Annotated in this window: 48 protein-coding genes, 1 tRNA gene, 9 pseudogenes and 2 riboswitches; of the genes and pseudogenes, 10 read left to right on the top strand and 48 right to left on the bottom strand. The window is 36.5% G+C overall.

The features are described 5' to 3' along the window. Positions 1-54: 54 nt before the first annotated feature. The 6 genes and pseudogenes from JCM21714_RS06765 to JCM21714_RS06750 form a co-directional block, all read right to left on the bottom strand. Positions 55-1,188 (bottom strand): tripartite tricarboxylate transporter permease, encoded by a 1,134-nt coding sequence (locus JCM21714_RS06765; RefSeq protein ID WP_268748307.1) that lies wholly within the window; start codon positions 1,186-1,188, stop codon positions 55-57. Beyond that, positions 1,115-1,573, bottom strand: a complete 459-nt coding sequence (locus tag JCM21714_RS22885; RefSeq protein WP_268748306.1) for a tripartite tricarboxylate transporter permease — start codon at positions 1,571-1,573, stop codon at positions 1,115-1,117. The genes JCM21714_RS06765 and JCM21714_RS22885 overlap by 74 nt, the downstream gene beginning before the upstream one ends. Positions 1,574-1,624: 51 nt before the next feature. After that, positions 1,625-2,266, bottom strand: a pseudogene (locus JCM21714_RS23850) (tripartite tricarboxylate transporter substrate-binding protein); the annotation flags it as partial. A gap of 41 nt (positions 2,267-2,307) precedes the next feature. After that, positions 2,308-2,661 carry a tripartite tricarboxylate transporter substrate-binding protein gene (locus JCM21714_RS23845; protein ID WP_052000446.1) on the bottom strand — a complete coding sequence of 118 codons (354 nt, stop codon included), beginning with the start codon at positions 2,659-2,661 and terminating at the stop codon, positions 2,308-2,310. A gap of 238 nt (positions 2,662-2,899) precedes the next feature. Further along, positions 2,900-3,391 (bottom strand): tripartite tricarboxylate transporter TctB family protein, encoded by a 492-nt coding sequence (locus tag JCM21714_RS06755; protein WP_035722873.1) that lies wholly within the window; start codon positions 3,389-3,391, stop codon positions 2,900-2,902. Positions 3,392-3,830: 439 nt separating this feature from the next. Next, on the bottom strand, positions 3,831-4,694 hold the full coding sequence (locus JCM21714_RS06750; protein ID WP_084040612.1) for a MurR/RpiR family transcriptional regulator: 864 nt from the start codon (positions 4,692-4,694) through the stop codon (positions 3,831-3,833). 172 nt (positions 4,695-4,866) lie between these two features. Here JCM21714_RS06750 and JCM21714_RS06745 point away from each other — a divergent pair, with 172 nt between their 5' ends. Beyond that, complete coding sequence (locus JCM21714_RS06745) at positions 4,867-6,216, top strand: GntP family permease (RefSeq protein WP_035722870.1); 1,350 nt, start codon at positions 4,867-4,869, stop codon at positions 6,214-6,216. A gap of 112 nt (positions 6,217-6,328) precedes the next feature. After that, positions 6,329-7,225, top strand: coding sequence for a phosphogluconate dehydrogenase (NAD(+)-dependent, decarboxylating) (gene gnd / locus JCM21714_RS06740; protein WP_035722869.1), 897 nt, complete (start codon positions 6,329-6,331; stop codon positions 7,223-7,225). Positions 7,226-7,462: 237 nt separating this feature from the next. On the opposite strand, the gene secG is transcribed toward gnd, so the two are convergent. Further along, complete coding sequence (gene secG / locus JCM21714_RS06735) at positions 7,463-7,693, bottom strand: preprotein translocase subunit SecG (protein ID WP_035722867.1); 231 nt, start codon at positions 7,691-7,693, stop codon at positions 7,463-7,465. Positions 7,694-7,843: 150 nt separating this feature from the next. Here secG and JCM21714_RS22870 point away from each other — a divergent pair, with 150 nt between their 5' ends. The 4 genes from JCM21714_RS22870 to ptsP all read left to right on the top strand — a co-directional run bounded on the left by JCM21714_RS22870 (position 7,844) and on the right by ptsP (position 10,892). Further along, positions 7,844-8,356 (top strand): alpha/beta hydrolase, encoded by a 513-nt coding sequence (locus tag JCM21714_RS22870; protein ID WP_052000445.1) that lies wholly within the window; start codon positions 7,844-7,846, stop codon positions 8,354-8,356. A 5-nt stretch (positions 8,357-8,361) separates the two neighbouring features. Continuing rightward, complete coding sequence (locus tag JCM21714_RS22865; RefSeq protein ID WP_052000444.1) at positions 8,362-8,793, top strand: serine aminopeptidase domain-containing protein; 432 nt, start codon at positions 8,362-8,364, stop codon at positions 8,791-8,793. Between the two features lie 103 nt (positions 8,794-8,896). Continuing rightward, the gene (locus JCM21714_RS06725; RefSeq protein WP_035722866.1) at positions 8,897-9,166 is read left to right on the top strand and encodes a phosphocarrier protein HPr; all 270 of its coding nucleotides are present in this window, start codon (positions 8,897-8,899) and stop codon (positions 9,164-9,166) included. Between the two features lie 7 nt (positions 9,167-9,173). Further along, positions 9,174-10,892 carry a phosphoenolpyruvate--protein phosphotransferase gene (ptsP, locus tag JCM21714_RS06720; RefSeq protein ID WP_035722865.1) on the top strand — a complete coding sequence of 573 codons (1,719 nt, stop codon included), beginning with the start codon at positions 9,174-9,176 and terminating at the stop codon, positions 10,890-10,892. 139 nt (positions 10,893-11,031) lie between these two features. Here ptsP and JCM21714_RS06715 read toward each other — a convergent pair whose 3' ends face one another. The 24 genes and pseudogenes from JCM21714_RS06715 to JCM21714_RS19765 form a co-directional block, all read right to left on the bottom strand. Beyond that, positions 11,032-11,592, bottom strand: a complete 561-nt coding sequence (locus tag JCM21714_RS06715) for an HAD-IA family hydrolase (RefSeq protein WP_052000443.1) — start codon at positions 11,590-11,592, stop codon at positions 11,032-11,034. Positions 11,593-11,878: 286 nt separating this feature from the next. Further along, positions 11,879-13,171: a phosphopyruvate hydratase gene (gene eno, locus JCM21714_RS06710; protein ID WP_035722864.1), complete on the bottom strand. Its 1,293-nt coding sequence runs from the start codon at positions 13,169-13,171 to the stop codon at positions 11,879-11,881. Between the two features lie 25 nt (positions 13,172-13,196). Beyond that, positions 13,197-14,742, bottom strand: a pseudogene (gene gpmI, locus JCM21714_RS06705) (2,3-bisphosphoglycerate-independent phosphoglycerate mutase). Next, positions 14,739-15,497 (bottom strand): triose-phosphate isomerase, encoded by a 759-nt coding sequence (gene tpiA / locus JCM21714_RS06700; RefSeq protein WP_035722863.1) that lies wholly within the window; start codon positions 15,495-15,497, stop codon positions 14,739-14,741. The pseudogene gpmI and the gene tpiA overlap by 4 nt, the downstream one beginning before the upstream one ends. 19 nt (positions 15,498-15,516) lie before the next feature. Further along, on the bottom strand, positions 15,517-16,698 hold the full coding sequence (locus tag JCM21714_RS06695; RefSeq protein WP_035722862.1) for a phosphoglycerate kinase: 1,182 nt from the start codon (positions 16,696-16,698) through the stop codon (positions 15,517-15,519). Between the two features lie 100 nt (positions 16,699-16,798). Further along, positions 16,799-17,806 (bottom strand): type I glyceraldehyde-3-phosphate dehydrogenase, encoded by a 1,008-nt coding sequence (gene gap, locus JCM21714_RS06690; RefSeq protein ID WP_035722861.1) that lies wholly within the window; start codon positions 17,804-17,806, stop codon positions 16,799-16,801. 47 nt (positions 17,807-17,853) lie between these two features. Continuing rightward, complete coding sequence (locus tag JCM21714_RS06685) at positions 17,854-18,876, bottom strand: sugar-binding transcriptional regulator (protein ID WP_035722860.1); 1,023 nt, start codon at positions 18,874-18,876, stop codon at positions 17,854-17,856. A gap of 118 nt (positions 18,877-18,994) precedes the next feature. Beyond that, positions 18,995-19,243: a glutaredoxin family protein gene (locus tag JCM21714_RS06680; protein ID WP_035722858.1), complete on the bottom strand. Its 249-nt coding sequence runs from the start codon at positions 19,241-19,243 to the stop codon at positions 18,995-18,997. An 88-nt stretch (positions 19,244-19,331) separates the two neighbouring features. After that, positions 19,332-20,297 carry an L-lactate dehydrogenase gene (locus tag JCM21714_RS06675; RefSeq protein WP_035722856.1) on the bottom strand — a complete coding sequence of 322 codons (966 nt, stop codon included), beginning with the start codon at positions 20,295-20,297 and terminating at the stop codon, positions 19,332-19,334. A gap of 114 nt (positions 20,298-20,411) precedes the next feature. After that, positions 20,412-22,095 (bottom strand): annotated as a pseudogene (gene acsA, locus JCM21714_RS06670) (acetate--CoA ligase). Positions 22,096-22,119: 24 nt separating this feature from the next. Continuing rightward, positions 22,120-22,848: an ABC transporter ATP-binding protein gene (locus tag JCM21714_RS06665; protein ID WP_035722854.1), complete on the bottom strand. Its 729-nt coding sequence runs from the start codon at positions 22,846-22,848 to the stop codon at positions 22,120-22,122. 18 nt (positions 22,849-22,866) lie between these two features. Beyond that, positions 22,867-23,733 (bottom strand): ABC transporter permease, encoded by an 867-nt coding sequence (locus tag JCM21714_RS06660; RefSeq protein ID WP_035722852.1) that lies wholly within the window; start codon positions 23,731-23,733, stop codon positions 22,867-22,869. Positions 23,734-23,769: 36 nt separating this feature from the next. Next, entirely contained in the window at positions 23,770-24,774 is a 1,005-nt protein-coding gene (locus JCM21714_RS06655; protein ID WP_052000442.1) for an aliphatic sulfonate ABC transporter substrate-binding protein, read from the bottom strand. A gap of 31 nt (positions 24,775-24,805) precedes the next feature. Continuing rightward, entirely contained in the window at positions 24,806-25,261 is a 456-nt protein-coding gene (locus JCM21714_RS24680; RefSeq protein WP_035722851.1) for a CoA-binding protein, read from the bottom strand. Next, the gene (locus JCM21714_RS06645; protein WP_439644448.1) at positions 25,189-26,565 is read right to left on the bottom strand and encodes an O-acetylhomoserine aminocarboxypropyltransferase/cysteine synthase family protein; all 1,377 of its coding nucleotides are present in this window, start codon (positions 26,563-26,565) and stop codon (positions 25,189-25,191) included. The genes JCM21714_RS24680 and JCM21714_RS06645 overlap by 73 nt, the downstream gene beginning before the upstream one ends. 136 nt (positions 26,566-26,701) lie before the next feature. Beyond that, a riboswitch (SAM riboswitch) is annotated at positions 26,702-26,808 on the bottom strand. Positions 26,809-26,883: 75 nt separating this feature from the next. Next, a riboswitch (SAM riboswitch) is annotated at positions 26,884-26,999 on the bottom strand. Positions 27,000-27,148: 149 nt separating this feature from the next. Beyond that, positions 27,149-27,220: transfer RNA gene (locus JCM21714_RS06640), tRNA-Arg, on the bottom strand. Positions 27,221-27,581: 361 nt separating this feature from the next. Then, positions 27,582-28,406, bottom strand: coding sequence for a carbohydrate ABC transporter permease (locus JCM21714_RS06635; protein ID WP_035722849.1), 825 nt, complete (start codon positions 28,404-28,406; stop codon positions 27,582-27,584). A gap of 2 nt (positions 28,407-28,408) precedes the next feature. After that, the gene (locus tag JCM21714_RS21050; RefSeq protein WP_235182656.1) at positions 28,409-28,696 is read right to left on the bottom strand and encodes a carbohydrate ABC transporter permease; all 288 of its coding nucleotides are present in this window, start codon (positions 28,694-28,696) and stop codon (positions 28,409-28,411) included. Beyond that, positions 28,633-28,878 carry an ABC transporter permease subunit gene (locus JCM21714_RS21045; RefSeq protein WP_235182655.1) on the bottom strand — a complete coding sequence of 82 codons (246 nt, stop codon included), beginning with the start codon at positions 28,876-28,878 and terminating at the stop codon, positions 28,633-28,635. Before JCM21714_RS21045 ends, JCM21714_RS21050 begins: the two co-directional genes overlap by 64 nt. Positions 28,879-29,213: 335 nt before the next feature. Then, a complete protein-coding gene (locus JCM21714_RS06625) occupies positions 29,214-31,037 on the bottom strand; it encodes a glycoside hydrolase family 31 protein (RefSeq protein WP_235182654.1) in 1,824 nt (607 codons plus the stop codon). Between the two features lie 266 nt (positions 31,038-31,303). Further along, positions 31,304-32,029: an extracellular solute-binding protein gene (locus tag JCM21714_RS19775; protein WP_148294989.1), complete on the bottom strand. Its 726-nt coding sequence runs from the start codon at positions 32,027-32,029 to the stop codon at positions 31,304-31,306. Continuing rightward, positions 31,993-32,535 (bottom strand): ABC transporter substrate-binding protein, encoded by a 543-nt coding sequence (locus tag JCM21714_RS22855; protein ID WP_158413478.1) that lies wholly within the window; start codon positions 32,533-32,535, stop codon positions 31,993-31,995. Before JCM21714_RS22855 ends, JCM21714_RS19775 begins: the two co-directional genes overlap by 37 nt. 282 nt (positions 32,536-32,817) lie before the next feature. Then, entirely contained in the window at positions 32,818-33,660 is an 843-nt protein-coding gene (locus JCM21714_RS19120; protein ID WP_268748308.1) for a substrate-binding domain-containing protein, read from the bottom strand. A gap of 66 nt (positions 33,661-33,726) precedes the next feature. Next, complete coding sequence (locus tag JCM21714_RS19765) at positions 33,727-33,858, bottom strand: HTH domain-containing protein (RefSeq protein WP_148294987.1); 132 nt, start codon at positions 33,856-33,858, stop codon at positions 33,727-33,729. Positions 33,859-34,176: 318 nt separating this feature from the next. On the opposite strand from JCM21714_RS19765, the gene clpP reads away from it, so the two are divergent. Then, entirely contained in the window at positions 34,177-34,776 is a 600-nt protein-coding gene (clpP, locus tag JCM21714_RS06610; RefSeq protein WP_035722845.1) for an ATP-dependent Clp endopeptidase proteolytic subunit ClpP, read from the top strand. A 698-nt stretch (positions 34,777-35,474) separates the two neighbouring features. Here the strand turns inward: clpP and JCM21714_RS06605 are convergent. The 16 genes and pseudogenes from JCM21714_RS06605 to JCM21714_RS06525 all read right to left on the bottom strand — a co-directional run bounded on the left by JCM21714_RS06605 (position 35,475) and on the right by JCM21714_RS06525 (position 52,985). Continuing rightward, a complete protein-coding gene (locus JCM21714_RS06605; RefSeq protein ID WP_035722843.1) occupies positions 35,475-35,735 on the bottom strand; it encodes an HPr family phosphocarrier protein in 261 nt (86 codons plus the stop codon). 98 nt (positions 35,736-35,833) lie between these two features. Continuing rightward, positions 35,834-36,781, bottom strand: a pseudogene (whiA, locus tag JCM21714_RS06600) (DNA-binding protein WhiA). A gap of 45 nt (positions 36,782-36,826) precedes the next feature. Beyond that, positions 36,827-37,783, bottom strand: coding sequence for a gluconeogenesis morphogenetic factor MgfK (mgfK, locus tag JCM21714_RS06590; RefSeq protein ID WP_035722840.1), 957 nt, complete (start codon positions 37,781-37,783; stop codon positions 36,827-36,829). 4 nt (positions 37,784-37,787) lie between these two features. Continuing rightward, positions 37,788-38,671 (bottom strand): annotated as a pseudogene (gene rapZ, locus JCM21714_RS06585) (RNase adapter RapZ). A gap of 247 nt (positions 38,672-38,918) precedes the next feature. Beyond that, complete coding sequence (gene trxB, locus JCM21714_RS06580; protein WP_035722837.1) at positions 38,919-39,869, bottom strand: thioredoxin-disulfide reductase; 951 nt, start codon at positions 39,867-39,869, stop codon at positions 38,919-38,921. Positions 39,870-39,938: 69 nt separating this feature from the next. Next, positions 39,939-40,946: a tetratricopeptide repeat protein gene (locus tag JCM21714_RS06575; protein WP_035722836.1), complete on the bottom strand. Its 1,008-nt coding sequence runs from the start codon at positions 40,944-40,946 to the stop codon at positions 39,939-39,941. 384 nt (positions 40,947-41,330) lie between these two features. Then, positions 41,331-41,865 (bottom strand): annotated as a pseudogene (locus JCM21714_RS06570) (acyltransferase). 1 nt (position 41,866) lies between these two features. Continuing rightward, positions 41,867-42,508, bottom strand: coding sequence for a pyrophosphatase PpaX (gene ppaX, locus JCM21714_RS06565; protein WP_035722834.1), 642 nt, complete (start codon positions 42,506-42,508; stop codon positions 41,867-41,869). A gap of 60 nt (positions 42,509-42,568) precedes the next feature. Beyond that, the gene (gene lgt / locus JCM21714_RS06560; RefSeq protein WP_035722832.1) at positions 42,569-43,420 is read right to left on the bottom strand and encodes a prolipoprotein diacylglyceryl transferase; all 852 of its coding nucleotides are present in this window, start codon (positions 43,418-43,420) and stop codon (positions 42,569-42,571) included. Positions 43,421-43,451: 31 nt separating this feature from the next. Then, a complete protein-coding gene (hprK, locus tag JCM21714_RS06555) occupies positions 43,452-44,414 on the bottom strand; it encodes an HPr(Ser) kinase/phosphatase (protein ID WP_035722831.1) in 963 nt (320 codons plus the stop codon). A gap of 166 nt (positions 44,415-44,580) precedes the next feature. Continuing rightward, a complete protein-coding gene (locus tag JCM21714_RS06550; protein WP_369403489.1) occupies positions 44,581-44,850 on the bottom strand; it encodes a phage holin family protein in 270 nt (89 codons plus the stop codon). A gap of 136 nt (positions 44,851-44,986) precedes the next feature. Beyond that, positions 44,987-45,643: a bacillithiol biosynthesis deacetylase BshB2 gene (gene bshB2, locus JCM21714_RS06545; RefSeq protein ID WP_035722829.1), complete on the bottom strand. Its 657-nt coding sequence runs from the start codon at positions 45,641-45,643 to the stop codon at positions 44,987-44,989. 19 nt (positions 45,644-45,662) lie between these two features. Then, positions 45,663-46,016 (bottom strand): YojF family protein, encoded by a 354-nt coding sequence (locus tag JCM21714_RS06540; protein WP_035722828.1) that lies wholly within the window; start codon positions 46,014-46,016, stop codon positions 45,663-45,665. A 189-nt stretch (positions 46,017-46,205) separates the two neighbouring features. Continuing rightward, positions 46,206-49,064 (bottom strand): annotated as a pseudogene (gene uvrA, locus JCM21714_RS06535) (excinuclease ABC subunit UvrA). Between the two features lie 5 nt (positions 49,065-49,069). Beyond that, positions 49,070-51,079, bottom strand: a pseudogene (gene uvrB / locus JCM21714_RS06530) (excinuclease ABC subunit UvrB). Positions 51,080-51,398: 319 nt separating this feature from the next. Next, positions 51,399-52,985, bottom strand: a complete 1,587-nt coding sequence (locus tag JCM21714_RS06525) for a peptide chain release factor 3 (protein WP_035722827.1) — start codon at positions 52,983-52,985, stop codon at positions 51,399-51,401. 152 nt (positions 52,986-53,137) lie between these two features. Between JCM21714_RS06525 and JCM21714_RS21040 the strand changes: the two genes are divergently transcribed. The 3 genes and pseudogenes from JCM21714_RS21040 to JCM21714_RS21030 all read left to right on the top strand — a co-directional run bounded on the left by JCM21714_RS21040 (position 53,138) and on the right by JCM21714_RS21030 (position 56,375). Further along, the gene (locus JCM21714_RS21040) at positions 53,138-54,403 is read left to right on the top strand and encodes an SNF2 helicase associated domain-containing protein (protein ID WP_235182653.1); all 1,266 of its coding nucleotides are present in this window, start codon (positions 53,138-53,140) and stop codon (positions 54,401-54,403) included. 29 nt (positions 54,404-54,432) lie between these two features. Beyond that, positions 54,433-55,754 (top strand): annotated as a pseudogene (locus tag JCM21714_RS21035) (SNF2-related protein); the annotation flags it as partial. Between the two features lie 105 nt (positions 55,755-55,859). After that, on the top strand, positions 55,860-56,375 hold the full coding sequence (locus JCM21714_RS21030; protein WP_235182652.1) for a DEAD/DEAH box helicase: 516 nt from the start codon (positions 55,860-55,862) through the stop codon (positions 56,373-56,375). 1 nt (position 56,376) lies between these two features. Here the strand turns inward: JCM21714_RS21030 and JCM21714_RS06515 are convergent, their stop codons facing one another. After that, positions 56,377-57,567: a PDZ domain-containing protein gene (locus tag JCM21714_RS06515; RefSeq protein WP_035722825.1), complete on the bottom strand. Its 1,191-nt coding sequence runs from the start codon at positions 57,565-57,567 to the stop codon at positions 56,377-56,379. Positions 57,568-57,671 lie beyond the last annotated feature (104 nt).

Genomic DNA, 57,671 nt, shown 5'->3' with positions numbered 1-57,671 from the left:
ATTCGTTATGTGATATTAAATTTATAAGAAATTCTTTCCATACTTAGTTCAGCATTAAGAAGTCTTTTTACGCATTTTTACTACAGCAATTAATAATATAAAAAGCATGCACAGTAGAAAAATAGAAAGAGGCGTTGAAAGCAGATATTGCCATAATGCTTTTTGCTGTGCATCTGCAATCGTCATCGAACGGACTAAGTTCGTTTCTATTAATGGTCCTAATACTACACCAATAATTGCTGGTGCTAATGGCACATCAATCTTTTTAAAAGTAGCACCTAAAATCCCAATCACAATAGCTATCAAGACATCAAACAAGCTATTTCTAATACTATATGCACCAAATAATGCAAATACAAGTACGACTGGAATGATAAATTTAATGTTTATTTTTAAAATATAAGAGAAATATTTAATACCGAAGGCACCAATTATAGTCATGGCTACCACGGTGAACAGCATGCCGTATAAAAAGCTGTATGCCACATCAGGACGGTTCACAAAAAGATCTGGCCCTAAAATAATACCATGAATGATCAATGCACCAGCTATAATAGCTGTTGTCGGACTTCCAGGCACACCTAAAGCCAATAGTGGTACAAGCGCACTGCCTACTGTGGCATTGTTTGCTGTTTCCGCTGCAATAATTCCTTCTGTATTACCTTTTTCAAAGGTTTCAGGATGCTTTGATGAACGTTTAGCTTCCCCCCCATAAGAAAGAAAAACTGCTAAAGTAGTACCGACACCTGGCAGCAATCCAATACATGTCCCGATAAATCCTGCTTTCACAACTAGAAATTTATGTTTAATAATATCTTTCATGACTGTCATTCTGGTAATCATTTGATCTTTATATTGAATTGCTTCATTAGGTTTTTTTCCAATGTTATGAAACATCTCAGCAAAACAGAACAAACCTAACACTAATGGCACCACACCGATTCCGGCACGAAGATTTACACTATCAAAGGTAAATCTTTCTGTGGCTGTTGCCGTGTCAAGACCAATTGTTCCCAGGAATAAACCAAACAATGCTGCAAAAAGCGATTTATAGATATTATTTCCTGTTAATGCACCAATAATAATTAAGCCGCTCATTGAAACAAAAAACATTTCAGCAGGTCCAAATTTTAAGGCAAATTCTGCAAGTGGAGGTGTAAAGAATATCAGTACAAGGACCCCCGACAAACCCACCTAACATACTAGAAAAAATCGAATAATATAACGCTTCTTTCGATCTCCCTTGCTTTGTTAATGGATACCCTTCCATCGCTGCAGGTGCTGCAACTACATCCCCGGGTACATTTAATAATATCGCCGTAATCGATCCACCATACATACCACCCATATAAATACCACCTAAAAGCAATATACCTAATTGCGGCTCAAGTGTAAAAGTAAGTGGGAGTAATAATGATATCCCAACTGCTCCATTTAGTCCTGGTATTGCGCCCACAAAGATCCCTATTAAAACTCCGACAAATGCTACAAGAAAGACACTTGGAGAGAGAATTTCAGCAAGTATTTGTAAATCCAATTCATACACATCCTTCAAAAATAGAGGCTGCTGCAAAAGTAAAAACTCCTTTTGAAACAGCCACATACTTAATTTTGATAATGATTTTTAGAAATCATCAGCATTTTTTTCAATGATTGGTAAAATTGTTTCGTTTGATTTTTTAAGATATTCTGTAACATCTTCATGATTTAAATAACGGTAAGGTGTACCTACCTCATCAAATTTTTGTTTAATTTCATCACCTTGACCTAGTTCATTTAATGCTTCTGTCAATACCTTTACTACTTCATCAGGCACACCTTCTGGAGCAACAAGTACTCGTGATACACCTAATTGAAGATCAAAACCTTGTTCACTAAAAGTTGGAGTGTCAGAAAACATTTCAATACGTTCTTCTGCTGCATATGCAAGTGCCTTTCCACCTTGTGGATTTAATTCTTGTTCTGCAGTAATGGAAGAAGAAGCACCATTCACATGACCACCCAATAAAGCATTAATTAAATCTCCTCCACCTTCATAAGCAACAGGAGTTGTTTCAATTCCAGCTATATCATTAAATGCTAAAACCATTAATAATCCTAACGCACCTGACTCCCCTACAGTTAATTCACCAGGATGATCTTTTGCATAGCTGACAAAGTCTTCTAAATTTTCAAATTCGCTATCTGGACCCACAAATAATGCGTGTGGCACATCGTCAAAAGCTGCTAAGTATTTAAAACTGTCAAACGTAAAATCAGTATTTACTGTATTTTCTAGTACAACGTTATCTGGATAACCAAAGACACCTAATGTATAACCATCTGCCTCGCATTCGCCATTTCAGAAATACCGATTTCACCGCCAGCACCATCTCTGTTTACTACATTAACTTGCACACCAAGTTTTTCAGATAATGGTTCTGCTAAAATTCTTGCTACTGTATCTCCACCACCACCAGCGCTATAAGGAACAATGATTTGAATTGGTTTAGATGGATAATCTGATCCCGATTCTTCATTTGTACTTTCTTCTTCCGTGTTTTCTTCATCAGTTGTTGTTTCCTCTTGTTGATCGCCTGCTGTTTCTTCACCATTTCCACATGCTACGAGTACGAAACCAATCATAATCAATAATAAAAATAACGAAAACTTTTTAAACATAAAAATTGACACTCCTTTTTAAAATTATTTTTATGTAGGCATACTTATGTATCCCCTTCCTAAATGCACACCCCCTTATCCATAATATAAATATCTCAACAGTGAGTACTATCTTAAAGTCCCACCGTAGATCACAAAACCTATTAAAATATAAGCCTGATTGTTCTGCCCTTTTCTACTCTGTTTTATTGAATGCTTGAGTAAAATTTTCCCGTGGGCTATAGGTTTGTAGATTTAATTAAAAATTAATAAGTGATCCCGACGGCGTCGGCAGTCCAATAAGAATCGTGAATAATACATACATGACACCGACTGCAACTCCTGAAAAAAGTAAACTTTTTCCAAAATGTTTTAGCGTTATTTTACTTTTATCTGATAAATAAGTATGGTACGTATAAATCACGATAATTAACAAGAAGGATGTAATATAATATCCTACTATAGTTATCAGAAAATAGGCTCCAATCATCAATAATCCCGGAATAGCTATTTTAGTGACAAACATTTTAAAAGTAAGTGTAGTATTATTTTGGTAATCTTCCCCCCCTTTATTATGTGCCACCTTTTTTCTAATAAATTCATCAATTATCAATAGAATACCGGTAATCCCAATAGCTACTACGATAATTGTAGGAAATAATGCAGCATCATGCTCTTCAATGTTTAATGTTTCTTTATAGGCAAATATAGAAAACAGAATTAATACAGCACCAAATATATAATTGGACAAATCCCCCCCTTTCACCTCCTTAATAATCGATAAATAACTTTAATAATGTTTCAACAAGAGATTACGCTTTCATTTCCCTATCACTTCTCATTTATTTTTTTAAGAAAAGGAGTAATGAAAGTTTAATAATGTGCTTGTTTTAATTTGCTTACTAAGTATATAAAAAAATTTTTATTTTTCAACCTTATTTTAGAAAAAAAATTTTATTTTTAATTATTTGCATTTACAGAAAGTTATTAACTCCTTGTTATGTATACACTAACCCACAATTAGTGCACATAAAGAAGATTATGCTTTAATATGAACGTGGAATATCGAGGGTGATTTTTGAAGCTTTTGCATAAAAAAGCCACTCATTAGAGTGACTTTTTTATATATAAAGTGAGGCTATGATGAATAGTGATTTCACAGTCGAAAAGCATCGAAATAAAGATGATTCCTATTCCTTCACTAAGTAATTTTTCAACTTACCAAAGGTTTGTTTTACCACATTATCTTTTGAACTCATAACATTAGCATAAATAGAATCTATTAAACTTAATTGGACAATTCTAGAAATAGTCTCATTGGGATCATTTTCTGAGTAATTCATTGTTGTTGTTTTTAAGACTACATCTGCTTTTTTTTGCAATTTTGCATTCGACTTATTAGTGATCACGATAACTTTAGCTTCAGTAGCTTTCACTTCATCTAGTACTTTATTAAATTGTTCCTCAGAACTAGACTGGGAGATTAATATTGCAACGTCATCCTTACGAAGCATAGTGGCTGCTTTTAATTGCATATGCAGATCTGAATAGGAAGCCGTATTTAATCCTGAATCCATAAATTTATGTTGTGCATCAAGTGCGACAATACTAGAGCTTCCAAATCCGTAAAAATGGACCTGACCCGCATTTAACATATATTGTACAGACTTTTTTATTAATCCGAAGTCCATTACTTTTATCGATTCTTTAAACATACGAATATTTTGATTGAATATTTTTTCCGTAATATTCTCTTCATCATCTAATTCTTCTATTTGATCCTCTACAATACCTTTAACAGAATCTGATATCTCGGATACAATGGCGATTTTCATCGCTTGATAGCCTTTATACCCCCCCATTGTTTTAGTAAATCGAAACACACTGGAAATAGCTATATTTAACTCGCCTGCCACTTCATCTATTGTTTTATGAACAAAGCTATCGGGAGCAGCAATCACATAATCAGCTATCTTTTTTTCCGTTTTGCTAAAACTGTCATATTCCTGTTGAATTCGACGTAAACAATTCTGAGGCTGTGTCACAGCTTTCACCTCTGGATAGTAATATTTTCTTTTATTATAAAACTTTTTGGAGAAAAAGAAAATCTTTTTACTTACTTTTTCGAAATTTTTTCTTTTTTAGGTGATTAAAAAAAATTTTATTTTATACTATTATGAGATATTACCGAAAGCGATTACTAAGTGCATCATAAGGAGGAATAAAGTGACAGATTTATATATCATTTTCATTACTGTTATCGCTATTTTAATCTTATTATTTCTAGTTATTCATACAAAGTTACACGCCTTCGTTGCTTTATTACTGGTTAGTATTTTTGTTGGAGTTATTTCAGGTATGCCACTCAATGACGTGATATTATCAGTTCAAGTTGGAATGGGAAGTATATTAGGATATGTTGCCGTCATTGTCGGACTTGGTGCTATGTTTGGACAAATGTTAGAAGCATCAGGTGGTGCCCAAAAACTGGCACATCATTTAATTCTACGACTTGGTGAAGATAAGGCACCTATTGCTCTTGGAATAACAGGATTTCTCGTAGCTATTCCTGTCTTCTTTGACATAGGTTTTATCATCCTTGTTCCCTTGATATACGGATTAGCAAAAAAAACCGGTCGCTCCTTATTGTATTATGGTATCCCTTTATTAGCCGGATTAGCTGTCACGCATAGCTTTATGCCACCTACACCTGGCCCCCCCATTGCTGTAGCGAAACTGCTCGGCGCTGAAATTGGGTGGGTTATACTATTTGGTTTGTTAGCTGGTATCCCTTCTATGCTCATCGCTGGACCGCTTTTCGGAAAGTTTATTAGTAAAAAAATACATATAGATATTCCAGAGTATATTGATTTTAACGAAGTAGAGCACAACGATACAAATTTACCACCAATTAGTGTAATTGCAATAATCATATTAAGTCCGATATTCTTAATCGTATTAAATACACTTTCTTCCCTTTTATTAACAAAAGATACTTTTTATTATAATCTCTTTCAATTTATCGGACATCCTTTTATTGCGCTTCTATTTGCAACATTATTAGCTTTCTATTTTTTAGGACATCGACATGGATATTCAAAAAAGGAAGTACAAATTATTGCCAATAAGGCACTTGAGCCCGCTGGTATTATTATTTTAGTAACTGGAGCGGGAGGAGTTTTTAAAGAAGTATTAATTGATTCTGGAGCAGGAACAATATTAGCAAATTTTTTAGGAAACTTCTCTATTTCACCTTTTTTGTTAGGATTTATAATTGCCGTTATCGTTCGAATTTCACAAGGATCAGCAACAATTGCAATGATTACTTCTGCTAGTATTGTCTCATCCTTAATACACAAAGTGGAATATAGCCCGCCAGAACTCGGTCTAATAGTGATAGCTATTGCATCAGGTGCAACTATTTTCTCGCATGTTAATGATTCAGGATTTTGGTTAATAAATCGCTATTTCGGTATGGATATTAAAGAAACATTTCTATCATGGACCATAATGGAAACCATTATTGCTCTGGTCGGTTTTACAATGGTATTATGCATGGAGTTATTGTTTATTTAATTAACGAGAAAAAAAGGTAAATGAAAAACATTTCGATAACTGGTTGAAAAAAGAAATTTTTTTCTTATAATGAAATGGTGATGAAAAAAATTTCTATTAGGAGGAATATTATATGCAACTAGGTATGATCGGATTAGGAAAAATGGGACATCAGCTTTCATTAAATCTTTTGGACAAGGACCATCAAGTTGTGGCACACGATATAAATGAAGATGCACTAATGGCTATTGCTAAACAAGGTGCAGATACAGCTGCTTCGATCGCAGAATTAGTAAGTAAATTATCAAAACCACGTACCATCTGGATAATGGTATCTGTAGGAGATGCTACGGAGAACGTTTTCACTGCCTTGTTAGATCATGTTGAGCCTGGTGATCGCATCATTGATGGCGGTAATGCCTACTATAAGGAATCCATATCTCGAGGGGAACGCAGTAAAGAAAAAGGCATTTACTTCTTTGATTGTGGAACAAGCGGTGGCATAGAAGGAGCTCGAAACGGCGCATGTACTATGATCGGTGGTGACCAAGAGCAGTTTGAAGAACTCAGACCATTATTTCACGACCTTACTGTTGAAAATGGCTATCTTCATACTGGCCCTGTTGGAAGCGGTCACTTTCTGAAAATGGTACATAATGGTATTGAATACGGAATGATGCAAGCAATTGCGGAAGGTTTTGACATATTGGACAAAAGTCCTTTCGATTATGAATACGAAAAAGTTGCCAATGTATGGAATCATGGATCTGTTATTCGTTCCTGGTTAATGGAATTAACTGAAAGCGCGTTCCAAAAAGACCCAAGTTTGGATCAAATAAAAGGAATTATGCATTCTTCTGGTGAAGGTAAATGGACAGTCGAGACAGCACTTGATTACGAAATGGCCGCACCAGTAATCACGTTAGCATTATTAATGCGATACCGTTCCCAAGAACAAGACACATTCACTGGAAAAGTTGTCGCAGCACTCCGAAATGAATTTGGTGGCCATGCTGTTGAAAAAAATTAATTTATGCACCCTTTCCCCCCCTTAAGAAAAACCGGGAAAGCCCACCAGATCCTTTTAGTAGTAATTTTGAAATGGATAATAGATGTAACCACTATATTTCAAAATGGCTACATTTAAAATGCATTGATACCGCAGTTTATATGCTTTCCTTACTTAGAACAAAAATTTATCTTAAAACATAAAAAAGGAACATTCTCTATTAATAGAAGAATGTTCCTTTTTGCTTTGTCATTAACATTATATTAAATAAGCAATAACAAAAGTAAGAATAAATAGTAACGAACCTGTTACAACCGTTCCACGATGCAATACAGCATCAATACCCTTAGCTTTTTGTTTACCAAATAATTGTTCTGCACCACCTGAAATCGCTCCAGATAGACCTGCACTTTTTCCAGATTGTAATAATACAAATACAATTAATACGATGGCATCAATAATTAATAAAGTCATTGCAACGGTCAACATGTTGCAAACCCCCCCCTTAAACGTACAAATACATATCTACAATGTAGCAAAAAGTATAATAAATAGCAAGAATTTTTTCTGATTATACCAGATTCAATCATGCTATAATATAATGAAGACTTCTATCTTGTAAGGATTGGGGAGAAAAATATGGATGAAGAATCATTTTGGTTTCATACTAAAGACAAGCAGGAGCTTTTCGTAAAATGCTGGAAGAAGACAGATAAACCGAAAGCTATTATTCTAATCGCCCACGGTATGGCTGAGCATATTGAGAGATATAACGAGGTTGCCAGTTATTTTGCAGATCATCATTTTATTGTTTATGGTCATGATCATAGAGGACATGGCAAGACTGGCCAACTTGCAGAGTCATTAGGTTTTTTTGCTGAAAAGGATGGCTTCGACCTTGTAGTGCAAGATTTAATGGAACTTACGACTTTCATAAAGGAAAAACATCCGAACATTCCTATTTTTCTGATTGGTCATAGTATGGGATCATTTATATGTCGTCGATACATGATGCTAAATGGAGATAATCTGAATGGTGTTATATTAATAGGTACAGGTTTCCAATCACCACTGCTACTTAAAGCAGCAAAAAAAATAGCAAAATACATGGTTAAAATAAAAGGGAAACGAACGGCTTCCCCCCATTTTTAAATAATTTGACTTTTTTAAACTATAATAAACGAACAAACCAGCATAGTTCTTTTGATTGGCTCTGTACTGATCAATATGTCATAACGAAGTATAAACAGGATCCATTATGTGGTTTTATTCCAAGCAATCAATTTTTTTACGATTTATATGATGGTATGGAAACAATTCAATCTGCTGCAGATTCGAAAAAAATACCTAAGCTACTTCCATTATTACTGTTAAGTGGTAAAGATGATCCAGTTGGTCAATATGGACAGGGAGTTCAGAAGGCAATTAATTTTTATCAATCGCTTGAATTGTATTCAGTAAACTATCATATATATGATAAAAACAGACACGAAATCTTAAATGAAGTAAATAAAAAAGAAGTTTTTCAGGACATCACGAATTGGCTCGATGGGCAAATTACTTGTAACAATAAAAAGCAATCCATATAATAACCTTGTTATAAGATGATTTCCCTTGAAAATTGACCTGTAAAAAGAGTAAAATAAGATGTAGTATTATCTTAACATATATTATATTAGGAGGTTTTTTATTATGGCGGTTGAAAAGACAGTAACAATTACGGACGAAACAGGAGTCCATGCACGTCCAGCAACAGTATTAGTAAATAAAGCAGGAAGCTATGCAGCTGATATGAACTTAGAATATAACGGTAAATCCATTAACCTTAAATCTATTATGGGTGTTATGTCACTAGGAATTCCTCAAGGTGCTCAAATTAAAATCGTTGCTAATGGATCAGATGAACAAGAAGCATTAGACGCAATTGTAGAAGTCATTAAATCAGAAGGTCTAGGAGAGTAATAATTACATGAGTCAATTAACAGGAATAGCAGCATCTAGTGGAATAGCGATTGCAAAAGCATATAAATTAGCTATTCCAGATCTTTCTATTAACAAGAAGGAAATAGCAAACATAGACCAGGAAATAGATCGTTTATTAAAAGCGTTAGACGTGTCAAAATCAGAGTTGGAAAAAATTAAGGAGCATGCTCGCACCTCGTTAGGTGATGAGCATGCAGAGATTTTTTCGGCTCATTTATTAGTTCTTAGTGATCCTGAATTAATCAATCCAATCAAGGATAAAATTGAAACAGATAACATAAATGCAGAATTTGCATTAAACGAAACAGCTCAAATGTTTATCGAAATGTTTGAAAATATGGAAAATGAATATATGAGAGAACGAGCTGCAGATATTAAAGATGTTACAAAACGTGTAATGGCTCATTTACTCGGAGTTTCTTTTCCAAATCCGGCATTAATAGATGAACAGGTTATTGTTATCGCGGATGATTTAACTCCTTCTGATACCGCACAATTGAACAAAAAATTTGTACAAGGTTTCACTACTAATACGGGTGGTCGTACATCCCACTCTGCGATCATGGCACGTTCTTTAGAAATACCTGCAGTTGTAGGCACAAAAGATGTGACAAAGCAAATCAATGAAGGTGATACCATAATTGTTGATGGCATTGAAGGGAAAGTAATTATAAATCCATCCGCCGAAGAGATTCAAACATATCAGAAAAAACAAGAAGATTTCGAATTACAAAAGAAAGAATGGGCCAAGTTAAAAGATGAACCCTCTGTTTCAAAAGATGGTCAACATGTAGAGCTTGTAGCTAACATTGGAACACCAAATGATGTAGAAGGTGTTTTAAACAATGGTGGTGAAGGTGTCGGGTTATATCGTACCGAGTTTTTATATATGGGTAAAAATGAGCTTCCTACTGAGGAAGAACAGTTTGATGCCTATAGATCGGTACTAGAACAAATGGGTCGTGATAAACCCGTTGTAGTTCGTACACTTGATATTGGTGGCGATAAAGAACTTCCATACCTTGAATTACCTGATGAAATGAATCCATTTCTTGGCTACCGTGCCATTCGTCTCTGTTTAGAACGTGATGATATTTTTCGTACACAATTGCGCGCATTGCTTCGTGCAAGTACTTATGGAAATTTAAAAATCATGTTCCCAATGATTGCTACCTTGGATGAATTTCGTCAGGCTAAAGCCATTCTTCTTGAAGAAAAGGACAAGTTAATTCAGGAAGGTACAGAAATATCTGAATCAATAGAAATTGGTATTATGGTTGAGATCCCTTCTACTGCAGTTATTGCTCGCCAATTCGCAAAGGAAGTTGATTTCTTCAGTATCGGAACCAACGATTTAATTCAATATACATTAGCTGCTGACCGTATGAATGAGCGTGTTAGCTACCTGTATCAACCATACCATCCGGCAATCCTTAATCTTGTTAACAACGTAATTGAGGCTGCACATGCTGAAGGTAAATGGGCAGGTATGTGTGGTGAAATGGCTGGCGATGCGATTGCAATTCCAATTCTATTAGGTTTAGGTCTTGATGAGTTTAGTATGAGTGCAACATCGATCCTTCCAGCTCGGACTCAATTAAAGGAACTATCTAAAGAAGAATTAGCATCTTTTAAAGATCAGTTTTTAAGCATGGGAACTGCTGATGAAGTCGAAGCATTTATCCGTGAAAAGACGAACCAATAAAATAAATAAGCAAACATCCTTCTGATCAATTCAGAGAGGATGTTTTATTATCTAAATTTCTAAGACTGGTTTCGTCATGCTAAAATTTCATGAATTTCTCTTGGAGAATTTACCATATACTTAGGGTTATGTTTTGCAATTACTTCTTTAGAGTCGTATCCCCCCAACTTACCCAAATCATAGGTACATTTACTTTATTACAAGCAATGATATCGCGTTCTTCATCACCTATATAGATTACTTTTGAAATTGGAATACGCTCTTCCATTATTAGTCGTTTCAACAATTTATCTTTACCAAAAACGCTTGTGGAACTAAAAATTTTGCTTACACTGGTAATTTGATATCGTTCTAATACTGTTGAGATATTTTCTGGTGAATTAGTCGATAGTATCCCAATATAATAGCCTTTTGTTTTTAAATTCTCCATTAACTCTTTAATACCATCAATAATTTCTACTTCATGTATGAATTCTTGATATAATCGATAAAATTTAGGCATTAAGAATGGAATTTTATAAAGAGGACATCTTAAAAATTGACCTTTTTCCTTTATCGATAGTTTTCGAAATTTTTCTATATCAGATAATTTTAATTCTCTGTAATTCGTTTTTTGAGCAAGTTTATTCCAACCGGCTACTAGTGCTTTTTTAGAGTCCACAATCGTTCCATCAAAATCAAAAATAATCGTATCAACCAATTCAATCACTTCCAACTTATATTTTTACTATATACTATCACAAAACAATAAAAAGCGTCATAACTTCAAATTGAAGAGTATTAATTATGAAATGGAGAACTGCTTAACATCCGCTATTAATTTCAAAATAACTACTATTCAGTAAATCAAAGATATATCGCATTATCTTCCTGATAAGCAATAAAAAATCCGAACGATAACAAATTCACATTGCAGAATTCGCATTATCGTTCGGATTTTACTTATATCGAATAACTTTTATCTCATTCTTTTTAAAATAACCAATTTAGTTGTTTAGGTTATAGAATGCTGTTTTTCCAGCGTATTTTGCTGTACCAACTAGTTCATCTTCAATGCGAAGTAATTGGTTGTATTTTGCGACACGGTCTGTACGAGACGGTGCACCAGTTTTGATTTGACCCGCATTTGTTGCAACAGCGATATCCGCAATGGTTGTATCTTCTGTTTCACCAGAACGGTGAGAAATAATTGCTGTATAACCAGCTGTTTTTGCCATCTCTATTGCTTCAAATGTTTCTGTTAGTGTACCAATTTGATTCACTTTTACCAGGATTGAGTTACCTACACCCTGCTCGATACCTTGTGCCAAACGTTTCGTATTGGTAACGAATAAATCGTCCCCCCCAACTAATTGAACCTTATCACCCAGGCGATCAGTGAGAAGTTTATGACCTTCCCAGTCATTTTCATCCAAACCATCTTCAATTGAAATGATAGGGTATTTGTTAATCATTTCTTCGTACCAATTAACCATTTCTTCAGAAGTACGAACAACACCTTCACCTTTAAGATTATACTTACCATCTTCATAGAATTCAGAAGAGGCAACATCCATTGCAAGCTTCACTTCTTCTCCTGGTTTATAACCAGCAGCCTCAATTGCTTCAATAATAGTGGAAAGGGCTTCTTCATTTGATTTTAGGTTTGGTGCAAATCCACCTTCATCCCCCCCAACACCAGTATTATAACCTTTTCCAGTAAGAACTTTTTTCAAGTTGTGGAAGATTTCTGCACCCATTCTAAGTGCTTCACGGAAACTAGGAGCACCGACTGGCATAATCATAAATTCTTGAATATCTACATTGTTATCTGCGTGCTCTCCACCGTTTAAAATGTTCATCATTGGTGTAGGAAGAGTAGTGGCATTAAAACCACCTAAGTAAGTATATAACGGAACTCCTAGATAATCTGCTGCTGCATGTGCAACTGCCATGGATACACCTAAAATTGCATTAGCTCCAAGTTTTCCTTTGTTTTCTGTACCATCAAGCTCTAATAGAAGCTGATCAATGACAACTTGTCGAGTTACATCGATTCCTAATAATTCTGGTGCGATAATTTCATTTACGTTTTCTACTGCTTTTAGAACACCTTTACCTAGAAAACGGTCTTTATCACCATCGCGTAATTCTACTGCTTCATGTTCACCAGTAGACGCACCACTTGGAACGATTGCTGAGCCAAATGCCCCTGATTCTGTATAAATTTCTACTTCAACGGTTGGGTTACCACGAGAATCTAATACTTCGCGTGCGTAAACATCTGTAATGAATGGCATAATTATAACTCTCCTTTTTTTCTTCTTATTTTTTAATAAGGCTTTCGCCTGTCATCTCTTTTGGTTGATTAACTTGTAATAAATCTAATAACGTTGGTGCTAAATCGGCTAAAATTCCACCGTCACGTAACTGTACACCATCTTTTGTCACAATGACTGGCACAGGATTGGTCGTGTGAGCGGTCATTGGAGTTCCATCTAATGTCACCACTTCATCAGAATTACCGTGATCAGCTGTAATAATTGCATGACCACCTTTTTCGATAATCTTATCGACAATTTTACCCAAGCACTCATCCACTGTTTCAATCGCTTTAATAGTAGGTTCAAGCATACCAGAATGACCTACCATATCTGGATTTGCAAAATTGAGGATAATTGCATTTTGTGTATCTTTATCCAATTCCTCTAAAAGGGCATCTGTTACTTGATAGGCACTCATTTCAGGCTGTAAATCATAAGTTGCAACTTTTGGTGAGTCGATAAGAATTCGTTTTTCACCCGGAAATTCCTTTTCACGACCACCACTCATAAAGAAGGTGACGTGTGGATATTTTTCGGTTTCAGCAATACGTAATTGATTAAGATTATTTTGTGCCAGAACCTCACCAACGGTATTATCCAAATTGACTGGTTCATACGCCACATATCCATCGACCGTTTCACTAAAATTAGTAAGACAGACAAAATGAATATTTTTTGGCGCTTTATCACCTCGTTCAAAATCACGAAAATCTTCATTTGCAAAAGTACGGGAAATTTGAATCGCACGGTCAGGACGGAAGTTGTAAAAAATAACCGCATCCTCATCCTGAATGGTTGCTTTTGGTGTTCCGTCTTCTTTAGTAATTACCGATGGAATAACGAATTCATCGTATATTTCATTTTTATAGGAGTCTTCGACAACTTCAAGTGGATCCTGATATGTTGGTCCTTCCCCCCCATATACCATTGCATCATATGACTTTTTAACGCGATCCCAACGTTTATCGCGATCCATTGAGTAATAACGACCTGAGATAGTAGCGAACTCGCCTACACCAATTTCGTTCATTTTATCTTGTGCTTCTTTAATGTACTTCTTAGCAGATTTTTGGTTTACATCACGGCCGTCTAAAAAGGCATGTACATATACGTTTTCCACACCTTTATTCGCTGCAAGTCTAAGCACAGCATATAAATGCTGAATATGACTGTGAACACCACCGTCAGACAATAATCCAAAAACATGCAGTGCCTTATTATTATCTCTAGCATAATTTACTGCTTTTAATAATACTTTATTTTCAAAGAAGTCTCCCTCTTTGATCGACAAATTAACACGAGTTAAACTTTGGTAAACAACTCGGCCCGCACCAATATTTAAGTGACCAACCTCTGAATTTCCCATCTGTCCTTCAGGTAATCCAACTGCTTCACCTGAAGCGGTTAATTGACTTGTTGGAAATTTTGCCCAATAACGGTCAAAGTTTGGGGGGGATATTTGCCTGTTTAACTGCATTGCCTTTCACTTCATCTCGAATCGCATAACCATCCAAGATAATAAGTGCTGCTAATTTATTTTGACTCATTTTGCACCAGCCTCCACTAGCTGTAAGAAGGAATCTGCTTCTAGACTGGCACCGCCAACCAATGCTCCATCGATATCTGATTGTCCGAGTAATTCTTCAACATTTGCTGGTTTCACACTACCACCATACTGAATACGAACTGCATCTCCCGCAGCAGCTGAAACTGTGTCTGCTACCACTTTACGGATATGTGTACATACTTCATTCGCTTGTTCAGAAGTAGCTGTTTTACCAGTTCCGATTGCCCAGATAGGTTCATATGCAATAATTGTTGCTTTTACCTGTTCTTCACTTAAGCCGGCAATAGCAGCTTTCACTTGATTTTCGACTATGTTCATCGTTTCATTCGCTTCACGTTGTTCTAACGTTTCACCAACACATACAATAGGAATTAGTTTGTGTGCAAAAGCAGCATGCGCTTTTTTGTTAACTGTTTCATCTGTTTCAGCAAACAGTTCACGACGTTCTGAATGTCCTAAAACAACATATGTTACACCGATATCTGCAAGCATGCTTGGACTTACTTCACCTGTAAACGCACCATTCTCTTCAAAATGCATCGTTTGTGCTGCTATTTTCAAATCTGTGCCTTTTGTTTTTTCTACTAATGTTGGTAAATATGGAAAAGGTGCACAAACAACAGATTCTACCTTTTCTGTGCTCGCTACTATATTTTTAGTAGCTTCAACAAATTCCACTGCTTCACCTAGCAATTTATTCATTTTCCAGTTACCTGCAATTACTTTTTTACGCATCTTCTTCACCTCTCCTTTATTACTTATCTGTTAATACACTAACACCTGGCAGTTCTTTACCTTCCATAAACTCTAGGGAAGCACCGCCACCAGTTGAGATGTGATCCATTTGATCAGCATATCCAAATTTTTCAACAGCTGCTGCTGAATCACCACCACCAATAACAGTATAACCTTCTGTTTTACCTAATGCATCTGCAACGGCTTTTGTCCCATTGGCAAATACTTCTAATTCAAATACACCCATAGGACCATTCCAAATAACAAGCTTAGAATCTGATACGATTTGCGCGAATTTTTCACGTGTTTTTGGACCGATATCTAATGCTTCTAAATCAGCTGGAATTTGATCAATTGTAACTTCTTGCGTATTAGCATCACTTGAAAAGTCATCCGCTACAATTACATCAACAGGCAGTACCAAGTTAACACCTTTATCTTTAGCTTTTTGCATAAATTCTTTTGCTAAATCTATTTTATCTTCTTCCAGTAAAGAGTTACCAACTTCGTGACCAAGAGCCTTTAAGAAGGTATATGCAAGACCGCCACCGATAAGTAAATTATCGACTTTTTCTAATAAATTATCAATGACACCAATCTTATCTTTAACTTTTGCGCCACCGATGATCGCAGTAAACGGTCGGTCAGGATCTGATAATGCTTTGCCTAATACATCTAATTCTTTTTCTAATAAGAAACCTGCTGCAGATGGAAGATATTCTGCTATACCAGCAGTTGAAGCATGTGCACGGTGAGCAGCACCAAACGCATCATTTACATAGAATTCTGCTAAATTTGCAAATTCTTTAGCGAGTTGTGGATCATTTTTAGTTTCTCCTGCTTCAAATCGAACATTCTCAATTAATAAAAGATCGCCTTCCGCTAATTGACTTACTGCTTGATTTACTTCGTCGCCATAAACATGATCCGTTTTGACAACAGATTGTCCGATAAGATCACTAAGACGTTTAGCAACAGCATCCATACGAAGTTCCTCTACTACTTCTCCATCAGGTCGTCCAAGGTGACTGGCTAATATTACCTTTGCTCCTTGTTCTGATAAATACTTAATCGTTGGCAAAGCTGCTTTAATACGTGTATCATCACGCACTTCACCGTCTTTCATCGGAACATTAAAATCTACTCGACAAAATACTTTTTTGCCTTTTACGTCAATATCTTTGATCGTTTGTTTGTTCATTGTACAACCTCCTTGTGCTATTTATTACTAGTGAATCATCTATACAGAAAAAAGGAAGGAGAAATCATTCCCCCCCTTCCCCTTTCAACTTGTTAAGCTATTACAGTCCTTGGTTTTTGAAGAAAACTGCTAAGTCTACACAACGAGTAGAATATCCAATTTCATTGTCATACCAAGATACTACTTTTACCATATTTCCTTCCATTACCATTGTAGAAAGACCATCAATAATAGAAGAATGTGAATTTCCAATATAATCTTTTGATACTAATGGCTCTTCAGAGTAATCAAGGATACCTTTAAGGTCACCTTCAGCAGCTTCTTTAAGTACTGCATTTACTTCATCAACTGTAACATCTTTGTTAAGTTGTGCTACAAGGTCAACAAGTGAACCATCTGGAGTTGGAACACGTACTGCATTACCATTTAATTTACCATCTAATTCTGGTAATACTAGTCCAACTACTTTTGCAGCTCCAGTGCTTGTTGGAATAATATTTTCAGCTGCTGCACGAGCACGACGATAATCTTTATGTGGTAAGTCTAAGATTTGTTGATCATTTGTATAAGAGTGAATAGTTGTCATTAAACCATGGTTTAAACCAAATTTATCATTTAATACTTTTACAAATGGCGCTATACAGTTTGTTGTACAAGATGCATTTGAAATAACATGATGACTTGCTGCATCATATTTATCATCGTTAACACCTTTTACTAGAGTAACATCTGCATCTGGAGATGGCGCAGAAATAATAACTTTTTTAGCTCCTGCATCAATATGTTTAGATGCGTCAGCATGTTTCACAAAAATACCAGTTGATTCTACAACAATTTCAACACCAAGGTCGCCCCAAGGAAGATTAGCTGGGTCACGCTCAGAAAGTACTTTTACTTCTTTTCCACCTACTACAAGTGCATCACCGTTTACAGTAACTTCTTCTTCCAAAATTCCGTGCACAGAGTCATATTTTAGTAAGTGTGCAAGCATATTCGCATCAGTTAAATCGTTAACTGCTACTACTTCTACCTCATCATTTTTTAAAGCTTGACGAAAAACGTTACGACCAATACGGCCAAAACCATTAATTCCTACTTTTACTGTCATGCTTAATTCCTCCTTATAAATATGCTTTAAATTTATATTTAAAGGGACTAGCCCTTTAATAACTCTTTTGCTGCTGCTTCATCCGTAATCAATACATTACTTTTACCTTGCCTAAAGTATGATTGAATTGCTTTAGCCTTGGAGGTTCCTCCTGCTACTGCAATAATATATCGTGCTCTTTCTAATTCCTCTAATTGCAAACCAACCGTTTTTACCTTATGAACGACATTACCTTGTTCATCCAAGTAATATCCAAATGCTTCGCTTACAGCATTTCCATTTATTAATTTTCCAAGAACAGCGTCAGAGGCTTTCCGCCGTTTTGCCATCGTAACAGCATCACCAATACTATGAAGCACAATATTAGCATCATGAATGATGTCTAAAATATCTTTTATTGCTGGTTCTTCAATAATCGTATCATAGGTATCTTCACTCAATGGATCAGGAACATATAACATTCGGTAGTTACCATTTGCCCGTTTAGCCATTTGAGCACAGATTGTATTAGCCTGATTTTCCACTTGTTCACCTAAACCGCCTCTGGCGGGAACAAATGTGCAATTCACAGCATGTTCTGAAGGTTTCATTTGGCTGGCTACTTCTGCCATTGTGGTTCCACCAGTAACAGCGATCGTTTGATTGGAAATTAAGATGGAAGTTAAATACTGTATACATGCTTTACCTAAATCTTTCTTAACAGATAGATGCTCATCACTATTACCTGAAATAATAATGACACGCTCCAACTGTAATTTATCCTTAATTTGTGATTCTAAAACACGAAATTCGGAAATTTCATTCATAAATGCAGATAATCTTTCGATAATCTGCTCCCCCCCATCTGTTGTTAACTGCATGCCCTTTGCTGTTACCATAATAAAACCGTTCTTACTCAAAAAGTCTATCTCACTGCGAACCACACGTTCTTTCAGCTTGATGTTATCGGCTAAACTACGACGTCCAATTGGCTGCATCATTTGTATGTAATGTAATATTTTATATCTTTTCTGCATGACATCAAGCAAATCGGGGAATAATTTTTCTTGAATATCTAATAATTCCTTCAATCGGAAACGCTCCTTTTATAACCGGGAAATATTTGTCCCTCCTAGTCGCATTCCGTCCCACTCAGAACAAAAAATAACTTCCATAGAGAATTATACCAAAATCTCAGAGTTCTCTCAACTATTTTCGAGGATTTTTTGATTTTAGATAATTTTCGATGGTTTCCATGTCGACTAATCCCTTATCAATAATCGTATCGCGATATGTAATTACTGGTATCATCAGATGGTATTTTTCTAATAACTCTTCATCATTATAAATATTTATCGTATCAAATTCAAATGAATAGTCTTGCTGGAGTAACTCTAAGATTACCATCGCTTGATCACAAAGACTACAATTATCTTTTCCATAAAGTATTAATTTCATTCCAGACTCCTTTTAATTTTTGCGATAACATGATAAATCTGCCTAACGATAAACAGCGGTTAGACAGATTTATCACTTAAAACAAATGTTAATTTTTAATAGCCTTCATACCTGTATCAATCATTTCCTGAAGAATTGCTGCCGATTTATGCAACTGACTTAATTCCATTTCTGTCAGATCAAGTTCTAACACTTCACGAACACCATTCTCATTTAACAATGCAGGAACGCCTATATAGACGTCATGTAATCCATACTGGCCATCTAAATGTGCGGATATCGTTAAAATCGCATTTTCGTTGTTTAAGATCGCCTTCGTTAAACGGACTAATCCTAAACCAATGCCATAATACGTGGCACCCTTTCTCTCAATAATATGATAGGCTGCGTCGCGAACATTTTCAAAAATCTGCTGCATATCTTTATGTTTGTAGAAATCGTCTATTCCTGCATATTGACTTAATGGTATACCACCAATTTGCACATGGCTCCATACCGGAAGTTCTGAATCACCGTGTTCACCAATAATATAGCCATGGATGTTGCGGGTATCAATTCGAAAATGTTCTCCTAGTAAATACCGGAAACGGGCGGTATCAAGAATTGTTCCAGACCCAATTACTCTTTCTTTCGGCAAGCCTGAAATCTCTCTCGTTAAATGTGTCAGAATATCGACTGGATTAGAAGCAACTAAGAATATTCCCTGAAAGTCTACATCCATGATTTTTCGGATAATACCCTCGAACACTTTAGCGTTTTTACTTACTAAATCTAGTCTCGTTTCGCCAGGCTTTTGCGGAATGCCTGCAGTGATCACAACTAAATCAGCATTGTGACATTCTTCATAATCTCCTGTTTTAATACTCATTGGATTACCAAAGGCCATCCCATGATTCAAATCACGTACTTCTCCATCTGCTCTATCTTTGTTAATATCAATTAATACCAGTTCATTTACAACACCTTGGTTAAGTAACGCATACGCATAACTTGTGCCGACTAATCCGGTTCCGATAATCACTACTTTTCGTAATTTTGTTTTGTGATTTACCATTGTTTATCAATCCTTCCAATAAAAATAGGATATAGTTATACTATATCCTATTTTATAATGAAGTAATATACATATATGCAGTTTTTTATAACAATTATGTGAACGATTGAACAATCATTCTTTAGACCGCTCTATTTCCAGTGCTTTTAATTCTCTACGTAAAATCTTTCCACTAATTTTTGTCTTTGGTAATTCATCCAACACCTCTATTTCTCTGGGTGCAGCATGGGCCGATAAATTTTTGCGGACAAACAAGCGAATTTCTTCTACTAATTCCTTTGATTCTTTGTAGCCATTTCTTAATGTAATAAATGCTTTCACCAATTCTCCACGTAATGGATCTGGCTTACCAATTACCCCAGCTTCCTCAACAGCAGGATGTTCAATTAATTTACTTTCCACTTCAAAAGGTCCAATTCGCTCCCCCCCAGCGGAATTTATCATATCATCATTACGACCTTGAAAGAAGACATAACCTTCTTCATCCTGTAAAGCCAGATCTCCTGAAATATACCAGCCTTCAAATTGGAAATAGGTTTTAAACTTATCTTTATTGCCCCAAATTTCCTTCATTAGTCCCGGCCATGGCGTTCTTACTGCTAATTGGCCGATTTCACCATGTGGTAATTCGTTACCATCGTCATCCAGGATGCCAATCTTTATTCCCGGAAAAGGTCTGCCCATTGAGCCTGGTTTGATTTTTTCTGCTGGAAGGTTAACGATAAGGTGTCCGCCTGTCTCCGTCATCCACCATGTATCATGAATTCGTACACCTAAACGATTCCATGCCCATTGGATTACTTCTGGGTTGAGGGGGTTCACCAACACTTAACACATGCCGGATCGAAGAAAGATCATAATCTTTATAGAGATCTCCTTTTGATAACAACATCCGAAAAGCAGTTGGAGCACTGTACCAGATGGTAACACCTAATTCTTCGATTAACGAATACCAATTTTCTGCACTAAAGCGTCCGCCCTGAATCACAACAGTTGCTCGATTTAATAATGGCGCAAAGAGACCATAAACACTTCCCGTCACCCATCCTGGATGTGAGGTACACCAGTAGACATCGTCTTCTTTAATATCCAATACCCATTTTCCAGTCACGATATGGTGCTGGACCGCACGATGAGCGTGTAAGACACCTTTTGGCTTTCCGGTGGAACCACTTGTATAATGAATAATTAAACCATCTTCCCAATCGACCCATTCTACAAATGGATCGCCATCCACCGGTTGTAATGGCTGTTGTTCGATATCTTCTACAAATAGAATCGTCTTAAGCGTTGGAATATCTTGTTGTGGTACACGTTTTACCAGCTCTTGATCGGTTATTAATAATGTCCCTTGGCAGTCATTGATACGATCACGAATCGCATCTTCCATAAATGCTTCAAACAATGGTCCGGCAATTGCGCCCACCTTAATCGCAGCTAATATAGCGATATAACATTCTGGAGTCTTAGGAAGAAAAATAAAAACACGGTCCCCCCCTTTTTTCACACCTTGTTCTTTTAATATTCTAGCATAATGATCTGTTTTATCTTTCACTTGTTGAAACGTATAGGACTTTTTCTCGTCCTCATTAATGTAATGTAAAGCTATTTTATCTCCATAGCCGTCATCAACATGACGATCTATCGTTTCATATGCTGCATTAATTTTACCAGTCTTCGCTGCAGCTAATAGCTTCTTAGCGTCAGCCCAGTCAAAATTTTCACGAACGGTTTCATAGTTAGCAAGATTGTAGTTACCTTCTATTTTTTCTATATGTGATGTCGTTACTTGCGCCATGCAATTATCCCCCTTGAAGACTGTTTATTTCTTGTTTAAATCTAAACAATCTAAAATTTCCGATTTTAAATGTGCTAAATATTCACTGCCACGATCTCTTGGACGTTTTTGTTCAATTCTAATTTCTCTCTCGACCTCACCAGGTTGACCCTTTAAAATTACGACACGATCACAAAGGTACATTGCTTCGTCGATATCATGCGTTACCATAACGATAGTGGATTGATACTTCTTCCAAACATCGAGTAACAAATCCTGTAATTGCATTTTTGTAAAAGCATCAAGTGCACTAAATGGTTCATCTAGTAACAATATTTCAGGAGACGTAACAAGCGCTCTAGCGATGGCAACACGTTGCGCCATTCCTCCAGATAATTCACGAGGATAGAGAGCATCTTTATCACTAAGACCGACACTTTCCAGGTAATCAATAGCTTTGTTTTCCTTGTCTTTACGTTTACCTGTCAATCCAAATGTCACATTATCTAACACATTTAACCATGGCAATAATCTTGGTTCCTGAAAAATAAAGCTTGCTGTATCTTGAATTTCTCTCGATACGTTACCATTAATTTCAATTTCACCATCATATTCCGGATCTAAGCCAGAGATTGCTCTTAATAGGGTACTTTTCCCACATCCACTTGTACCAAGCAAACCGATTATTTCTCCCGGCTCCACTTCTAAATTAACGCCTTTTACAGCAGTAGTGCCATTAAATGTACGACTGACATTTCTTAATGCTAAGCTCATTGTATATGCCCCCCCTTTCTATTTCTCTAAGCGATCCTGCCAGTGCAAGGAACGAACTTCTACTTGTTTTAATATCCAGTCTGAGAGCTTCCCAATAATAGCAAACAGGATAATACTCGCTAAAATCGTTTCCGGGCTTGACATATTCTGTCCGAATACGAGCAAGAAACCAAGACCTTGACTAGCGCCCATTAACTCGGCGGCAACGACAAACATCCACCCAAGTCCTAAACCACTACGCATTCCTACTAAGAAGGAAGGTAATGATGCTGGAAGAATAATGCGTTTCACAAGTTGAAAGGTTTTTAAGCCGTACATTTTTCCTACTTCGATTAATTTTCGGTCTACTCCTAATATTCCACTGACAATATTTAAATAGACAGGGAAAAATACCCCCCCAACAGCGATCATCACAATTTTTGATGTTTCACCGATACCCATCCACAGAATAAATAATGGTACCCATGCTAACGATGGAATCGAACGAAATGCTTGAATCATCGGATCAAATAACTGTTCTGCTATTTTATAAAAGCCAACGATGGATCCTAAAACGATTGCAGCTATCGTACCAATAATGAAGCCGGCAAATACGCGATACGTTGTAATCCAAATATGGCCCCATAATGATCCATCCTGACCCAAACTAATGATTTTATCCAATATCGTGGTTGGAGCTGGAAGTTGATTGGTAGGGACAATACCAGCACGACTTAGTAGCTCCCATAATACGATTAACGCAACTGGAATAATACTCCCGTATAAAACAGTTTGTAATAAGGATCCTTTATTCTTTTTCAGCGAATCTTTTTTCTCATCTAATTTTACTTTTGCTTGCGCCGGACTAGCATATCCAGCTGCTGTACTATTTTGCTGCTCTGTCATGGTTTGCCCCCCCTCCTATATTACTTTACTTAATAACTATTCAATCACTTTTTCTGCATATTCCGGATTAATCAATTCATTTGCTAAAGCTTCGACATCGTCTTCTTCTTCAAGATCGCCTGCTTGTTGTAAGACATTTCCGGCAGCAATAATTGCCTCAACATGTGTTTCACCTGGTACAGGATTATCAAGAATCGTTCTTTCTACCAATTGAATGTTGGCAACTTCTGTACTGATACCTGCTTCTTCTGCCAATAACTCAGCAGCTTCTTCAGGGTTTTCTAACACCCAGTTACGAGCTCGCTCATATAACTCGATTACTTTTTCTACATATTCAGGATGATTCTCAGCAAATTCCTCACGAACATTTAAGAAACCATACGTATTTAAATCAATGTTTCTGAAAAATAACTCCGTACCTGACTCTAGCTCATGTTTAGCCATGTGAGGATCAAGACCTGCCCATGCATCGACATCGCCATTCACAAGTGCATTTCCGCCATCTGCGTGTTGAAGATTTACTAACTCAATATCGTCTATTGTCATGCCGACAGAATCTAAAGCTCTAACTAGGAAGATGTATGGATCCGTGCCAAGTGTTGCCGCAACTTTCTTACCATTTAAATCTTCAATTTTTTCAATACCTGAACCTTCATTAGTTACCAACGCGGTCCATTCCGGCTGAGAATAGACATAGACGTTTTCTAACGGTACATCATTAGACTCAGCTATTAGTGCCGCCGCACCTGCTGTAGAGCCAAAGTCCACACTGTTACTGTTTAAATACTCAATCGCTTTGTTACTACCTTGACTTAGTGTCCATTCTACCTTGATGCCTTCTTCTTTAAATGCTTCTTCTGCCCACTCAAATTCTCTTAATACAATACTTGTTGGTGAATAATAAGCATAATCTAAGCGGATTTCTGATGGTATTCCTTCCGCTTCTGTGTCTGATGAACAACCAACCGCAAATAATACAATGATTCCAAATACCGCAATTGTTACAAGACTTCTCAAATTAATTAATGATGCTCTTTTCATTTTAATGTCCCCCTAATACGTTTAATTTCTATTAAATTTCACAAGCATATGTGGAAATGGTTCCTCTTAAACGTTGTGCTTCTTTATACGTACAGCGATTATGAACTACTTGTAAACCACCTTCTAAAGCTACTTCTTCCGCTTTTGGTGACACTACCCCCCCTTCTTGGAGCCAGAATACTTTTGGTTTTACTTCAACTGCTTCTTTAGCAATTTCAATTGCCGCATCCGGACTACGGAATACTTGAACAATATCGATAGCTACCGGAACACTTTTCAAATCCGGATACGCTTTTTCTCCTAATATTTCAGTTTCACGCGGATTTACCGGTATGATCTTATAACCTAAGCGTTGCATTTTTCTGGCAAGTCGATAGCTTGGTCTTGCTTCTTTTCCACTTAAACCAACGACAGCTATCGTTTTTTGTCTTGTTTTTTCTTCGCCATTTTCTGTATAGCGTTCATATGGGGGGAATTTAATGCCCATTTAATTATACCTTCATCATTAACGATAATTTGTTGTTGTTTGTCTTCACCAATTCCTGTCGCTTTTACAATTGCTTGTTCCAGGTCATTTTTTATATCACGAATTGATTCAATCCCAACAGATAACCGAACCAATTCTTCGGTAACTCCAGTTGTTTTTAGTTCTTCTTTTGTTAGTTGTTGATGTGTGGTTGAAGCCGGATGAATAATTAATGATTTCGCATCACCAACATTGGCAACATGAGACCATAATGCAACATTGTTAATTAACTTACGTCCTGCATCTTTTCCACCTTTTATTCCAAAAACAATGATTGAACCGAAACCATTATTCAGAATACGTTTTGCCAGATCATGTGATGGATGACTTTCTAATCCTGGATATCTTACCCAGTCTACAGCTTCATGATCTTCTAAGTATTCCGCAAGCTCCTGGGCATTTTGGTTATGTCTTTCGATTCGTAAGTGCAACGTTTCTAAACCTTGAATAAGCTGGAATGCATTGAATGGACTTAACGCAGCACCAAAATCTCTTAATAATTGCACACGAACTTTTGTAATAAAAGCTAACGTGCCAAAATCAACTGCATATCGAATCCCGTTATAGCTTGGATCTGGTTCTGTAAAAGCTGGATACTTTTCGGAATTCCAATTAAATCGACCACCATCGATAATAATTCCTCCAATCGAAGTACCATGGCCACCGATCCATTTTGTCGCTGAATGTACGACAATATCTGCTCCAAGTATAATCGGTTTGCATCCAAACGGTGTCGCAAAGGTATTATCAACAATTAATGGAATCCCTGCATCATGTGCAATTTCAGATACTTTTTCTACGTCTAATACTTGTAATCCAGGATTGCCAATAATTTCTCCATATACTGCTTTTGTTTGATCGGTAATCGCTGCTTTAAAATTTTCTGGATCGGTTGGATCGACAAATTTCACTTTAATGCCATAGCGCGGTAGGGTTACGTTAAATAAGTTATAAGTTCCACCATACAAATTAACCCCCCCTGCTACGATTTCATCACCAGCACTTGCCAGATTTAAGATTGAGAGTGTAATAGCTGACATACCTGATGCAGTCGCAACAGCCGCAACCCCCCCATCTTCCAGCAGTGCTAACCTTTTCTCAAAAACATCTACTGTAGGGTTACCAATTCGAGAGTAAATATTACCTGGCTCATCTAATGCAAATAATCTTTCGGCATGTTCTGTATCATGGAAAACATAGGATGTAGTTTGATAAATTGGTACAGCACGTGAACCCGTTGTCGGATCTGGCGCTTGACCCCCCATGCAAGTGGATTGTTTCTGGATCATAAGTTGAACGTTTAAAATCTGTCATTTTTATTTGCCTCCCCAAGCTTTAATAAATTTAAATAAATAAAAAGCCTTCTCCATTAGAAGAAGGCTTTACTATTTCAAAGACTTCCTCTTATCTTCCAGGATATACTCCTGCAGGATTTAGCACCTTTTAAGCAATTGCCTAATGGTTGCTGGGCATCGTCGGGCCAGTCCCTCCGCCTCTCTTGATAAGAGTGTTGCATTATAATTTTCACAATCAAAAAAGTCCCTCTAATCTGAGATAGAGAGACTTAAGATTCTGGTTTTGCTCTCTTATCTATCTAAGCTATTCTGCTTAGTGGAATTAGCACCTATATTAAACAAGAATCTGTTTAATGGTTGCCGAGGTTTCAAAGGGCCAGTCCCTCCACCTCTCTGGATAAGAATTATATAATTCCGAGTGCTTTACTCGCTTTTGTTTTTGATATAGCTAACTTTAGCACGACAGATGTGTAATGTCAATATATTTTCTGAAAATTATAAAATTAGCTGGTAATAAAAAACTAAGCCAGTTAAGCCAGCTTAGTTTTAATAACGCGCTCGGAGGGAATTGAACCCCCGCCACATGGCACCGGAAACCATTGCTCTATCCCTGAGCTACGAGCGCATATTTAATTGCAACGACTTTTATTATACCGAATCATCTAATTAAAATCAATTATTTTTAATAATCGAATATGATACGGCTCATAACTGTTTTAGAGCAATCCAAACAACGAGGGTGTCCGCTTCGACTCCTTTAGATTTTTTTATCAGAAGATCAAATTTATCAATTGGTTTTTTGCTTGATATATTTAACTGAAGATAAAAACCTGTGAAAAAGAAATTGGACAAGTCAAAGCGGTTATTATACCTTTCATAAATATGAAAATTACTAAACAATAAAGTGTGACTATGATCAGCAGGAGTTTACAGACGTTTAGTAACCTGATAAATCAATGTTATGTTGCATACTCTTGCTTATTTGCTTATTTTACAGACCCACTAACCAAACCTTCCACTAAATGTTTTTGTAAAAGGATAAAAATAATGATAACAGGTATAACAGAAATTGTAGCAAATGACATTAAATTGTTCCATTCAATACCATAGCGACCTATCGCATTGTAAATGCCTGCTGTAAGAGGCCATAGATCTTGATTTCGATTAAAGGTAATACTATAAATTAAATCACCCCACGCAAAGAAAAAAGATATTGCTCCACAAACTACAATACTAGGTATAGAAATAGGAATAATTACTTGAAGAAAAGCACGTAATCTGCTACAACCGTCTATTTTTGCTGCTTCTTCAAGCTCTTTTGGAATTCCAATAAAGAAGGTTCGTAACAGTAATACTGAGAATGGAATTCCTAATGTTGAGGTAGCTAATACTGGACCCCCCCAATAACTATTCAACAAGTTCAGATTATTAAACACAATAAATAATGGTGTTAAGACTACAGTAGCCGGTAACATCTGAGTAACAAGGTAAATCAATAGCATGGTTTTAATTCCTCGTATTTTAAACCTTGCTAACCCATAAGCTGATGGAACCGCAAGTAATAATACTAACAATGTTGCCAGGCTAGAAATAATCACACTATTCATAAAATATTGTGTTATATCCCCCCCTTGAAGAATTGTGATAAAACTACTAATTTGAAACTCCTTAGGGAAAAAAGTTGGTGGTGATTGAAAGATTTCAGTTTGTGTTTTAAATGCAGTAATAATCATCCAATATACCGGAAATAAAAATACAGCAACTAATATGACTCCAAGTAAATTTTTCATCCACTCTTTTCTTTTATTCATCTCTAAATCACCTCATCCTTTTTAATCATTCGTAAATAGACTAAGCTAATTAATAATAGGATAACAAATAAGATATTCGCAGTTGCTGCTCCTAAGTTAAATTGAAAGTCAGTGAACGAATAGCGGAAAGCAAGCGTGGAAAGAACTTCTGTTGAATTAATAGGTCCCACACCTGTCATTACGTATACGATGTCAAAAACTTTAAAAGTATAAATAAAACCAAGCATCAATACAACCATAATAACTGGGCGTAGCATGGTAAGGTAATATAAAATAATTTTTGAAACCAATTTGCCCCCCCATCTAGACTTGCACTTTCATACACATCTTGAGGGAGACTGCTTAACCCTGTTGAAAGTAAAAGCATATTGAATGGAATACCTACCCAAATATTTGCTATAATTACGCTCCATAGTGCAATTTCGGGACTCGAAAGCCAGCCGATTGGATTATCAATAAGATTTGCTGACATTAACATTTGATTAAAAATTCCTGCATTTGATCCCCATCATAAATTTAAAAAGCAGAGCGGTTACTGTTAATGGTATAAGCCAACTGATCATCATTAATCCTCTTAAAAAACCGGCCAATTTAAACTTCATACTAAAAAACATCGCTAAGAAAAAGCCGATAATAATTTGAAAAAATACACTCCCTACCGTGTAAACCAATGTATTTAAAACAGATAGCCTTCTAAATTCTTGCTTATATTTTTAAGCATTAAGAACCCTACTTTCCTTATTTATTATTAGCGAAAACCTCCCTTTAAAGAGGTTTCCGCCTATTTACCTTCTAAACATATAAATATTACTCTAAAACAGGAAGCTCTGAACCATCTTTCAAAAATAATGGTATCGTATCAATTGGTGCATCACATTCGATATATTGCCCTCCATCATACCTTTTATTTGTGTGTGCATCCTTCCATGAAGCACCTTTTGGCAGATATACTTTTCTGGAACGTGCACCTTCATGCAGAACAGGCGCTACTAATAAGTCAGGTCCAAACATATAAGCATCCTCAATATTCCATGCTTCTTTATCCTTTGGAAAGTCATAAAATAACGGTCTCATTAAAGGCGTTCCTTTTTCATGTGCTGCTTTCATTAATTCAGTGATGTACGGTCGTAATCTTTCTCTCATCAACATATATTTTTTAAAAATTTCATATGCTTCTTCTCCATAACTCCAAACTTCATTATCAGCACCACTCGGACATAATCCACCTCCACTTGTTCCTAATGGTTCTGAATGTGGTTCTCGGTCTCCATGTATTCTAAAGACTGGACAAAAGGCACCATATTGGAACCAGCGAATCATACATTCTCTAAAGTCAGGGTCATTAGGATCCCCACCATGAAACCCTCCAATGTCTGTCGTCCACCATGGAATGCCCGCTAATCCCATATTCAAACCGATATTAAATTGATTTCTCAGGGATGCAAAGCTGGAATCAATATCACCTGACCATACAAGTGCACCGTACCGTTGACTTCCAGCCCAGGCACAACGAACTAAATTCACAACATTTTCCTGTCCTGCATCAGTCATACCGTCATAGAAAGCTTTAGAAAACATAGTCGGATAAATATTACCAACTTGGGCATTTGAACCAAGATGATATCGATAATTTTCAAAATCATAGACATTGTATTCAGGTTCTGCTTCATCCAGCCAAAAGGTTTTAATACCCTTATCATAGTAATTTTTTTTAGCTGTTTTCCAAACAAAATCTCTTGCTCCAGGATTAGTCGGATCTAAATATACTGTGTTCCCAAGAAAATCATGCGTAATACGAATTCCTTTCTCTGTCCTTGTTAAATAACCTTTTTGTAACATCTCTTGATAATTTTCACTCTTTTTATCCACCGTTGGCCAAATTGAAACCATTAATTCAATTCCCATTTCATCTAATTCTCGCACCATTGCATCTGGATCTGGCCAATAGTCAAGATCAAATCGCCAATCTCCTTGCTTTGGCCAATGAAAATAATCAATAACTATTAATGATATTGGCAGATTTCTTCTCTTATATTCACGAGCAACCGCTAACAATTCTTCCTGTGTTTGGTAACGCAATTTGCATTGCCAAAATCCCATGCCATAATCCGGCATCATTGGAACGGTTCCAGTTGCTCTTGCATATGATTCTTCAATTTCAGCAGGAGTATCACCAGCTGTTATCCAAAAATCAAGTTGTTTCGTTGATGTAGCAACCCATTCTGTAATATTTTTTCCGAAAGTAACCTGTCCCACTGCTGGATTATTCCAAAGAAAACCATAACCTAAGCTTGATAATGCAAAAGGAACAGAAGCTTGAGAATTACGTTGCGCAAGTTCTAAGGTACAATTTTTCAAATCTAAATATGGTTGCTGATATTGTCCCATTCCATATAACTTTTCATTCGGATTGGATTCAAACCGCATCGTTAATTGAAAATCTCCACCTAAATTAGATTTAAATTCACGAGCATCTACTTTCAAGGCACTACAAAATTCTTTTATATTTTTACGATTCCTAACATATTCCTGTAGTAGCACCTCATCATGTTGATTAAAAAATGTAATTTTCCCTGCAGTAGTAAGCTCTGCTTTTATTTCCCCCATTGGTAATCGCAGCTTTTTCTTCATCAATATTAATTTCTGCATTCTGTTCTTCTGGTTGTAAAAGAGCCCAATCCTCCATACCTATTTCTGCTAAATAAGTAGAGCGAACACGAAGACTATTTTTCCCCCCAAGGTTCTATCCATAATTTTTCACTATCATACTCACGGATTAGTCGATTTTTATCTCTTTTAAATACACTTTCCATCATCTAAAACTCCTGTCCTTCATTTTCCATTTATTTTTGATAAAGGATTATCTTCTTCTACTTGAAGATAACCCAACCATATTTCTACTCCTCTAGTTCTTTAATTTTTGCTGCAGCATCTGTCAACGCTTGTTCTGCTGTTTTTGTATCTGTTAATGTTTCTTGAATAGCTAATTGAATTGCCTCTGAAACTTTTGGCCAATTCGCTGACGGTCCGCGTGCTTCAGCAACTTCCATTATCGGAATAAATTCTTTTACGAGTTCTTCATTTTTCCAATATTCCGCTTCGTGTAACACGTCTGTTCTAGTTGGATAATATCCAGTATCCATCGCAAATTTCTCATTTTGTTCAGGTGCTAACAACCATTTCATAAATTCCCATGCTGCATCCACATTACCATCTTTTGTGATAGAAACATTATCTCCACCTGTAACAGATGCAAATTCTTGATCTTTAGGAATATAGGTAATACCATATTCAAAATCTGCACTTTCACTAATTCGATCAATCATCCATGGACCATTAACCATCATTGCTAAATCGCCTTCGACAAACATTCTAGTTAGATCATCTTGTGTCGCAGTCAAGACATCTTGACTCATGTAGCCTTCTTCAAGCAATCCATCTATAAATTCAAACGATTTAATCGCTTCTGGTGTTTCTAATTCTTTGTAAGAAGCCCCCCCAGCTGAATAAATAAATGGATAAAATTGAAAGGTTGATTCTTCCGATTTAACTGCTGATAAACCAAATCCTTTAACAGTATCAGTTGTTAATTTGTTAGCAGCTTCTTCCAATTCTCCCCCCAAGTAGTTGGTGGTTCTTCGATTCCAGCCTCTTCAAATAAATTCTTGTTATAAAATAATCCTAATGAATTAGTAGTAAGTGGAAGTCCATAATTTTTGTCTTTATAGACCGTGGAATTCATCGGACCATTCAAAAATTGATCCCCCCCTTCTCCCCCCCATTCATTAATACGATCTGTTAAGTCTGCTAATATTCCCATGGAAGCCATTGATACATTATTCACTGTATCAGCTAAGATCATATCAGGTAATGAGTCACCTGCTGTCCCTACTGATAGCTGTCGGTTCATTTCACTAAACGGGACATACTCACTTTTCACCACAATGTCTTCTTGTGAATTATTAAACTCTTCTAAAAATTTGTTTAATAATTCAGCTGAACTTGTATAATGATGCCATAATAATACTTCTGTTTTACCTTCTGATTCTTCTGCTGAATCTCCTTCATTATTATCTTCTGGCGTTATTGATCCATCATCTCCGCCACACGCAGAAATAATTAAAATCAACGCAATACTAAATAAAAAAATAGCATTTTTTTCATTTTTTTACACTTCCTTTCATTTTTTCAACCAATCCATTGGCTGGTTTTTCCATCGACATATAAAGCATCAAGACAATGACTCCGCTTTCATTTCAAACATAAAAGACTTCTATTTTTATTACATCAACCCCCCCTTATCGCAAAATCAATTCAGTTAGTTATAATGAGGAACGTTCCTCATTATTATCTGAACATATTCCATAAAATGAGGAACGTTCCTCATTTTATGGAATTAATATTATCTTCTTTAATGAAGATAATATTTGGCATTTGCTTTTGTTACAATTTCTAATTTAACTATATGCTCAGCATTTTTAACAGGTTGTTCTAGCATTAAGTGATTGAAAGGAATTCGTACAGCTAAACTTCCTTGAAATACTGGATCTTGGCAAATAGTAGCAGTTACTACTTCAGATTGCAGGTAGTTATAAATTTCTTGACTCATATCATGACCAACTAAAATAGGACGACACTTTGTATCAATGCTTTTCAATAAATTTGCTACTTCAGATAAAGCTCCACAAGCAACATAAATACCATCTAATTCAGAAAAATTATCTTTCAATTCATAAAGCGTGTTTTCAATATTATTATGATCGATTTTCATATGTTGAAATTGATGTCTATAATTAATTGATTTTAGGTAGGATTCAAAACCCTTCCGTTTTTGGATCATTTGAGAAGTATCAAGTTCATCTGTAATAATTGCGAATTTCTTTGATCTATTGGTCATTTTTTCTAGTAAATCGCCTGCTAAACTTCCCGAATCAAAATAATCCGCTCCTACATATGACAATCTTTTGCTTGATGGTGAATCATTATTGAATGTATAAATAGGAAATCCTTTTTCAACATTATCATTTATAATTTTTTCTAGCTTGTTTCCATCTTTTGGACAAATTACTAATCCATCATATTTATTAGAATCAATAATTTCATTTACTACTTCTATCTGTTTATAGATATTATCGGGAATTTTAAATAATTGAACATTAAATCCATAATCTTGAATATCTTCAAGTGAATGTTTTATACCCCGCTCTACTTCCTTCCAAAAGTATTGAGGATATTCTGGATAGACAAATGCTATTCGTAAATGCTTTTTTTCGCAAGAAAACTCGCTGATTTATTAGGTCTGTAATTTAGCTCATTTGCTTTATCTAAAACTTTCTTTACTGTTTTGGGACTTACCCCCACCTCTTTTATGAATAACTCGATCTACTGTTGCCGGTGATATGTTTAATTGTTCTGCAATAGTTTTAGCCGTTACTTTCATTTTTCTCACCATTTTTCATCATTAGCTCTCATTTCTTCAGTACTGTTTTAAAAATGATATGAGGAACGTTCATCATTTTTAATAAAATATATTTATTGCTTAATTAACATTGTAAGGGGTTTATGTAATTTTTTCAATAACTATTTATAAAAAATAAAATATCATTGCTTATATAAGAATTTTTAAGTATGATAGTTTAAATAAACATTGTTTAGGGTAGGATGAAATTAGTCAATCAAATCTTTTGACCTTTTTTGACCATTCAGTTAAGATAAATTTAGTTAGTTAAATCACTAATAAATATGTAAGTGTTTAAGGAGGAATTATTTTATGAATTTAATCCCAACAGTCATTGAACAAACAAACAGAGGCGAACGTGCATATGACATTTATTCACGCTTATTAAAGGACAGAATTATTATGCTGGGGGGGAGTCAGGTTGATGATAATGTTGCCAATAGTATTGTTGCACAATTATTATTCCTAGCTGCAGAAGACCCTGACAAAGATATTTCTCTTTACATTAATTCACCAGGCGGATCGATTACAGCAGGTATGGCTATCTATGATACGATGCAATTTATTAAACCAAATGTTTCTACTATTTGTATGGGAATGGCAGCATCAATGGGTTCATTCTTACTTGCAGCTGGTGAACCAGGTAAACGATATGCTTTACCTAACAGTGAAGTATTAATTCACCAACCTCTAGGAGGAACACAAGGTCAAGCGTCAGATATTCAGATCCACGCTAATCGAATTATTGAAATGAAGAAAAAATTAAATCAAATCCTGGCAGATCGTACTGGTCAACCGCTTGAAGTAATCGAAAAAGATACTGATCGTGATAACTTTATGACTGCTGAAAGAGCTAAAGAATATGGTTTAATCGATAAAGTAATGGAAAAGAAACCATCTGATCTTAATTAAAGAATAATTTTAAAATTTCTTAGGCAATGAAAGATACTGAAACAAAAGTAATATGATAAAAATGAAATCCGAACGATAATACGAATTCTTCAAGAATTCACTATCGTTCGGATTTTTTAATTGCATAAACAGAAGATAATATATAAGTTTAACTATAGATCAAAGTGGTGATTTTGAAAGGAAACATTTGCTTAACAACCCGCTCCGGCTTGCCCACTTCGCTTTCCAAGGGGGGGCGTGTCTTCAGCTAACTTTATAAAGAAAGACACTTTACAAAGTGGATCTTCAGATCACGCTGATCCCCCCAGGAGTCGAAGTGGACGCCTGCGCTACATAAGATGCTACAATGGATGTAAGTAGTAGAATTTCGGTCTTCCTATCTCGATACAAAGTTATTACGTTTTTAGAGAGTTCCATCAGATACCAGTCATAACCGTTGCAGAGCAAATTAACAGCGTAGGCGTCCGCTTTCACTCCTACGGGATGTTTTTATCCGGAGATCCACTTTGGCTTGCCAAAGTTAGCTGAGGAGAAAACCCGTGGAAAGAGAAGCGGGCAAGCCGAAGCGATTGTTAAGCAAGAACCCCATTTCAAAATTAACACAGAAGTTAGTAACATTCTCTTCTTTATATGCATCTTATTTCGTTACATCTTTCGGCTTTGCGGTGGGAAATAATTGATATTTCCCTGTCGTATTTTTATTTTTTGTTTCCCTTAATAAATTCAATCAATTCGTGTAATGCCTCCTGATCGTCTGGACCATCCGCAATAATTTTTATCTCGCTTCCCTTTGGCAAAGCAAGGCTCATTAGGCCCATTATACTTTTTGCATTGATTCTTTTCGTATCCTTTTCGATAAAAATTTCTGAGCTGAAACTGTTTGCCTTTTGCACAAACTGCGCTGCAGGTCTTGCCTGTAAACCCGGATCTAATGCCACCACAACATTTTTCTCCAACATAATTTTCCCTCCAATTTGGTAAGCGCTAACATTTTATTCTACTACATAACAGCTTTTCTTATTCATATATGGATAGGAGGAAAATTCCCCCCCTATCATTATTTAACCGGAACTCCTTCATTACGAACCTGTTCAGCGAATTGGTCAATTTTTTTCAATCGATGATTAATACCAGATTTACTGATCTTTCCACCAGACACCATCTCACCCAATTCTTTTAATGACACCTCTTGATGCTCTATTCGTAAATTAGCAATTTCCTGCAATTTATCTGGTAATGCTTCCAAGCCAACTGTTCTATCAATAAAGCGAATATTTTCAACTTGTCTAAATGCTGCTCCAATCGTTTTATTGAGATTTGCTGTTTCACAGTTGACAAGCCGATTAACAGAGTTTCTCATATCTCTGACGATTCGTACATCCTCAAACTTAAACAATGCCTGATGTGCACCAATATAGTTTAATAACTCTGTAATCTTTTCAGCTTCTTTAATGTACGTAATAAATCCTTTTTTTCGTTCCAATATCCTAGCATGTAACTGATAGCCATTTAACAAGTCACATAACGATTGATTATGTTCCTCATGATAATTATATATTTCTAAGTGATAGGAAGAAGTTTCTGGATTATTAACCGACCCGCCTGCTAAAAATGCTCCGCGGATATATGCTCTTCGACAACATTGTTTCTTTGTATATTTCGAGGAAATGGTTTGAATAAACTGAAATGGCTCTACCAAAATCTCCATTTCCTGCAACATGTCTTTTACGCCATCCTTCATACGACAAATATAGACATTATTTTTTTGAGTTTCATTTTTTTACGGACTAATAATTCAACTGGAATATTATAAATTGATTTTATCAAAATATAAATTCTTCTGGCAATTGCTGCATTTTCCGTTTGTACATCTAATGAATAATGATTTTTCGAAAAAGAAATGGCACCATTCATACGGATTAACGCTGCTAATTCTGACTGCTGGCAGCAATCATTCACTTTCTACTTTTGTTAATTCCTTTTTTATTTCGGCTGCAAAAGACAACATTCTTCCCCCCCCTCTCTTTTACAAAATACTTATTATACGTAGTTATATTAATGAGCATAATACATTCGCTACCTTATCTGTATCATGACGTAAGGAATGATTATATTCTTTCACAATATCTTCTTCTATGATTTCTAATCCCATACCTCGCAGTTTATCCGTATCATATTGAACAGGTTCAGCATTTTCCTCGGCATAAACCATTTGCACATCACGAGCTATCGATTTATTATGCATCACAATAGCCTGAATGCAATCTGTCCCAATATGATCTGTGATCGCCTGGACATGGTCAGCTGCAGTGTATTGATTGGTCTCTCCGGCTTGCGTCATCACATTACAAACATAGACAACTTTAGCTTGTGTATGACGTAACGCCTCGCCAATTTGCGGCACAATTAAATTAGGGAGTGTGCTCGTATATAAACTGCCTGGTGCTATCACAACAAGATCTGCATCGTGAATAGCTGCTACTGATTCAGGTAATGGCAGAACAGGATTAGGCTTTAAAAATACACGTTTTATTCGTTTATTAGCTTTTGGAATATTTGATTCCCCCCCTACAATAATTGTGCCATCTTCATATTCTGCATGCAAAAACATATTTTGATTTGCTATAGGATAAATGTTCCCTTTTACATTTAACACGCGGGAGATTTCTTTTATACCTGTATAAAAATCGCCTGTTACAGATGTCATGGCGGCTAATAATAAATTTCCCATTGAATGACCAGTCAAGCCGTTCCCTTTAGTGAAACGGTGTTGGAAGAGTTCCATTAACATCGGCTCCACATCAGATAGGGCAGCAATCACATTTCTTATATCACCAGGTGCAGGCATTTCCATTTCTGATCGTAATCGCCCTGAGCTGCCGCCATCATCAGCAACGGTAACAATGGCAGACAAATCAATACTATGTTGCTTTAGTCCTCGCAGTAAAACAGGCATACCTGTTCCACCACCAATGACAACTATTTTTTTTCTCTCTGACTTTACCATCTATTTATTCCTTTCGTTTCTCAATATCACGATGACTGACATGTGTAATATAATTTTTTTGAAATTGCTTGGCTAAATGTTCTGCAATAGCTACAGAGCGATGTTGACCACCCGTACAGCCAATTGCAATTACTAGCTGGGTTTTTCCTTCGCGTTTATATTGCGGCAGTAAAAAGTGTAAAAGATCCGTTGTTTTTTCCAGGAATTTCTGTGTATCTGACCATTTAAAAACATAGGATGATACTTCAGCATTCAAACCGGTTAACGGACGCATTTGTTCCACATAATGTGGATTTGGTAAAAAACGGACATCAAATACTAAATCGGCATCAATTGGCAATCCATATTTAAAACCGAAGGAAACTGCATGGACAGAGAAAATTTCCTGATCTTTTTTACTGTAACGCTGAACAATCTCCTCACGTAATTCTTTTGGCTTTAACTTAGAAGTATCAATAAAATGCTGAGAACGCCTCTTAATTCATCTAAGATTTTTCTTTCTGCATGGATACCTTCTAATGGCAATCCATCTTGTGCCAGTGGATGTGAGCGTCTTGTCTCTTTATAACGTGAAACTAGTACATGATCATTTGCATCTAAAAATAAAATATGCTCGTCTAACCACTCTTCTTGCCCTAGTGCATCCAATGCTTCAAACAAAGTTTCGAAAAACTCACGACCTCTTAAGTCCATTACCAGTGCTACTTTTTGAATATCATTAGTAGCATCCTTCATCAGTTCGAGAAATTTTGGTAAGAGTGCGGGTGGAAGGTTATCTACACAATAATATCCTAAATCTTCAAAGCTCTGAACCGCTACAGTTTTGCCTGCACCTGACATTCCGGTAATAATTACTAATTTAATTTCTTCCGATTGTCGCCCCCCCATTGTTTAAACACTCCCCCCCTCAATCATTTATATATAAGTATTTTATCATTATATCACCATTATACACAGACTCATTAACCTCTACCATAAAAAAAAATTGGCATAGGTATGGAAACCTATGCGTCAACTATATATTTATTTAAAAGGGGGGTCAATTAGTTAATTACATTGTATCGCATTTATATTTCGTCCGTGTTACAGCCACGTTAATTTCTATTTACGCGTAGATGTCGAAATGATTACAAGACTAGCTAGGTGTACTAACTGTTTCTTTTAAGTTCTCAATATATGTTTGGGCTGCTTGTGCTGCAATACTTCCATCGCCTGTTGCAGTAACAATTTGACGTAATTCTTTATCTCGAATATCTCCTGCAGCAAAAACACCTGGTACATTTGTTTCCATATTTTCATTTGTTGGAATATATCCTTCTTCATTGGTAATACCTAGCGATTTAAATGGCTCACTTAAGGGTACCATTCCTACATAAATAAACGTCCCATCTATCTCATGTTCATATTCTATATCCGATTTTTTATCAAAAAGTGTAACACTTCCGACTTTACCATCTTTTCCATTAATCGATTTTACGATCGTACTCCAGATAAATTCAATTTTTTCATTCTTAAAGGCTCGATCCTGAAGAATTTTTTGGGCACGAAGTTCATCCCGGCGATGAACAATTGTCACTTTTTTTGCAAACCTTGTTAGATAGACGCCTTCTTCGACTGCAGAGTCTCCACCACCAACAACAATTAATTCTTTATTTTTAAAGAATGCACCATCACATACTGCACAATACGAAACACCACGGCCACTAAGCTCTTCTTCACCAGGTACGCCTAATTTCTTATATTGGGCACCTGTTGTAATAATTAAAGCTTTTGTTTTATATTCCTTTGCGCCTGCAATGACTGTTTTATAGTCACCATGATCCATTACTTCTTTAATATCCCCGTAAGCATATTGCGCACCAAATTTCTTCGAGTGTTCAAACATTTTAGTCGATAGATCAGGCCCAAGAATATGTTCATAACCTGGATAGTTTTCGACATCTTCCGTATTGGCCATTTGACCACCAGGTATGCCTCTTTCAAGCATTAATGTATCTAAATTTGCACGTGACGTGTAAACTGCAGCCGTTAAACCAGCCGGACCAGCACCTGCAATAATAACATCGTATATTTTTTCATCTGTCATGGGTTTCATCCTTTCTCTATATTTTAAATTCATTATCATACGTACAGTAAAAAAGATCTACTATTCTGCTCATTTACTTTGTGCCCAGGGTGGTGATTGAACCGACAATATACTATGCTGTTTACAGCCTTCATTCCATAGTCGAAAGGCTGACTCTTCCATTCCTAAATAATATTGGCATGTACTATACCATCTGTAATAGGAAGGATGGCCTTTCAGTTTTGATTTACGCAACATTTTAAAACGATCCATTGCTTTTTCATATAAGCCAATTTGGGCAAAAGTAACCGCAATTCGCAATTTTTGTTGCTCGTGTATGGGATAAATATTAACAAGCATATCTGTATAATATTTGCTAACTTCCTTATTACCCTTAAGTGTATAAAAAATGGCTAGATTCGTAAAACTGAATAATGCATCCGGATGCTCTTTTAAGTACTTTTCTTCATTAGCAATCGCTTCTTCTCTTTCCCCCCCAATAAAAAACGTGGCATAATGATATTCATGACGTGCCTGTGAGAATTCAGGATATAAAGCGATCATCTCCTCTAAGACCGCAATTGCTTCTACCCATTCTTCCCGCTCTAAATGATAAAAAGCCGTTTCCTGATAAACTAGAAGATCATCCTCTTCTTCAAATATCCAGTCCTCATCGTCTTCTTCATCACTAAAATCCAAAAGTTCCAGAAGTTCTTCTGCTTCTTGATGAAATTCACCGTTATCTCCTTTTTCCAGATATAGTTGTGCATATTTGGTTGCATCCTGAAGCAAGCCTAAATGAGCATAGTTATTTGCAATTAAATAATAGCAATCTATATATTCATCTCCATATTTGGACAGAACTTTTGTTAACATTTGATTTGCTATATGATAGGAACCTATTTCGGTGTATACAATCGAAGTTTGGCACTGATATAATGGATTTTCCGGTTTTTCCGATAATGCCTTTTGCAACCACTTCAAGGAGAGGTCAAATTTTTGTTTCTGATAGGCTTCAACACCTTTTTTAAAATAAAAATCCCCCCCTTCAGGAATGAAAGGTATGATATTTCCTTCTATTTGATTTAAATTTTGCACGTCAATAATTCCCCCCCTCCCATTCTTTTTCACTTACATATATTTTACATTTTTATTTTTTTTAAAATACGGCGACTTTAGCATTATAACACACTTTTATCACAATGTAAGACCTAATTCATCACATGATTATGGTATCGATTTAAAATATAGTATGAACACCTTTAAAGCGTTGTTCAATAGGAATAACAAAAAGATATTTGTTTGTTAATTTTAGATCCTTTTAAAATAACTGCTTATAAATCAGAGTAAAAAGCTTAAGAATAAGACTCCATAAGAAGTGATTTTGACTTCTCAGGAGTCTTAAATTTGGCCTGCGAAAAGTAAAATATTTGGAATCTGCTAATACTTAACAAAATTTCCTGCAATTTATTGCTAAGTTTGCTATTTTCCTTTTGATAAAAACATATCCTTTTGATTACGTTCGATCATTTCTTCATTTGTAAAAATTATTCTCATCGGATTTCCAGCAACGAAAGTGCCAGGTGCTACATCTTTATGGACGACAGTGCCTGCAGCGACCACCGCTTTATTTCCGATAGTTACTCCAGGTAAAATAGTACTATTAGTGCCGATCATCACTTCATCTCCAATGATAACATCCCCCTATGCGATACTCCTTTATTAAATATTCGTGAGCCAAAATCGTGGAATTATAGCCTATTACCGTATTTTTACCAATATGAATTTTCTCTGGAAACATGATGTCTACCATCACCATCAAGGCAAATGCCGTATGTTGTCCCACTTCCATTCGTAAGAAGGACCGATACATCCAGTTTTTTAGTTTTAAGAATGGAGTATACCTTGCTAACTGTATGATCATAAAATTTTTAACCACTTTCCAAAAAGGCACGGTCTTATATATATGCCATAAACTGTTCGCATCTTGAACTCGATAACGATCGGTTTTTCGCATGTTATTTCACTCCAACAATTTCTAATAAATCACTCATTTTTTCAAGCATATAATTCGGGTCATGTGCTTCTAAGGTTTTTCTTCCCTTAATGGTCCAAGCAACACCTGCAGTTTGTACACCTGCATTATGGCCAGCTTCGATATCATGATAATTGTCTCCAACCATTATAGTTGTCATCGGATTAGCTTTCAGTAGCTCAATTGCTTTTAATATTGGTTCTGGATGAGGCTTCGCGTGTTCGACATCATCTAAACCGATAAGTACATCAAACAATTGATCCATTCCCGTTATTTTTAAACCTAACTTAGCCGTGTCCGTCAATTTTGTCGTAACAATTCCTAATTGAAATCCTTTGTCCTTTAACGTTTTAATGGTCTCCACCACTGTCGGGAATGCTGTCACATATTTTTCATGATTTTCATAATTATGCTTGCGGTACGTTGCAATCATTTCTTCTACATTGTCCACATTAACCTTTTTTAAACTATCGGTTAATGGTGGACCAATAAAATCCATTATTTCTTCTCTTGTATATGGACGATCACCATATTTTTCAACCGTATGTGTAAACGAAGCGATAATTAACTCATTCGTATCGATTAATGTTCCGTCTAAATCAAATAATATAGTTTCTATTTTCATTTCACAACCTCCAAATTCACAAGAAACAAGCTTTTGCCATGAAGCAAAAGCTCTGATATCTTATTTTTTCTTATTTTGTGTTATTTTTTTACCTTGATACGTATGATCAGCCAGACCTTTTTTGCGTCGATATATCATCATAATAACTGCACCAATTATAAGTATAATCGAAATAAATTGTGCCGTTCGTAATTCTCCAACAATATATAGGCTATCGGTTCTCATTCCTTCGATAAAGTAACGACCAAAAGAATACCAGATTACATATGTTAAGAACATGTCACCACGTCGAAGTGGATATTTACGTAATATTAATAATAATATAAATCCAGCAATATTCCAAACTGATTCATATAAAAATGTTGGATGATACATGGTCCCTTCAATACACATCTGATTCATAATAAAGTCAGGTAAGTATTGATAAAAACTTTGATAAGTAGCTTCACTAATGGGGCCGCCATGTGCTTCCTGATTCATAAAATTACCCCCCCAGCGACCGATTGCTTGTCCTAAAATAAGACTAGGAGCAACTATATCAGCAATTTGCCAAAAGGATAATTTTTTCACTCTAGTAAACACAATTGCAGTAATGACAGAGCCAATTAATGCCCCCCCATGGATCGCTATCCCACCTTCCCAGACGGCAAAGACTTTCCACCATGGCTCGCCAACATAACGATCCCATTCAAAAATAACGTAATAAATACGTGCTGATAAAATAGCGATTGGTATAGCAAACACTACTAAGTCAACGATATAATCTTTTTTAACACCTAACCGATCTGCTTCCATTGTCGCAATCCATAACGCAAGAAAAGCGCCGGATGCAATTATCACACCATACCAATAAATCGATAATGGACCAAGCTGCAAGAATATTGGATCAAGAGCTGGAGCATCACATGCCATATTTTATTCCTCCGATCTTCCACATCTTCTATTAATCTATATCAAGATCTGTTTCAAAATCAGTTTCTTCTTGCTCTCCACTTTGGATCATTTTTGATAGTCGCTGTGAAAATTCCTCTGCCGCATTCACACCCATTCGTTTTAAACGGAAGTTCATTGCAGCCACTTCGATAATGACAGCTAAGTTACGACCAGGTCGTACAGGTAATGTCGCCTTTTGTATGTTAACATCGATAATTTTCATTGTTTCTTCTTCTAATCCGAGACGATCATACTGCTTTTTTTGATCCCAGGTTTCCAGATTGATCACAAGCGATATCCGTTTGTGGGAACGTACAGAACCTGCACCGAATAGTGTCATCACATTAATAATCCCTAACCCTCTAATTTCCAAGAGGTGTTCAATCAATGGTGGTGAGGAGCCAATTAAGCGGTCGTAATCCTCTTGACGGATCTCGACACTATCATCTGCAACAAGTCTATGACCTCTTTTAACTAGCTCTAAGGCTGTCTCACTTTTACCAACACCACTTTGACCTGTTATCAGAACACCAATACCATAAACATCTACCAACACTCCATGCACTGCTGTAAATGGGGCAAATTTAGCTTCAAGAAAATTAGTGATTCTGCTAATCACACGTGTTGTTTTATAGGGCGATCGCATTAATGGTACACCAGATCTTTCACAGGCTTCGACAAGTTCTTCTGGCACTTCCATATCACGCGTAACGACAATCCCTGGAGTAATGTCTGTACAGAGCTGATCCGAGCGATCTTTTTTTTCTTCTTGTGTTAGTTCGGAAAAATAAGATAATTCCGTCTTCCCTAATAACTGTAAACGATCTTTCGGATAGTATTTAAAATAACCTGTTAATTCAATCCCTGGACGTGATACTTCACTCATAAATATCTCACGGTGCACACCTTCAGCACCAGCTATTAGTTCAATTTTAAAGCGATTCATTAAATCTTGCGTGCGCACTTTTGCCATCACTAAGCCCCCTATTCGCATCACTTCTTTTTATATTCATGTCGTTACTATTGTAGCACTTTTTAATATGGATAGTACAGATTTATCCAAAAAATATACGGTGTATTTCTGCTTAATCTCACAAAAATATATTTACTAAAAAACCGCTATGTGGGTACATAACGGTTTAGTCTTTAATTATTTTGTTGATAACCAGATTCATTAGAGAGAAAAGTACCGCAGTGATAATCGCTATGCCGAAGCCTTCGATCACAAAATTATCTCCTAATAAAGCTTGTGTAAACCACAATGTGATACCATTGATAACGAATAAAAATAATCCTAACGTTAAGACAGTAATGGGCAATGTAAGCACAACTAATATAGGTTTCACAATAGCATTCAATACAGCAAGAATCACACTTGCAATAAGTGCTACAGCAAATCCGTCAATCATAAATCCATCAAAAAATAATCAATTAACATTAAAGCGAGTGCATTAAATATAAGTGATAATATCCACCGCATTTTTATTCAACTCCTTTTTGGGGGGGATGATCAAGGCTGCTGCTACATAAAAAAATCATGATGCACTAATATTTCCACGTATAAAATGACTCCATTCCTAACCACTGTTTAGCTGCTTCTTTTACATCTACTGATTCCTGGCTTATTTTAGCAAGCATGCCATCTGCCTGTGATTTATGTGCCATTATCGTTTCGAACTTCTTATGAAAAACAGCTCCTACATCATTGTTAATATCCGGTTCTCCTAACTCCTCTGTATGAGTTCTGCTGATGGCTTGAGCCCACACGGTTGGACGATTCTCTGCTGGGAATTTTTCTACAGCTTTAATTGCTGCAGCGCCAAACGCATCATGGTCTGGATGGACGGCATGTCCGGGGTAATGGGTAATCACCAATGATGGTTGAATCCGATTTAGATACGTAAATAAATGGTCCGCAACCTCTTCTGTTGATTCAAATTCTAATGTTTTATCTCGATAACCAAGCATTTCTAATTGAATATCCATTACATGACATGCTTTGATAAGCTCTTCTTTTCTGATTTCTGGTAACGTTTCTCTATTCGCAAATGTTGGGTTTCCCATATTCCGACCCATTTCGCCTAACGTTCCACACAGATATGTAACAGGGATACCCTTTTCTCTAAATCCAGAGATCGTACCCGCTGCACCAAATGCTTCATCATCTGGATGAGGATAGATTACTACTACATGTTCAGTCACAATTATTCCTCCTTTTTTCTTAATAATTAAATGGTGTTTCGCTTATTTGTAAGGCTACCATTAAACGTCCTTCGCGGTCATGACCAGCCATCAATAATCTATTTTTATCGTCCACTTCAAATTGATTCACACCTTCTGCGTAAATCCAGCCAATATCTAATTTAAGTCCAACGCGATACGTCGCACCAGCACCAACTATTTTACCACGCTGATAATTCACCTTAGCATTTCGGATAAACGCGCCGACATTGTAGGCATCTTGATTAAAATGACTAGCATATGCGCCATTTGTTGTCTCCAAATGTACGTAAACATCTTTATTGGCATGTTGATCAATAATTCTTTGGAGTTGATTGATTTCAATTGCTTCCATAAGTGTGGCCTCCTCTTTCTACATTCCTTATTATTTTAGCATAGTATGAAACGGCGTGCCTGCATGAAAGTTTACGCAACGGTATTGAAAATACTTTTTTATAGATTCAATTGGTATTTAGCTCTCCGTATGCAGACTTTCGACCTTTTCATCAAAAAATGACTGCCCGGTATTGGACAGTCATCTCACTTAGTTGCCTATTTTTGCTTCCATTCGTTTTATATCACGTTCTAAGATTGGTTTGAGATATCTTCCTGTATGAGATTCTTTTACTTCTGCTACCTCTTCTGGTGTCCCGGTAGCAACGACCATACCGCCACCATCACCACCTTCAGGACCAAGATCAATAATATAATCAGACGCTTTGATTACATCTAAATTGTGTTCGATCACAAGTACCGTATCACCATTGTCGACGAGACGCTGAATGACAGCTAATAATCGGGATATATCATCGATATGCAAGCCTGTGGTTGGCTCATCCAGAATGTAAAGTGATTTTCCATCAGATCGGCGATGTAACTCACTTGCTAATTTTACACGTTGCGCTTCTCCACCAGATAGAGTTGTAGCAGGCTGACCAAGTCGTACATAACCTAAACCTACATCCATAATCGTTGCTAGTTTCCGTTTGATTTTCGGAATGTTTTCAAAAAAGGATAAGGCTTCTTCAATCGTCAAATTTAATACATCCGCAATATTCTTGCCTTTATATTTCACATCCAGTGTTTCACGATTATAACGTTTGCCATCACAGACCTCACAAGGGACATACACATCTGGTAAAAAGTGCATTTCAATCTTAATAATTCCATCACCTCGACATGCTTCACAACGACCACCTTTCACATTAAAACTGAAGCGTCCTTTCTTATATCCACGCACTTTTGCTTCATTGGTCTGAGCAAATACATCACGAATATCATCGAAAACTCCTGTATATGTCGCAGGATTGGACCTGGGTGTTCTGCCGATTGGCGATTGATCGATATCAATAACTTTTTCTAAATGTTCGATCCCCTTAATCTCTTTGTGCTTTCCTGGCCTTTGTTTCGCGCGATGGAGTTTAGCTGCAAGGCTCTTGTGCAAAATTCCGTTAATTAGACTGCTTTTACCTGATCCAGATACACCTGTTATCGCTGTGTAAATACCAATTGGAATTTTCACATCTACATTCTTTAAGTTGTTTTCATCTGCACCAATAATCTCAATATAACGGCCATCCGGTTGATGGCGAGTTGCTGGTACTGGAATAAATTTTTCACCGGACAGGTACTGACCTGTTAGCGATTTTTTCTTTTTCATTACTTGAGCCGGAGTACCCTGGGCTACAATTTCACCACCATGCTCTCCTGCTCCAGGACCAATATCGATTAAATAATCAGCCGCTAGCATTGTATCCTCATCATGCTCAACAACAATCAGGGTGTTCCCTAAATCACGCATTCTTTGTAATGTTTGAATCAGTCGGTCATTATCACGTTGATGAAGACCTATTGATGGTTCATCTAATACATACAACACACCTGTTAGAGCTGAACCGATTTGGGTCGCTAACCTGATACGCTGAGCTTCTCCACCAGATAAAGATCCCGCACCACGTGATAACGTTAAATAATCTAACCCAACATTATTCAAAAACATTAAGCGATCGTCTAACTCCCTTACAATCATCGCTGCGATCTGTTTTTCTTTTTCTGTTAAAGCTAAATTGACAAAAAAGTTATTCGCTTCTGTTACAGACATTGCGGTTACCTGACCAATATGCAAATCATTCACTTTTACAGATAAAGCTTCTTCATTTAAACGATATCCATTACAGGCAGGACAATCTTTATTTAACATATATTTTTCCATCTGTTCACGGATAAAATCAGAGGATGTTTCTCGGTAACGACGAGCAATGTTATGGAGAACTCCTTCAAAGAAAATATCTGTGTCCCTTATCATTCCATAATCATTTTCATAACGAAAATGAATTTTTTCCTTGCCACTGCCAAATAAAAGCTTATCCAGTTCTTTCTTAGCCAAATTCCTGACTGGAATATCCATATCAATATTATAATGTTCACAAACGCTTTTTAGCATTTGCGGATAATACTGAGAACTGATCGGTTCCCATGGGACAATGGCGCCTGATTTAAACTTAAATCTTTATTTGGAATTACTAAATCAACGTCAACTTCTAATTGTGAACCAAGTCCATCACATGTTTTACAAGCACCCCCCCATGGGCTATTGAAAGAGAACAAACGAGGTTCTAATTCATCAATAGAAAAGCCACAAATAGGGCATGCATGATGTTCACTAAAAAGTAATTCTTCTTTGTCGATGATATCAACCATTACTTTCCCGTCACCTAGTTTTAAGGCTGTTTCTAACGAATCGGACAAACGGCCTGATATGCCATCTTTTACAACAATTCGGTCAATTACTACTTCTATGGAGTGTTTTTTATTTTTATCTAACTGAATATCATCATTGATTTCACGTATTTCGCCATCGACCCGCAGACGGATATATCCTTCTTTCTGAAGATCCTCTAATACCTTAGCCTGTGTACCCTTTCTGCCAGAAACGACCGGTGCTAATATTTGTAATTTAGTTCGTTCTGGATAAGCCATGATTCGATCAACCATTTGTTCCACTGTTTGCGAAGTAATTTCTTCCCCATGAATCGGACAAATCGGATGTCCAATTCTGGCAAAAAGTAACCGCATATAGTCATAAATCTCGGTTACAGTCCCTACTGTTGAACGTGGATTACGACTCGTTGTTTTCTGATCAATTGAAATGGCAGGGGGATAAACCTTCTATAGAGTCCACATCTGGTTTATCCATTTGTCCTAAAAACTGACGCGCATATGCGGACAGTGACTCTACATATCGACGCTGTCCTTCTGCGTATATCGTATCAAAAGCTAATGAAGACTTACCAGACCCTGATAAGCCAGTCATCACTACCAATTTGTCTTTAGGAATTTCGATCGAAATATTTTTCAAATTATGTGCCCGTGCGCCTTGTATCGAAATAGTCTTTCTAGCCATAACATTCACCTTTCTGCTTTCAATTCTAAAACAGCATCACGCAATTCTGCTGCCTGTTCGAAATCGAGTTCTCGAGCCGCTTGTTTCATTTCTTTCTCCAATTTCTCGATCAACTTTTCTCTTTCCTGTTTCGACATGTCTTTTACTTTTTTTGCTTTGCTTTGATATTGTTCTTCATCCTCTGCCGCTACCGTTGCACGAATCACATCACGAACTTCCTTCTTAATCGATTGAGGTGTAATACCATGCTTTTCATTATAGGCTTGTTGAATTTCACGACGCCGATACGTTTCATCAATTGCTTTTTCCATCGAATCGGTCATTCTATCAGCATACATGATAACTTTACCTTTTTCATTACGGGCAGCGCGTCCCATGGTTTGTATTAAAGCACGCTCAGAACGTAAGAATCCTTCTTTATCGGCATCCAATATCGTGACAAGTGATACTTCCGGGATATCCAGACCCTCTCTCAAAAGGTTAATACCAACAAGCACATCATATTTCCCGATACGTAAGTCGCGAATAATTTCAATTCGTTCTAACGTTTTTATTTCGGAGTGTAAATAAGCAACTTTTAGACCAACTTCTTTTAAATATCTGTTAGATCTTCCGACATTTTTTTTGTTAACGTGGTTACAAGTATTCTTTCGTTAGTCTCCACCCGTTTATTTATTTCTCCAATTAAGTCATCTACCTGACCATCAATTGGTCTTACCTCTATCTCAGGGTCCAGTAAACCTGTAGGTCGAATTATTTGTTCCGTCATATATGGCGTATGCTCTAATTCATATGCACCAGGTGTCGCTGATACATAGATTAACTGGTTCGCCTTTTTTTCAAACTCATCAAACGTTAACGGACGATTATCGAGAGCGGATGGGAGACGAAAGCCGTGATCGACCAATACCTGTTTACGCGCTTGGTCTCCATTAAACATACCACGAATTTGCGGTAAGGTAACATGGGATTCATCAATAACGATTAAAGAATCATCAGGAAAATAATCTATTAATGTATATGGCGTTGATCCAGGTTCACGTAACGTTAAATGACGTGAATAATTTTCAATGCCTGAACAAAAGCCCATTTCCTCCATCATTTCCAAATCATAATTCGTTCGTTGTTCCAATCGCTGAGCTTCCAGCAATTTATCTTCTTCACGGAATTTTGCTAATTGCTCGTTCAGTTCTGTTTGAATATTTACCATTGCTTTTTTAATTTGTCTTCACCAGTGACAAAGTGTGAAGCCGGAAAAATCGCGATATGTTCACGATCCCCTAAAATTTCTCCTGTTAAGGCATCTACTTCCCGGATACGTTCAATCTCATCTCCAAAGAATTCCACCCTTATACAATGTTCTTCACGAGAGGCGGGGGGGATAATTTCTACGGAGTCACCACGTACGCGAAATGTACCACGCTTAAAATCAATGTCATTCCGGGCATATTGAATGTCGACAAGCCCTCTTAAAAGTTGATCACGATCTTTTTCCATGCCTACTCTTAAAGATAATACTTGATTGCGATATTCTTCCGGTGACCCTAAACCATAAATACACGAAACACTCGCTACAATTAAAACATCATTCCGTTCAAATAATGAGGATGTTGCAGAGTGACGAAGTTTATCAATTTCATCGTTAATACTTGCATCCTTTTCGATAAAAGTATCTGTAGATGGTACATATGCTTCCGGTTGATAATAATCATAATAACTGACAAAATATTCGACTGCATTATTCGGGAAAAATTCTTTAAATTCACTATAAAGTTGACCTGCCAACGTTTTTGTTGTGGGCGATCACTAACGTAGGTTTATTGATTTCTGTCACCACATTAGAAATCGTAAAGGTTTTCCCCGTACCAGTCGCACCCAACAATGTTTGATGGTGTTTATTTTGTTTAAGACCTGCCACTAACTCTTTTATCGCACCTGGTTGATCCCCCTTGTGGTTGGAAAGGGGGGGAATGCAAGGAAAAGGTTTGATGTTCCAAAGTTATTCCTCCGATCATTTTTGCTAAAAACAGTATACACTATATTTTTTAAAAAAGCGAACAAATATTCGTTTTTATAATTTTAGGTTCTTTTTTCATTATAACCAATGTAACGGGGGGGATGGTGAAAAGATATGATGCAGATGATAAAAATAATAGAATGTAATAGATCCACTAAAGTGGGCAGCCGAAGCGGATGATTAACAGTTATAAACATTTACAATGGCCACAAGAGTTATTGTGCATATGATAAAATTAAAAAATCCGAACGAGAACAAATTCATCGGTGAATTCGCATACTCTTTCGGATTTTTTCAACTAACCTATATCCCAATCTTTATGTCGTTTGATCGTATTGATTTACTTCGTATAAATCGATCAAATCTATTTTTGGATGTTTATCGATGAACCATCTTAACGCAAAATCATTTTTAAATAAAACGAGAAATTCTCCTTCTCGATCTTTTACTAATAAATTTCTCTCATCGAATAATTTCGCATCCACTTGTTCCTTTTTAAGCCAACGTGGAATCCGCTCGCCAATTGATTCAAGTAAGACTTCCACATTATATTCATGCTTCATACGATGCTGAAAGACCTCATACTGCAATTGTCCTACTGCTCCAATGATCATCGAATCATATGGATAGCCTCTAAATAACTGAATCGCACCTTCCTGGACTAACTGCTCAATCCCTTTTCTAAATTGCTTTGCCTTCATTACGTTCTTAGCAGTTACGCGTTGGAACATCTCCGGCGGAAATTGCGGCAATTCATCAAATTCAAACGTTTGTTTGCTTTCAACCAGTGTATCCCCCCCAATTCGATAGATACCCGGATCATATATACCAATAATATCCCCCCCTGCATATGCTTCTTCTACCGTATCACGCGATGAAGCAACAAATTGCTGGGTCTGTCCTAATCGAATCGATTTTCCCGTTCTGGCTACATTCACATTCATCCCACGTTCAAATTTACCGGAACAAACTCTTAGAAAGGCAATACGATCACGGTGTTGAGGATTCATATTCGCCTGAATCTTAAAAATAAATCCTGAAAAATCAGGATAAACCGGACTGATTACTTCCTGCGTTGTTCGACGCGGACCTGGTGCAGGAGCCATCGAGATAAACGTATCAAAGAATGTTTGGACACCAAAAGGGGGGGCAAGGGCACTCCCAAAAAATACAGGTGTTTGCTCTCCTTCTAATACACGATCAAGTGAAAATTGATCACCTGCTTCATTCAGTAATGCTAATTCATCCACCGTTTCCTGATAAGTGGGATGCTCCGTTAATTCATCCTCTGACATGTCAGACATCGGAATATAGGTCTCATCTTCATTACCATTATACTTAATGAACTGATCATTATACCGATCCAAAATTCCTAAGAAGCGTTTCCCCATTCCAACAGGCCAGTTCATTGGATAGGTTTCAATATTTAAGACGTCTTCAATTTGATCAAGTAATTCTAGCGGTTCGCGACCCTCCCGGTCCAATTTATTAATGAAAGTAAAAATTGGTATTCCGCGCATTTTACAAACTTTAAACAATTTAATCGTTTGCGCTTCAATCCCTTTTGTTGCATCAATAATCATGACCACACTGTCAACTGCTGTTAATGTTCGATAAGTATCCTCACTGAAATCCTCATGCCCTGGTGTATCAAGAATATTTACTTTATGTCCCTTATATTCAAAATTCATCACACTGGAAGTAACGGAAATTCCACGCTGTTTTTCAATTTCCATCCAATCCGATGTCGCATATTTCCCGGTTTTTTTAGCCTTTACAGTACCAGCAGTACGAATTAAATTACCAAATAACAATAATTTTTCCGTCATGGTTGTTTTCCCTGCATCAGGGTGTGATATAATAGCAAAAGTTTTTCTTTTTTTCACTTCATCCTGTAATCCCATTCTATAACCTACTTTCTAATCTACGTACCTGTTAACGTATCCTATTTTACCACTAAACAATCAGACTGAAAATAAAAAAACTACAGGATGGCATCAAATCTGAAATCTGATATAATATAATGATGGATTCTTTGAATAAGGATGGGATCAATTTGCAGCATATACAAATGACAGAAGAATCGATTCGCCAATTAACTGGTGATCGTTTTTATAAACGAGGTTATAGCTATTATAAGAATGGAAAAGTTTACGGTCTTTCTTATAACCCGGAAAATCATTCTTGGCGAGGACTAGTTAAAGGAACAAAGATATATACAGTCCGCATCTACTTTACAAACGAGATGATGATTGATACAACATGCAACTGTCCGGCATTTGCTACCCATGATACGTGTAAGCATGTTGCAGCAGTTCTGCTAGCCATAACTCAGGATGCTCAATCTAATCGCAAACGGTTTGCTGTCGATCGTAATGCACAACAAGTTTCTGTGCAAGATACCGACCTTTTTGCCAAACAGTTATTATATACATTCCGTGATAAATCGCAACACACTGAATCTCCTCAGGTTGTGGAAACGGAATATATGCTAACCTTAACAAAAGCAAGTAAAAACACGCAATATGCGCTTACGATCGAAGTGAAAATGGGTGATAAACGACCATACGTCATTAGAGATATTCGCGGGTTTTTAAAAGCACTAAATAGTGGGGAATCTTTTAAAATAAACCAAAGTTTCACGTTTTATCCGTCTGTTCATTACTTCACTTCAAAAGACCAGCATATGATCGAAATGCTGTTGACTTGCTATGAGCAGGAGCGCCTGTTTGGTAATAGCTATGTGTTAAAGCTGGAACAACCGCGCAGTATTTATATACCTCCAAGTCTAATTGACCAATTGTTAGACCAATTAGTCGAAATGAATTATATATTTAAGCAGGAATCACAGAAAGAATATCCGTCGATCTCCGTCAGTGAAATGACAGATCAAATTCATTTTCAATTAGATTATCAGCAGCAGAAAAGCTATACACTGGAAATGACAGATCTCTCAGATTATTATTTTTTGGATAGTTATCGTTACGTGATTCATAATAATCATTTTTATAAAATCAACTACCAGCAAAAGCAGATTCTCGAAAAATTATTTCGAATTATGCCCTTTCAAAATAAAAAGAAGCAATATATTTCACCTAGCGAGATGGATGTGTTCGTTAAAAATGTGATGCCTCAATTTGAACAAGTCGGCTCCCTGGAAATGTCGGAGCGAATGGCAAAACAGATTAATACGGATCCATTACAAATAAAAGTTTTTATAGATGAAATAGATGGTTCCTTAAAAGCAGAGGTAGAATACCACTATGGTGATACAATGTTTACCCCCCATTCTCCGATAATGGAACAGGTGAAGAAATCGTAAAACGAGACACGGTTAAAGAGCAGGAAGTAATGCAATTGCTTCGGGATGAAGCATTTATCGAGATGAATCAAGCATTATTTGCTTTTAATGATGATGCGATCTATTCCTTTATTCATGAGGGAGTCTATCAAATCGAACAGGTAGCAAAAGTTTATTTATCAGCTAAAGTGAAACAAATGCTTGAGGGTATTGATCAAATTACATTACAATCAAATGTCGATTATCGCCCATCGGAAGGTATGCTTGATATTGAATTTGACTTGGATGGCATTTCCTCCGAGGAAGTTGCACATATTTTACAGGCACTTATTGAAAAAAAGCGGTATTATCGCATTCCCAATGGTGCTCTCATTCATTTGGAATCTGATGATTTTTCTTCTTTCCAAGCTTTACAGCAAAATCTGCAGCTGTCGAAAAAACAAATGGAGAATGGCGTAATTTCGATTCCGGCTGCCCGAAGTTTTCAGGTGGAAGAAGCATTGAATAAAACAGATTATCGGTACAGTGCTTCTTTTCAACAGATGTTAGAGCAATTAAAACATCCGGAACAATTAAGATTTGAATTACCAACCCAATTAGTTGCAGATATGCGTGACTATCAAGTAACAGGATTTCAGTGGATGAAGGCATTGTCCCATTACCATTTAGGCGGGATCTTAGCAGATGATATGGGGGGGTTAGGGAAAACCCTGCAATCGATTAGCTATATGCTATCAGAGGCGAATGACAAAAAAGAACACTACCAGGCGCTTGTGATTGCACCTGCATCGCTTCTATACAATTGGAAAAAAGAAATAGAAAAATTCTCACCCACGTTATCGTCAGGAGTGATCATCGGTGCAAAGCAATATCGGAGAGAACTACTTGAACAGCATAAGGAAACAAATATCTTAATTACATCTTATCCAACCTTGCGTAAAGACCAAGACTTATACGAAGATCATTTATTTGATTGTATTATTTTAGATGAAGCACAAGTGATTAAAAACCATTTAACTTTAACAGCAAAAGCGGTACGTTCCTTACAAGCTAAGCAATTCTTTGCTTTAAGCGGGACGCCAATCGAAAATGCATTAGATGAACTATGGTCGATATTTTATACAATATCTCCTGGTTTATATGGCAGTAAAAAAGCATTCGGTAATCTTGATCCTAACTATATAGCAAAAATCACAAGACCATTTATTTTACGTCGCGTAAAAAAGATGTACTGGAAGAACTTCCAGATAAAATTGAATCAGTCCAATACTCCGAGCTAACCAAACAGCAAAAAGAAGTATATATTGGCTATTTACAACGAATTCAAAATGAGCTGGATCAAACGATTGAAACAAAAGGATTTGATCGTGGTAAACTGCTAATTTTGGCTGGTCTCACTCGCTTACGACAGATTTGTTGTCATCCCAGTTTATTTTTAGAAAACTATACTGGAGCATCAGGAAAACTGGATCAATTAATGGAATTAACAGGGGAGTTAGAAGCAAACGGAAAACGAACGTTAATCTTTTCTCAATTCTCCAGCATGTTGCAAATCATTCGAAAAACATTAGAGGAAACAGGGCATGAGGTCTTTTATTTAGATGGTTCAACCCCCCCATCTGAGCAACGGATAAAGATGGTTGATTCATTTAACGAAGGGGGGGAACGTAGTTTCTTTTTAATCTCTCTAAAAGCTGGTGGAACAGGTCTTAATCTGACTGGTGCAGACACGGTGATTTTGTATGATTTATGGTGGAATCCTGCTGTGGAAGAACAAGCTGCTGGACGTGCCCATCGAATTGGCCAAAAGAAAGTCGTACAAGTTATCCGCTTTATTACCGAGGGTACAATTGAAGAAAAAATTTATCAATTACAGCAAAAGAAACGTGAGTTAGTAGATCAAATCATTCAGCCAGGTGAAACACTTTTATCTAAATTATCAGAACATGAAATTCGTGAATTATTACAATTTAACGAAAAACAAGAGAGCTAATTTAGCTCTCTTGTTTTAATATTGTATAGGAAGCAGATTCTTTCACAAACAATATTCCTAGTTTATGGTGTTCGCCTTCATATAGAGCTTTTTGCGCAAAACGAATTTCTCCACTTAAATCTTTAATCGATAATTTACAAAAAGCTCGATTATTATTTACTGCATGGTAAAACTCTTCTTCATTATCTACTTTTATACCATTTACTTTGACAATTATTTCTCCCGGAATTAATTCCAATTTATCTGCAGGCGTATCAGGTAGTGTACCAAGCACTACAAGACCATTGCCTGCCGGTTGAAAAATGGGCACGTTTTTCTGTTCCACGTTTCGATAGCTATATTGAACAATCTCTTTCCCTATAAAAGCTGCAGCTAATGCGAACACGGTTAAGATTGGTACGAAATAGCCACCAGCCGCTAATAATAAAACCACAATAGCTAGCACTGCGATGCGCTTACTTAACCACTTCGAAGCATGCTTTGGCAGCATCGATTTCGCCACATATTCAAATCCAAGTACATATGGTATGACGATTAATCCAAAAGAGCTACCTCCCACCTCCAATAACGGCCACCAACTGGCAAATGGTTCAATAAAACCTCCTGGTAATAGCGCTACAAAAGGGACAATAGTTAACTTTTTAATACGATGCTGCCCTAAATATTTACCTCGGCTGCTTTTGACAAGATCTGGAAACGAATCAACATGATGAATTCCTGATAAGTACCATGTCTCCGCTAACAACAGCATTCCTACCAAAAAGGGAATATAGAATAAATCTGTTATATCTAAATTTACTATCCAACTAATCGGCAAATACCCTTCACCATAAACATTAACAAAGTATAGGATGGCAGCAGTTATTGGGAGTACATAGCTTGCCGACAACCAGCTAAATCGATTCGCTATTGCCACTACTAACATGATAAACCCTAGCAATAAGCTAAAAGGTATTGACACCATAAAACCGGACAAAAATGATAGGCCAGATAAAAGAATCCCGAATACAATCGCAATCGACCAGGTGTTTTTTGTTTCATAAAAATAGGGATATACTTTGCTTCCAAAGTTTTTCCGATCCTTCTTTACTCTTCGATACCCGCTGATCAGGATAAATAATAAAAATAAATAAATAAATGGTTGCATAAATACTCGCAGGAATGCTAGTACTATTTCCATCACCCAATCCATACGTCTGCCCCCCCTTCCAAAAACAAAATATCTCTAAATATATGTATATAACTTCTATTATGATCAAAAAACTGTAATTTGGCTACCTATTTTTTCATTTAGTT

This window comes from Gracilibacillus boraciitolerans JCM 21714 (assembly GCF_000521485.1).
GTDB classification, from domain to species: Bacteria; Bacillota; Bacilli; order Bacillales; family Amphibacillaceae; genus Gracilibacillus; species Gracilibacillus boraciitolerans.
Note: the sequence above shows the minus strand (reverse complement) of the source record. Positions and strands in the feature narration are given on the sequence as shown.

What these genes read in the sequence shown, in the direction of transcription:
- JCM21714_RS23845 (WP_052000446.1), bottom strand. Translation starts at nt 2,661, where the DNA reads ATGTTTAAAAAGTTTTCGTTATTTTTATTATTGATTATGATTGGTTTC.
- gnd (WP_035722869.1), top strand. Translation starts at nt 6,329, where the DNA reads ATGCAACTAGGTATGATCGGATTAGGAAAAATGGGACATCAGCTTTCA.
- secG (WP_035722867.1), bottom strand. Translation starts at nt 7,693, where the DNA reads ATGTTGACCGTTGCAATGACTTTATTAATTATTGATGCCATCGTATTA.
- JCM21714_RS22870 (WP_052000445.1), top strand. Translation starts at nt 7,844, where the DNA reads ATGGATGAAGAATCATTTTGGTTTCATACTAAAGACAAGCAGGAGCTT.
- JCM21714_RS06725 (WP_035722866.1), top strand. Translation starts at nt 8,897, where the DNA reads ATGGCGGTTGAAAAGACAGTAACAATTACGGACGAAACAGGAGTCCAT.
- ptsP (WP_035722865.1), top strand. Translation starts at nt 9,174, where the DNA reads ATGAGTCAATTAACAGGAATAGCAGCATCTAGTGGAATAGCGATTGCA.
- eno (WP_035722864.1), bottom strand. Translation starts at nt 13,171, where the DNA reads ATGCCATTCATTACAGATGTTTACGCACGCGAAGTATTAGATTCTCGT.
- tpiA (WP_035722863.1), bottom strand. Translation starts at nt 15,497, where the DNA reads ATGCGTAAAAAAGTAATTGCAGGTAACTGGAAAATGAATAAATTGCTA.
- JCM21714_RS06695 (WP_035722862.1), bottom strand. Translation starts at nt 16,698, where the DNA reads ATGAACAAACAAACGATCAAAGATATTGACGTAAAAGGCAAAAAAGTA.
- gap (WP_035722861.1), bottom strand. Translation starts at nt 17,806, where the DNA reads ATGACAGTAAAAGTAGGAATTAATGGTTTTGGCCGTATTGGTCGTAAC.
- JCM21714_RS06680 (WP_035722858.1), bottom strand. Translation starts at nt 19,243, where the DNA reads ATGAAATTAATACTTTATGGAAAAGATAATTGTAGTCTTTGTGATCAA.
- JCM21714_RS06675 (WP_035722856.1), bottom strand. Translation starts at nt 20,297, where the DNA reads ATGGTAAATCACAAAACAAAATTACGAAAAGTAGTGATTATCGGAACC.
- JCM21714_RS06665 (WP_035722854.1), bottom strand. Translation starts at nt 22,848, where the DNA reads ATGAGCTTAGCATTAAGAAATGTCAGTCGTACATTTAATGGCACTACT.
- JCM21714_RS06660 (WP_035722852.1), bottom strand. Translation starts at nt 23,733, where the DNA reads ATGACAGAGCAGCAAAATAGTACAGCAGCTGGATATGCTAGTCCGGCG.
- JCM21714_RS06655 (WP_052000442.1), bottom strand. Translation starts at nt 24,774, where the DNA reads ATGAAAAGAGCATCATTAATTAATTTGAGAAGTCTTGTAACAATTGCG.
- JCM21714_RS24680 (WP_035722851.1), bottom strand. Translation starts at nt 25,261, where the DNA reads ATGGGCATTAAATTCCCCCCATATGAACGCTATACAGAAAATGGCGAA.
- JCM21714_RS06645 (WP_439644448.1), bottom strand. Translation starts at nt 26,565, where the DNA reads ATGGGGGGTCAAGCGCCAGATCCGACAACGGGTTCACGTGCTGTACCA.
- JCM21714_RS06635 (WP_035722849.1), bottom strand. Translation starts at nt 28,406, where the DNA reads ATGAATAAAAGAAAAGAGTGGATGAAAAATTTACTTGGAGTCATATTA.
- JCM21714_RS21045 (WP_235182655.1), bottom strand. Translation starts at nt 28,878, where the DNA reads ATGTCAGCAAATCTTATTGATAATCCAATCGGCTGGCTTTCGAGTCCC.
- JCM21714_RS06625 (WP_235182654.1), bottom strand. Translation starts at nt 31,037, where the DNA reads ATGAAGAAAAAGCTGCGATTACCAATGGGGGAAATAAAAGCAGAGCTT.
- JCM21714_RS19765 (WP_148294987.1), bottom strand. Translation starts at nt 33,858, where the DNA reads ATGGTGAGAAAAATGAAAGTAACGGCTAAAACTATTGCAGAACAATTA.
- clpP (WP_035722845.1), top strand. Translation starts at nt 34,177, where the DNA reads ATGAATTTAATCCCAACAGTCATTGAACAAACAAACAGAGGCGAACGT.
- JCM21714_RS06605 (WP_035722843.1), bottom strand. Translation starts at nt 35,735, where the DNA reads ATGTTGGAGAAAAATGTTGTGGTGGCATTAGATCCGGGTTTACAGGCA.
- mgfK (WP_035722840.1), bottom strand. Translation starts at nt 37,783, where the DNA reads ATGGTAAAGTCAGAGAGAAAAAAAATAGTTGTCATTGGTGGTGGAACA.
- trxB (WP_035722837.1), bottom strand. Translation starts at nt 39,869, where the DNA reads ATGACAGATGAAAAAATATACGATGTTATTATTGCAGGTGCTGGTCCG.
- ppaX (WP_035722834.1), bottom strand. Translation starts at nt 42,508, where the DNA reads ATGAAAATAGAAACTATATTATTTGATTTAGACGGAACATTAATCGAT.
- lgt (WP_035722832.1), bottom strand. Translation starts at nt 43,420, where the DNA reads ATGGCATGTGATGCTCCAGCTCTTGATCCAATATTCTTGCAGCTTGGT.
- hprK (WP_035722831.1), bottom strand. Translation starts at nt 44,414, where the DNA reads ATGGCAAAAGTGCGCACGCAAGATTTAATGAATCGCTTTAAAATTGAA.
- JCM21714_RS06550 (WP_369403489.1), bottom strand. Translation starts at nt 44,850, where the DNA reads ATGATTGACGGATTTGCTGTAGCACTTATTGCAAGTGTGATTCTTGCT.
- JCM21714_RS06540 (WP_035722828.1), bottom strand. Translation starts at nt 46,016, where the DNA reads ATGGAAGCAATTGAAATCAATCAACTCCAAAGAATTATTGATCAACAT.
- JCM21714_RS06525 (WP_035722827.1), bottom strand. Translation starts at nt 52,985, where the DNA reads ATGGGATTACAGGATGAAGTGAAAAAAAGAAAAACTTTTGCTATTATA.
- JCM21714_RS21030 (WP_235182652.1), top strand. Translation starts at nt 55,860, where the DNA reads ATGGAATTAACAGGGGAGTTAGAAGCAAACGGAAAACGAACGTTAATC.
- JCM21714_RS06515 (WP_035722825.1), bottom strand. Translation starts at nt 57,567, where the DNA reads ATGGATTGGGTGATGGAAATAGTACTAGCATTCCTGCGAGTATTTATG.